This is a genomic window from Microcoleus sp. B4-C1 (genome assembly GCF_036705285.1).
Taxonomy (GTDB): Bacteria; Cyanobacteriota; Cyanobacteriia; order Cyanobacteriales; family Microcoleaceae; genus Microcoleus.
On sequence record NZ_JAUBUC010000052.1, the window covers coordinates 1 to 50,219 of the forward strand.

The window sequence follows — 50,219 nt, forward strand, 5'->3', positions numbered from 1 at the left end:
CGTCCTTTTTGGACGGGCGGGACGCCCATCCCACAAACTTGTGGAAGTTATTTAATTTTCATTCCTGAGAAAGGCTATACCAGATTTACCAACACAATTCGCATAATTAAAACCCCCCTTGAAAAAGGGGGGTTAACAGCCGAAAATCAGCTTGATTCTCCTTACATCGAAGAACCCAAACCGGCATAAGCACCGTAGAAGAAAAGACTCACAATGGTGAGAACACCGAGGCCTGCAACAGTAGCTACCAGCCACAAAGGAATTCTGCCACTTTCACTAAACATAGCCATCACCTCACTAATTTACAGCTCAACAAATTCGATGGAACTATCGAAAGCCAACTCAGACACCAGTTAATTAAAGAAATAACTGGAGAACAAAATACCCAAAACAAAAATCAGTAACAAACCCAAATACAAAGAAGTCCGGTTTAACTCAACAGGCTGCTCGTTGGGATTAGGAACGCGCTCAGGCATTGTAAACTCCTATCGTTGAATAAATTGCATTGCTGCGATCGCGCCCAAAAAGAAAATTGTTGGGACACCTAAAGTATGAACTGCCAACCAGCGCACCGTAAAAATCGGATACGAAATTGGCTCATTATTGGGGGTTCTACTCGTCATTTTTCCAAATCCTTGTTAAATTACTTGGCAATGAACTGATCTACTTGTTTCTTAGCTTCAAAGCGATCCGAGATAATCGGCACTTCTTCCCGCTGCGGTGTGAAATATTGGTTAGGGCGAGGAGTTCCGAAAGCATCGTAAGCCAAACCCGTTTGCACAAACAGCCATCCAGCAATAAACAAAGCCGGAATGGTGATGCTGTGAATTACCCAATAACGGATACTTGTAATAATGTCCCCAAACGGACGTTCTCCAGTTGTACCAGCCATTTAGAATCCTCCTTTCAACAACAAATTGACAGACAATCTCTCTTACTATTCTACTATCAAGCAGCTTGCGCTGAACCTTGATATTTAAGTAGAGTACCGCTCGCGCCGATCACAAATCCGCGATCGGGGCCCATAAAGACAATCCTGTAAAAATTAGCCGGAACATCTTCAACTTCGCGGTCTTTTAGCCAAGTTTTCCCGCCGTCCAAACTGCACAGCAAATTGCCGCCGCCGCCGGCTACCCAAACTTCATTATCAGTCCGGTAAGCCATGTCCAGCAAACCCCAACTCGCCTTGCGATCGGGAAAAAACGGTTTTCCCCAACCTTCAGGATTGGACGGGTCGCTAAACTGAATCTGACCGCCGCGGGCGAGCATCCACAAACGCCCATCCTTGGTAAAGCCCATATTTTGCAGGCGGCGAGAACTATTGCGGTTGTGAGGTTCCCAAGCTTCTTGTCCGGGTTTCCACACCGAGTAGAAATTGCCCTTCGAGGAAACCGCAACATACTGCCCGTCTTCAGAACGGTTGATATTGCGAACTACCCCAAAAGAATCCTGCACGACAGCTTTCCAATTTTTGCCGCCGTCGGAAGTCCGGTAAATCGCCCCGACATCGGTCGTCATCTCGGCGGAATTCGGGCCCAAAGCTGCGATCGTACTCGGAGAACCGGGCAACTGAGAGCTCAAAGCAATCCGCGTCCAAGACTTGCCCTCATCGTTCGTGTGGAGCAAAACTGAAGGCTGGCCGACAATCCAGCCTTCGGAACCAGAAAAACTCACCGACGCAAAACGCGACCTCGGATCGTCGATATCCAGTGCTATAGACTTCCAGCTAGTACCGCCGTCCAGCGTTTCGAGCAGAGTCGCCTCAGAACCCACAACCCAGCCGTGCTGAGGATTGCCCGTAAAGGCAATATCCTGCAAATTAGCTTCCGTCGGCAAGGAAATCACTTGCCAGGGGTTGTAACTCACAGCACCGATGGTGCTGCAACTCGTACAGATGAGCGCAGCCGCCAATAACATTACAATTCGTTGCCAAAATCTCACAATCGTCTTACTGCAAACCATACATACTAAGTAAAAACAAGAAACCAACGACCAAGCCGCCAAAAATCAGCAAACTTTTCTGACCTTCGGTCATGCCGTTGACACCGACACCGTAGCGCTGATTTGCCTTAAATCCCGATACCCCTTCCATCTGACCGAGATTTTGAAACATCGACTTACGCGCCCCGCAAACGGGACACACCCAAGTCGGGGTCACATCTGTAAAAGCAGTGCCAGGGGCAATTGCATTTTTAGGATCGCCCTTTTTAGGATTGTAGACGTAGCCGCAGGCTCGGCACTCGTGCCGATCGAGGGTATTAGTCTCCGTGGCTCGATCGCTCATAAATCCAAAATTATGGGTCAGCTAATCGTGAAGTACCTCAACTAAACTTCGTTCGAGTTGGGGCTTCCAACTAAAACTCATATGAGGACGGTCTTATTCGTCTTCGAGGTTTCCCGTCTCAACCGCCGATGCCACGTTAGGGACACCACTTGGGTGTTCGACACTTAAGTCGAGGATGGTCTTACTTAGCGTCCACAGGCAGCCGCCCGTCTTCCACAGGCAGTTACAATATTAAAATATACATTAAAAATTATTGCAGAAGATGGAGGATTAATCTCAACTAACTCGTAATTTTAGCTACCCAAAATCTATATAATGTAACAGACAAGTTACAGAACCCTTTCACCTAGGCAGTAATTATTCATCGTGTTTGCACTCAGCGGCTACGAGTATTTCTTAGGCTTCCTGTTAATTTCCAGCCTAGTCCCTATCCTCGCCCTCACGGCGTCTAAGGTTCTGCGGCCCAAAAGTCGTCCCTACGACCGACGCACTACCTACGAATCCGGCGTCGAGCCGATCGGCGGAGCCTGGATTCAGTTCAACATCAGATATTATATGTTCGCCCTGGTCTTCGTCATCTTCGACGTAGAGACCGTCTTCCTCTATCCTTGGGCGGTTGCTTTCAACCAGCTAGGACTGTTGGCTTTCATCGAAGCCTTGTTTTTTATCACGATCCTCGTTATTGCTCTTGTCTATGCATGGCGCAAAGGAGCCTTGGAATGGTCTTAAGTTCTGACAAATCACAAAAACCTCTAATTGTCAACCCCGCTATTCGCCCTGAAGTCACATCCGAATTATCAGAGAATGTCATCCTAACTACGGTTGATGACCTCTACAATTGGGCGAGACTTTCGAGCCTGTGGCCCCTGCTTTACGGTACCGCTTGCTGCTTCATCGAATTTGCAGCTTTGATCGGATCGCGCTTTGACTTCGACAGATTCGGCTTAGTACCGCGATCGAGCCCCCGACAAGCCGACTTGCTCATCACCGCCGGCACAATTACCATGAAGTACGCCCCCATCTTGGTGCGGCTGTACGAACAAATGCCCGAACCCAAATACGTGATCGCGATGGGCGCCTGCACCATCACCGGCGGAATGTTCAGCGTAGACTCCCCCACAGCAGTCAGAGGCGTTGACAAACTGATTCCCGTAGATGTGTACATCCCCGGCTGTCCCCCCCGCCCAGAAGCGATTATTGACGCAATTATCAAACTGCGGAAAAAAATCGCCAACGATTCGATGCAAGAACGCGGCAACTTGCTCCCCACCCACCGCTACTACACCAGACCCCACAAGATGAAAGTAGTAGACGACATCTTGGATGGCAAATATTTGTCAGTTCCTGGCCGGATGGCGCCGCCGAAAGAATTGACCGAAGCAATGGGAATGCCAGTACCACCGGCTTTGCTTGCAGGACAAAAACAGGAGGTAAACCGTGGCTGAGACAGAAACCTCAATTGTTGAAGCCGGGAAGGTTTCCCAGTGGTTGACTCAGAATGGGTTTGAACACGAAGCTTTAGCGGCCGATAATTTGGGCGTGGAGATATTAAAGGTCGATCGAGACTTCTTAATTCCGATGTCAACAGCACTGTATGCCTACGGGTTTAATTATATGCAGTGCCAGTGCGCCTACGACCAAGGGCCGGGAGAAGATTTAGTCAGCGTCTACCACTTGGCTAAGCTGACAGATAATGCTTCCCATCCCGAAGAAGTCCGCGTCAAAGTATTCATTCCCCGCGACGATCCCAGAGTGCCATCAGTCTACTGGATTTGGAAAGCAGCCGACTTTCAAGAGCGGGAATCCTACGATATGTACGGCATTGTCTACGAAGGACATCCGAATCTGAAACGGATTTTGATGAACGAAGATTGGGTAGGCTGGCCGCTGCGGAAAGATTACATTTCCCCTGATTTCTACGAATTGCAAGACGCTTATTAAGGGAGTTTTGCGAGGGCGGGTTTGAGCATAAAATTGGACTTTTGGGGTTAAGTTTTAGGCAAGACCCGCCCTCTCTTTTTTGGCTAATTTTGATTAACTGGTTCCTAGGCTCTGTCGGGGAACCGATGCCCAAAAACGCTATTTTCAAAAAAGTATTAGTATGGTTTACGAAACTGCTGGTTTAATAGCTTTACTAAGTATCGTAATAATTTACCGGCAACTTAGCAGGGGTAAGAACAAACCGGATGATAACAGGCTCGAAGCACAGAAAGTTGAGCTTAGGCAAATAAACCAGCAGTTACAACAAGCAAATAACCTATTTACCGCCTTTATAGTTCAAATCCTTGCAAGATTTAAGCAAAAAGAGGCAGAACTTAAGGCAGCTACTACTGAGAACAATTCTTTGAAGCAGACGGTTCAAAGCCTACAACAACAGTTAGCAAGCGTTGAGAGCGAAAGAGATGAATTAAGGAAAATTTCAACAAATCTTCGTATTGAAAATATTTACTTTGAACAAAAAATTGAAGAACTAGAAGCTCATAAAAAAGTTCTTATTCAAGAATTGGGGGGTTCTCTCAGTAGTCAAGATATAGAGTTTATAACGTGGGAATTTTTAATCGAGAAAGTTAAAGAGGTTACTAGCCAGCTTAATGAAGTCATAGCCCAAAATCAATCACTCATTAAAACAAATACGGATTTACAGCAAGAAAGAGACGTTCTGAGAAGAGAGTTAAATCAAGTTAAGGATAATAATACTAGATTGACACAAGATAATCTACAACTCCGAGCTAGCCAAAACTCTTTAGAGTCAGAAATAAGACGAGCAATAGACCGAATTCAACCTTTAGAGATAGATAATAACCAGCTAGAGCAAGAAAAAACCCAATTAGAAAGAAAGCTTTATGAGTTAAATTCATTAAACTCCAATTCACCTCAATTAGAAACAAAAGTTAAGCAACTAGAAGGGAATGCCAGAGAGCTAGAAAAAGCCAAAATAAGTTTAGAGCGACAGCTTAAGGACGAGAAAAATAGAGTTGCACCTCTTGAGCAAAAAATTAAAAACTTGGAACAGGTAATAACTCAACTGGAAACAGAGCTTGAGCAGGAGAAAAGTAAATGTAGGGCTACCATTGAAAAGATGAAAGAGGAAAATAATCGGCTGCTTGCAACAATAGTTCGACAAGAGGAGATCATAAAAGAGCTACGAGAAGAAATTGAGAGTTTGATAATTATAGATCCGGATAATGATGGAATAATCTTAGAAGATTATAATGATTCAAGTTTATTAGAAGATTATAATGATTTAGTTTATTTCGTTCAAACATCTTTAGGAACTTCAGGTATAGAGGAATTAGATGATTGGGGAAAAACAGAAGAGTTTTACATAGAACTTATCAGTAGACTTTGTTTTATCGATACTATACTCATAACTAAAATAAAATCCTTGGAATATAAATTCCATCCGGTTTATAAGGAATATATTGCTGCGAGTTTAGATATTAGCTTTAGCTATCCCGGTGAATTTTTGTTTTGGAGTAATGGCGAAATGTGTTTGGAACTAAGTTATTTCTTCAATAGTAAGTTGTAATTAAGAGTTTATCAATCTAACCGATGAGTTACACCTATCGCAAAACAAAACTAGAATACGGGATGTTCAGACACCGTATTATAATGTAGTGCCTGGAGGTAATAAGAGTGGCAAAGAATACAATTAAATTACTAGATGTCGTTGCATTGACAGTTGACCTTCCTGAATACAACCTGTGGCGCGGACAAGTAGGGACTGTAGTTGAACTGTTGGCTGATGGTGCAGCGTTTGAGGTTGAATTTAGCGACCGCAACGGACGCACTTATGAATCTGTCGGGCTGTATCCAGAGCAAATCATGGTGTTATACTTTGAGCCAGCATCACCTAATATCAAACCCGAAATGGTTACAGCATAAGCGGCACAATAACTTGCGGACTTTATAAAAAATTGGATTTCAGGTTGATAAGTGAAATAGCTAATAAACCTGCGATCTTTAATGATACCGTTTAATGGGTCAGCAAATTAAATAATCTGGTGGTTCATCAAAATGACGACTCTGACCGTAGAAATTCTTTGTTCTGAGGCGGCAATATTTTCAGCAGCCGAGTCTCAACACCCAGAACCTCTGCTTTATGGCATCACAGACGGAAAGGCTGTTGGGACATATTTGGAGCAAAAGTTCAGACTCTATCTCAAGCAAAAATATGAATTTATAGATGGTAATTCAGCAAGCGGCATCGATTTCCCTGGGCTACTGGTTGACGTGAAGGTAACAAGCATTAGGCAACCGCAGTCGTCATGTCCTTTCAAATCTGCAAGGCAAAAGATTTTTGGGCTGGGATATTCACTGATTATCTTTGTTTACGAAAAGACAGACAACAGTACGATCCGAACTGCAACCCTGAATATTTTGCATACAATTTACGTGAGTGCCGAAAGAACAGCAGATTTTCAAATGACCCGTGGAATTCGTAATATTTTAGACAATGAAGGCAATAAAGATGATTTGCTTGCTTTCATGTTTGACAAAAATTTACCTGTTGACGAAATTGAAGCAGGTAACATTGCAGACGAAATACTGAGAAACCCACCAGTGCAAGGTTTTTTGACGATTTCTAATGCGTTGCAATGGCGACTTCAGTATGGAAGAGTCATTGAGCGTGCTGGACAACAGGAAGGGGTTATCGCAGTTTATCAATCTAACCGATGAGTTCCAACGATCGCAAAACCAAACTAGAATATGGGGATTTTCAGACACCGCTGGAATTAGCCGAGATGGTGTGTCGGAAATTGATAGAACTAGATGTTAACCCCAAAGTCATCATTGAGCCAACTTGCGGCATAGGTAATTTCATTAAAGCTGCTGCAAATTCGTTTCCATCCGCCAGCCATATTATCGGGGTTGAAATCAATCAAAGTTATTTAAGAGAATTAACAGCTAAGCATGAATTGTTAGAGGATGAAAGATGTGAGGTTAAGCACGGAGATTTTTTTGAATTTGACTGGACATCATTAATCAACCAATTCAATCATAGGGTGCTGGTACTTGGCAACTTTCCTTGGGTAACAAACTCACAACAAGGAACTATTGGCAGTGAAAACTTGCCGAAAAAAACTAATTTTCAAAAGCACACTGGCTTAGATGCACTAACAGGTAAAAGTAACTTCGATATATCAGAATGGATGCTGATCCATGCGATACAATGGTTGCAAAATCGTGACGCCACTCTGGCAATGCTTTGCAAGACTTCCGTGGCGAGAAAGTTATTGAGTTACATTCATTCAAAAAAACTTAATCTCGCTAGCTGTGCAACTTACAAAATAGATGCTAAAAAATATTTTGATGCAAATGTTGATGCCTGTCTGTTATTCTGCAAGTTTGACTTAAGTTCACAAAACTACTTCTGCGATGTATTTAGCAGTTTAGAAAGTTCAGATTGTCACCGAATCGGACATCACAACAATCTCCTGGTTAAAGATATAGATTCTTTCAAGAAGTTTAGTAATTTATATGCTGTAAATTTAGGAACGAAATGGCGATCTGGCGTCAAGCATGACTGCTCGAATGTGATGGAGTTTCGGAAAATTGATAATTTGTTTGTCAATGGATTTGGGGAATCTGTCGAGCTTGAGGAAACTTATCTATTTCCGCTACTTAAAGGATCGGATGTTGCTCAAAATCGCATTAATGCTACAGATCGATATATCTTAGTTACTCAAAAATTTATCGGTGAATCAACCGAAAATATCAAAACTATAGCCCCTAAAACCGGACGTTATCTAGAGAAGTGCGGGCAATATCTAGATAATCGCAAAAGCAAAATTTACCAAAATAACCCTCGCTTTTCGATTTTTGGAGTAGGCGATTATAGCTTCCAACCTTGGAAAATTGCGATTTGCGGGCTTTATAAAAAATTGGATTTTAGGTTAATCGGTGAAATAGCTAATAAACCTGCAATTTTCGATGATACTGTTTACTTTCTCAGCTTTGACAGCGAGAGAGTTGCACGTCAAACTTTTGAGCTTTTGAATTCACCGACGGCAATTAACTTTTATTCAGCACTCGTATTTTGGGATGAAAAGCGCCCGATTAAATCCAGCATTTTAAATTGTCTGAATCTAGCAAGGCTGGCAGATTCGTAATTTGTAACCGCTGATGCACGCAGATCAACGCAGATAAATAGAGATATAATTGATATTATTGGTATTTCTGAAAACCTATGACTCAAGCTTTACCCAAACTCGTAAACTTCGAGGAATTTGTGGAGTGGCTGCCTGAAAACTCGGCGGTACGCTACGAACTGCATAATGGAGATATTGTTGAGATGGCACAACCAGTAGGCGAACATGAGGAAGTTAAAGGCTTTCTTACAATCAAAGTTTCCGTTGCAATCGATCGTCTGGGGTTGCCATACAGTATCCCCAACCAAGTGATAGTTAGACCTCCTGAAAAAGATTCTGGTTATTTGCCTGATGTGTTGGTGCTGAATCGCGCAAATTTGGCACAAGAAACTTTGTGGCAAAAACAATCTATCCTCAGTTTTGGTGCATCGATACCTTTGGCAATTGAGGTTGTGTCAAGTAATTGGCGCGATGATTACTATTTGAAATATGCTGATTATGAGGAGATGGGTATCCCTGAATATTGGATTGTGGATTATGCTGCGTTGGGTGGACGCAATTTTATTGGCAATCCCAAACAACCGACAATTTCTGTGTGTAACTTGGTTGATGGTGAATATCAAGTCCTCAAGTTTCGAGAGAACGATCGCATTGTGTCGCAAACTTTTCCTGATTTGAACCTCACAGCAAATCAGATTTTTCAAGCTGGTTTAGTGTAAGCGGATCTCTCGTAAATTTGGATTTTTTAACCGCTGATGCACGCAGATAAACGCAGATGAGTACACAGGAATTACTTATAAAAAGCAAAGAAACCGGGTTTTTGATTTCGCAAAAAACCCGGTTTCTGACTACTCGTGCCTCAGCCTTATAAACGTAAAATATCGTTTATAAGGCTGAATGATTAAACGGCAGAGAAGACGGAGGACACAGAGTCAGAGATTGAGAGAGATGAATAATTTCGATGCCAATGGATTTGAGATCGGGACATTTTTCATAGCAATCCGCGATAGCGAATAAACACCAAAAGCACCGCCCACGATCCTAATGCGACTTTGACTGCAACCAGGATATTCAGCAAGGGGAGAATGCCACCGCTGAAAAGTGTGCCTAACTCTCCGTGGGGTAACTCATATCCTGACAGAGTGATAACGGACAATACAATGAAAACAAGTACCGAAACTTTCTCCAAAGTCGCGGCGTGCCAGCGCTGGTAGATTTCTTGCATCCACTGCGGTGATGAGGTAATCGCCACCAAGCCGATCGCAGTTCCCCCCGCTACACCCGCGGCAAAACCACCGCCTGGACTTAAATGCCCGCGAATTGCTAGTTCGACACCCACCAACGCGGCAATCGTCGCTCCCAATCGCGCCAAAATAATCGATGGTTGATCGGTAAACTGATATATGGCGCAGGACGGACTTTCATTGGCTAGCATAAAACTTGCACCCATGATGGCGATCGTAAATACTACGACTTCAAAGATCGTGTCGTACAGCCGATTTCGCAAAATGATACCGGAAACCGCATTGGATACTCCACTATCTTGAACAACCAATTCGACGATCGAACTTTGCTGCGATAACTCCATTGTGGGATTGGCGATTAGCAGCATTTTGATAAACAGCGCTATCCCGGATAAAAAGTAAACCCACTTCATCAATGCTTGTCCTCTGCGTCAGGTGTATTTACATAGGTTAGGGTTGTCCCCGGTGATGAAAGTTCGGTTTGCATGATGTCGTAGACACGCCGAACTCTGGTTGCGGTGTTATAAAGTTGCGCTTCGCCACTGTTTTCCAATTGGCTTTGTGGCGCACAAGCTGCATGAACTTCTTTTTCCCTCAGCGCCCGCTGCAATGCCTGTGTAGTCGCATAGGGAACGAGTTCCAAGCGCATATGGCGTTTCTGAAAAACTGTGCGGATGTCATCTATCACTTGCTTAAAATCACCTGCGGTTTTGTCGTTTGGTATAGCATCGCCCTCTGTCCCCTCTTCGATTACACCCAGACGCAGCACGAAGGATGAACGCACCGTCACTGCATAAAGTGTAATCGCGAGTAGAGTACCCATCAAGGCTTCGGTCAAGCCCACATCCCCCGCGCCTAAAATTGTATACACCAAGGCGGCGATCGCTCCCAATACCCCCCGCAGTAGCAATGCGTGGTATGGATTGACCTGAAATACCACCATACCAGCAGCTAAGGGCAGCAGAGCGACGAGGACATAAATGTAGCTATTATCGTTCATAGTTAGTCCCTGTTTTAGAACAATAGGCCAACACATATCCCAGCATTGTGTTCCAGGTTGCTAAGCAAATGAGCGCCAGAATCAGCAGGGGCCATTTACTGGGTATTTGCAGCAGCAATCCGACGACGATCGCGATCGAACCCAGCGTATCTGCTACCGAAAGACTGTGCAGTTTATATAAAACCGATCGCTTCCCAAGTAGGTAAGAAGTACCCCAAAACCAGAAAAAAATCCCTATACCGATGCAGGTATAGCTCAATACATCTATTACGATCATGCTTCACTGATACGTTTGATTATATGTGCCAACAACATCAAGCCAGCATTACCCACACTGAGGATAATCGCCGCCACCACACCGATCATCCAATCATCGCGCCAGACGGATATGACGAGAGCGATGATTGCCGCCTTGGTCGAAATACTGGCAAAGGCCAACATTGTCTGCCAGATATCATGATCTTTCCATACCTCGTACATAGGTATGAGCAGAGCCAAAATCATCGCAATTAGAATCAAGTTGTTCAAGTTGTTCAATTGTGTGGACTCCTGATTTTTCTTAGTTAATATCGGGGCGGGCTCGCGTGCCCAACCCCCTACACCCCACAAGAAACTCTTGAGAATAGTGCAACTTAATAGACCTCTGCCATAATTGTTGTGGAACAGGGTTCCTGCCTGTTCTTGACGGGCAGTTTCGCGAGTGGGGGCGGGTTTATTTAACCTGTCTGCAATCTTTAAAGCTATTGGTGAACCCGCCCCTACAGATTCTTGAGAATGATCCAATATCGAGCGTGTAAATAAACTCGGGTATGTCAGAAAATGTAAAGTATCGTAACCCCTGCGATAGAGCACTTTTACTAACTGCGGACATACTTACGTATTTTATCGCCGTTCTACTTATTTATTTCTCCCTTCTCTGCCTTCTCTGAGTTCTCTGCGGTTTAATCATTCCGAAAAAACTTCAGCTAATTACTCGAAGTCCGCCGCACTCGGTGTACTTCGTAAAAACCCTCTTCGTGATATTTCACGACAATCGTCTTGGGAGTAAAAGTGATCACGAAGACATCTAGGAATATCAGCAAGGGCGATCGATGGTTTGGCACTTTTTCCATGATCACATCTTCGTGTCTGTGGGGACGGAAGATGAGTTCAAAAGCTTCTATATAAGCTATCGGAATCGCCATGAAGATTTTACCAAACACCCCCAACCATTCCCTCAAAGGTTCCGGGGGTGTGTAGCTGCGCGGCAACAGGAAAGCAATGATGAAGCCGATCGCAATATTTGCCAAACTAAAATCGGCAGTAAGTAGAAACCAGATCGTCAGTCTTAATATTAGCTGTCCAATCATGTTGAGAATGCCATCCAGAATAGTAGGAGCGAAATCAAGCTCATAAAACCGACCAAATGATCGAATTGTTCAAGCATACGTGGCAGTTTGATTGCCGTGCGTTGAAAAATTAGAAAATAGGCTAACCAACCAACACCGATGATGGCTATCGCCTTAAGCATATTTTCCAGCGTATAAGCCTGAACATCAAAAGCATTGGCTGCAATCAGCCCACCTAGCAACAGCAACACTGCAGGCCAAAAACCGGGTTTTGATTTTGCTTCTCCACCACGGGGCAGAAAGATGAATTTAGCAAATAGGATAGCAGTTCCTACTGCTGCCACATTCATGGCGATCGCATAAGGGGGTGTCAAATTCTTCAAAGTCAACATCTTTGCCCCAAAGCCAACCAAAAAAGGAAAGCCTGAGATCGAAAGGCTACCCACGACTAAGGCAATCCAGAGCTTAGTATTAATCTGCTTTTGTCGCAATACCTTAAAGTCGCGGCTGGGTAAAGAGCCCGCAATCAGGAATAGCGCCGATTTGACCAAGCCGTGGGCGAGGGCATAAAAGCCTGCCGCTTCCGGGGCTACGAGAATCCAACCTAACTGCGAAACCGTGCTGAACGCCAGCACCCGCTTGGTATCCTTTTCAAAGATGCCATAGAACACGCCCATAAACGCCGCCCCGACTCCGAAAATCTGGACGATGGGTGCCACCTCCTCCACCATCAGCGCACAGCGCACGAGGGGATATACCCCCGCTTTGACCACAATCCCTGACAGCAAAGCCGACACTGGCGTTTCTGATTCCGAGTGAGTTAGCGGTAGCCATAACCCCGATACAAACACACCTCCCTTAACCAAGAGAGCCATAAAGATCAGAGCTGTCGCCTCTGGGGGCGCTGCACCCAAGCCGGCAAAACTAAACGAATTACTTGCCTTATAAACCAGCACGGCACCGACTAGATAAAACAGCATTGCCGTGTTGCTAATAAATAGATAGCGCAAAGCCACCCAAATCGAGCGATCGGTGCGAGGATAGGCAATCAAGAGAAACGCCGCAATGCCACTGACTTCTAACCCCACATATAAACTGATAAAGTCAGTAGAGGCAAAGGCCGCATTCAGGCTGCCATGCAACATCAGAATTTGTGCATAAAAAAATGCCGTCTTATCTGTGGGCCAACAGTAGATAATCACCGCTGCCGTGACTAAGGCATTGGTTAAGATGAAATAGCCGCTCAAGCGATCAACTAACAAAGTGACACTGAAATTATCCAGTAACTGCAGCGTCACCGCTGACGGTATAGCAAAAAGCTGGAACGCATAGGCAGCGGACGCTATCGCTCCGAATATTGCGAGATACTTGGCAAACTTCGGAATCAAATAAATACTAAACCCGACAAAAAACGGGAGTCCAATCCAGGCGATCGTCAGGGTATTCATGGGGTATTATTCATCTCGATTTCGTTACTTTCTAATGTCGGATTATCTCGTGCCAGCTTCATCACACTTACCAGCATTAAAGCCTGAATCGAAAAGCCGATCACGATCGCCGTTAAGATCACCGCCTGGGGAACCGGATCGGCGTAAGCGACAACATTTTTCCCCTTTGAAATAATTGGTGTCAGCAAGCCTTCTCGCGATGCCACCACCACGTAATAGGCGATAACCCCTGTACTCATGACATCCATACAGACGATTTTCATGAGCAGGTTCTTTTTAAAGATGATACCAAAAAATCCGCAAAATACTGTTGCCAATACCAATGCTTCTAACATGGAAATTGCGTGTTGGATAAGGGGTTTTTGTTATTATATTTGAATTGGCGTATATTATTTCTAATGGGACTTAGAAATTTTCTAGCCCCTAAACTAGCTGAAACGCACTCTAGGTAAGGAAAAGAGTTTGAGGCCCCTAAACTAGCTGAAACCCTTGTCAATTGGAGACCCAAGCCAATTCAATCTCAAACCGTTTACCTATCTGAGTTTGCAGCCATTTTTGACCTGATTTTGGTCGAAGTCCCGTTAGCGAATCTGTGGCCGACAACGAAGTCCTATCGTCCACCAAACCCAGTTTATGACCACTTGTGCGTCCAGGACTATAATTGTGACACTTGCGTCCATGACTGTTCATTTTAACTGGGGCGAAGTCACTAAGTTCAATCATTCCGCAAAGCTGCGATCGGATCTAAGCGAGCCGCATTCCGAGCCGGTAACACTCCAGCCAATAAGCCTACAGTAAAGGATAGCCCAAAACCCGCCGCGATCGACCATACAGAAACCACAAACGGAAATTTGAATGCTGTCGAGGCCCCAAAGGCGAGCGCAACTCCCAACCCAATACCCGCCGTTCCCCCCACCGTGGAAACTAAAATAGATTCCGCCATAAATTGAATTAGAATTGCTGCATTAGTAGCGCCTACGGCTTTGCGAATCCCGATTTCCTTAGTCCGTTCCACAACAGACACCAACATAATATTAGCAATACCGATGCCGCCAACCACCAAAGAAATTCCGGCGATCGAACCCACCATCACCGTAAATAAACCTATCACATTGCTGAAAGTATTAACTATTTCAGCTTGATTTACAACTCGAAAATCATCCGGTTGTGGCGGATAAATATTGTGGCGCAAGCGCATGATATTTTCCACTTGAAATTGAGCATCCGCCAAATCCGCTTCGTCGGCAGTTTCCAACCAAAAACCCGATATTGCAATCCCCGCTAAAGAATTTCTCCCCACAATCCGCGAAGACATATTTTTGAGGGGAATATAGACTCGATCGTCCTGATCGGTTCCCCCTACAGACCCCTTGCTTTCCATCACTCCAATGACCTTGTAGCGGTTGCCCTGAATGCGAATATCGGAGGATAGCGCATTAGCTCCCGCTCCAAAAAGTTCGTCCCGCACCTTAGAACCTAGGACAACTACTGGCTCAGCAGCATTCAATTCATCCTCATTAAAAAACCGTCCTTCTTGGGGTTGAATGTTCTTCACATCTGGATAGTTTAAATCCGTTCCCAAAATCGAAGTAAATGAATTTTGTCCGCCATAAACGACTTGCACTTGGCGCTGCAAATAAGCCGAAATTGCCTTAACTGCAGGAGCTTGTTTGCCGATCGCCCTAGCGTCATCCCAAGTAAGAGTAGTAGCAGAACCGCTTCCTTGACTGACACCGCCCGATCGAGAAGCGCCGGATAAAACCAACAGCACATTTGTACCCAAAGCCTTTAACTGTTCTTCAGTTGATTTTTGTACTCCCTGTCCCACCGAAGTAATAGCAATTACCGAAGATATCCCAATAATTACCCCCAGCATAGTTAAACTGGTACGCAACTTATTATTCCACAGCGCCTCTGTCGCCATCAACGCGATTTGAACGTTAGAGATTTTGTTGGTGCGGGGGCGAGTCTGTAATTTCATGTTATTAGTTATTAGTTATTTGTTATTTGGTGGCAACTTCTAAGGATTCTGCCTAAATTGGCCCCTAATTTATCACCTGACGATGCAACCGGAAACGATAGGATTTGTGGCACGACCCGCCGGGGGTTGAAACCCCCGTCTCATAGAAGACAGTCGGTTGAAACTGAGATATTGCACCATTCTCAATTAGCCGTAGGGGCGGGTTCGCCAACAGGCTTAAAGCTTGCAAATAGGTTCTATAAACCCGCCCGAACCCACGAAAAATCCTCTTATTGATATTGCTGCAAGATGTCAGTTGAAACCGACTGAAAATTCGTCTGATGATGCAGCCAGAAACGATATGATTTTTGGCACGATCCGCCGGGGGTTGAAACCCCCGTCTCATAGAAGACAGTCGGTTGAAACCGACTGAAAATTCGTCTAAAACCGATCTACATCAACTAACTCTTCAGTCCTCTTTCAGAGGACTTTCGCTATGAGACAGGGATTTCAATCCCTGGCGGACTCTGCGACGAACTAGCGGACTCTGCGACGAACCAACTAGCCCCTACTGCGCGGACTAACTACTAACGCAAGCGCCTTCCCCCACCCGGTTGCAAACCCGGAATTCCACCCGACGATGGATTTTGGGATCTAGGCCGCAATCCGGGGGGTAAACTAAGCAGCACTTTTTCATCTCCTTTCAAACCCGATCGCACTTCCGTCTTATCATCCACCGTCATACCAGTCTTAATCGGCATAAAAGCAGGTTTGCCATCTTGTCCACCGGGAACAAAAACCCCCGTTTCCCTTTGTTGGCGGACAATTGCCGCAGTTGGAACTACCAAAACATTTTTAAGTTCACCAGCCTTAAACTCAACATTCACATTCATGCCCGATCGCAGGATTTGTTGATCATCATTAATAATTGCCGCTTTTACCTCAAAACTTGTCACATTTTGCTGGACGATCGACTGAGGGGAAATTTGAGTGATTTTACCTGCAAAAGTCTTTCCCGCAAAAGCATCGGCTTGAATAGACGCAGCCTGGCCGATCTGAATCTGAGAAATATTAGTTTCTGCTACGTTTGCTACTAATTGATTTTTTGAAGCTAAGGACAAAATAGAAGAAGAAGTCGCCGAAGAAACCGCACTACCTGCCGTCGTGGGAGTCACAAAAGCGCCTGGATCTGCATACTTGCGGGTGACAGTGCCGGTGAAAGGAGCCCGCAGCACAGTGTCGTCGATCAGCGCTTGAACGCTTTGCAGGCTGCCTCTAGCAGCGAGAACTTGGGCGCGGGCTTGGGCGATGTCTTCCGGGCGAGAACCAGCTTCTAACAGGGCCAAAGCTTGCTGTTTTTGCTCCACAGCAGCCCGCCCCGCAGCGATGTCTTCCGGGCGTGCGCCCGATCGCGCCAGGGCCAAAGCTTGCCGTTTTTGCTCCACAGCAGCCCGCCCTGCAGCGATGTCTTCCGGGCGTGCCCCCGATCGCGCTAGGGTCAAAGCTTGCCGTTTTTGCTCGACAGCAGCCCGCGCTGAAGCGATTTCTTCGGGGCGAGCACCCGCTTGCAGCAAAGCTACAGCTTGTTCGGCTTGTCTGACTTGCGTTTGAGCTCGATCGCGCGCGGTGCGGGAGTTGTTGACAATTTGCAAAGCAATGGCTCCGGCATTGTAGAGTTCCTGATTTCTCTGAAAGTCTTCCTCTGCTTGGTTTTTGGCGTATTCGGCATCTCTGAGTTGGGCGACTGCTTGGGCGATGTCTTCAGGGCGATTGCCCTTAAGCAATTTTTGTAAATTTGCCTGTTGTTCAGCTAGTTGTGCCTCGGCTACGGCAATATCCTGGCTTCGATTGCCGTTGAGCAATTTTTCCAGACTTGCTTGTTGTTCAGCTAACGCTGCCTCAGCTACAGCAATGTCTTGGGTTCGATTGCCGTTGAGCAATTTTTCCAGACTTGCCTGTTGTTCTGCTAACACTGCCTTAGCCACAGCAATGTCCTGGGTTCGAGTGCCGTTGACCAATTTTTCCAGGTTTGCTTCGGCGGCTGCGAGTTGTCCGCGAGTTTGGGTAAGTTGCCCTTGGAGGTTGGAGTCGTCCATGTAGGCGAGAATCTGCCCTTGTTCAACCCTATCTCCTTCATTGACAAGCAAACTTTTGAGCATTCCTGAAGTTTTGGGGCTGACGTTAACGGAACGTTCGGGTACAATTGTGCCGTTTGCCGAAATTGTAATCGGCAGGTTCACCCTTTCGACAGCAACGGTTTTTTCCCTGCCTCTGGTTTCGCGGCTGGATTTGACTGTTAACTGGCTGTAAGCTGTGTAGCCGACTCCTGCAAGCAGGGATGTGGCGAGGAGTCCGCTAAGCCAGGGAGTCAGCTCTTTTTTAATCTGAAAGTGCTTTACGAAGTACATATAAATTAGACCTGATGGGTCTGTCTTGAATTTAGACCGATCGGGAACAGAAAAGGTTCAATTGAAGTCTCACTAGGTTTTTTCGGTTGTAGCGCAGGTATCTTCGGATAATAAGGAATGAGAATTAAATAACTTCCACTCTTGAAAGTGGGATGGGCGTCCCGCCCGTCTTTTTTGGACGGGCGGGACGCCCATCCCACAATAACAATTAAAATTGTAAGTTATTTAATTCGCGATCCTTAGTTCAGCTCGATCCAGATGTGAAGCAGTGGTGTGAGGCTCAAGACTCACAGTATAAAACTTTAATTAATAACGTTTTACGCCAATATATAGAGAATAATAAAACTCAGCACTCAGCATAACCCTACGTTGCATAGGAATTAGATTGATCGCGAACTGTCTACTCAAACCTTGTGGCTAAACCTACCTTTATCTGAAGAATATATCCTAATATATCCTACGTGTTGTAGTGATTTTACCTGCCAGCCATCAACACCTGTTCAGCAGTCAGTTTTAAATCTGGGAAAGTTAGAGAGACGATGGTCTGATTGCCCCGAATCTGCTGAATTTGATATTCCCCATTCACTAAAGTGCAGATAGAGAGGGTGGGTTGTTTGGGCTTCCCAATGTGTTGAGTACCACCTAATCCTGCGTAGTCTGCAATCCAATATTCAGGAATACCTAAAACTGCGTAGTCTTCGACCTTACGGGAATAATCATTTTGCCAGTTGCTACTAACAACTTCTGCCACAAATTTAATCGAAGTGCCCAGTGTCAGGATCGACTCGTCAGACCAAAACAGTTCTTTGGTAAGTTCATCTCGATCGACAACTGCAACATCAGGTCGAAATGCTGTCATACCAATATTTGAAGGGCGCAATAGTCCCCGCTGAAGGACAAACCAAGGTAAGCCTGTTCCGTCGATCTGGACACAAATTTTTGTGTTAATGAAGGCTGCAACCTGCTCATGAGGGCCTGTTGGTTCCAAGTCGAATACTTCTCCATCGATCAGTTCATAGCGGTTATCGCCACCATAACGGGCGATAAACTCGTCAAAGCTGAGTGGCTTCTGTTGTATTGGTTGGTCGATCGCAATGGTCATAGCTCAACTTAGCCCAATCAATTCTTTTAGTATATCAGACATCTCCTAAAAAGCCTGTTTTGAACAGGCAGGATGCCTGTTCCACAAGAATTATGGGAGATGTCTATCAGATTGAATACGCGATGTGTGACGGATCAAACCGTTACCGATGCCCCATTACCCTATGCCCTATGCCCTATGCCCCATTTTCATCTCTTACGCCGCAACGCGAAACATTCATTTTACATTCCTAGAAATAGCGGACGATCGCATCGATCGAACTTTTGAAAAGTTCGATCGCCAATTTCCTACTCAACAAACAGCCGCCACCACCAACTGTGTAATCGCTGCCTCCGGGCCCACCAAAGAAATATATGGTTCTACAAAATATTTCTTAGCAGCATCCCGCGCTTGTGAAGCTGTCACCTGTGCAATTTCTTCTTGAAATTGCTGGTCAAATTTAATTCCCAATCCCAAAATTTCATACCAGCCTAAAACTTGGGCAATTTGCGAATTGGTTTGTTTTCCTAAAGCATATTGACCGAGCATTTTATTCTTGCAAGCTTGCAATTCTTCGTCGCTTAGTTCGGTGTTGGCGAGCCGATCGACTTCGGCGCGCAATCCTTCAAAAGCAGTCGTTGTATTTTCCGGCGCCGTACCCATGTACACCACAAACTGAGCCGTGTCCAAGCGCGTCGCGTACAGCGCAGAAACGTCGTAAGCCAAGCCCCGCTTTTCCCGCAATTCCACAAACAACCGGCTCGACAAACCGTTACCCAAATAAGTATTCAGCAATTTAATCGCTGCGTAGTCTGGATTTTTGACAGAGGGTGCGAGGTAGCCCAGCATAATCACTGATTGCTGCGTATCTTGCGCGGTAACGACCGATTGAGGGGAGGGTGATAGGGGGGGGACGGTTAAAGTTGGCAGGGGTGTTAAAGGCGCTTTCCAGGAGCCAAAAGTTTGATCGATCAGGGCGATCGCATCTTCGGTCGATATTCTGCCGGCTACAGAAATAACTACATTATCGGGACGGAAATAGGTTTTGTGGAACTCTTCGAGCTCGTTTCTAGTGAGCTTTGACATAGTAGCTTCCGTGCCCAAGGGAGAGAAAGCATAGGGGTGTTCCTTGTACATCGAGTGCCGCAATTGCTCGAATGCGATCGCAAATGGCTGTTCTTGTTGCGATCGAATTGCTGATATGGCAATGCGGCGTTCGAGTTCGACTTCAGCTTCCGGGAAAGTGGGCGATCGCGTCAATTGCGCCGCTAACTCCAAAATCTCCTCAAAATCCGCAGAAACCGTCTTCAAACTCACTAAAAAATAGTCTGTAGTAGAGTCGGCACTCAACCTCGCTCCCACCGATTCTACACGCTCGGCAATTTCCAGCGAAGACAGTCGATCGGTTCCCTTAGTCATTACCGCCGACAGCAAGTGACACAATCCTGCTTGTTCCGGCTGCACGTAGCGACTACCGGCCCGCAGGAATATCCTAGCTGCAATAATATCTGCTGCTGGATTTTCTGCTGCTAAGACAACAATACCGTTGTCTAAAACCGTGCGCTGTACTTCATTTTTCATGATTAATTTACTTAGTAATTGGGAATGGGTAATTGGGAATAGGTAATGGATAATTGGTAATTACTCTATTGCCATTTTTCTATTTTCCATTTGCATATTGTATGATGTCATACCGGGAAGGGTTTGACGCACAACATCGAAGGATCGCGAATTAAATAACTTACAATTTTAATTGTTATTGTGGGATGGGCGTCCCGCCCGTCCAAAAAGGGCGGGCGGGACACCCCACTTTCAAGACTGTAAGTTATTTAATTCTCATTCCTAAATGTAACAATATCTATCCTTTAAGGTGCGCCACAAGCACAAAGAACCCTGGACAAACGCCGAACCTCTATTCGGTACGGTGCGCCACAAGCACAGAGAACCCCGGACAAACGCCGAACCTCTATCTGGTATAAAAGATATTTATATTCACCGATTTACCAATTAGATTGGTTTGAGTACCACGGCCGTATACCGTCGAGGAGATAGATATTGTTGAGCTAGGCGCTGGAGGTCTAATGGCCCAAATGATTGAATTCTGGTGGGATAGCTAAGCGCTACTTCCGCAGTGGCGATCGTATTGTAATATCCGTAAAGACCGGCTAGCTGTCCCGGCGTTTCGAGCGAGAAAGCAAAATCGTTGCACAGCAAACGCTTACACCGGAGCAATTCTACCTCGGAAACTGGCTCAGACTGCAATTCCCAAAGTCGATCGCAAATCCGAGATTCCACCTGTTCGACATCCTTTGCGTCCAAGACTGCACTGATAGTAAATAAGCTCGATTCCCGTTGCAACGAGAAAGTGCTGTCGATCGCCTCTACCAATTGTAATTCTTCCCGCAGTTCCCTGACTAAACGCGAAGTCCGCCCGTCTGCGAGCAACACCGACAGCAAATCCAAGCCGCAAGCACTTTGCAAGTGTTCAACTCCCGGCCCCGTCCACGCCATCATCAGCCGCGCTTGTTCCAATCGCGGGAGACAGAGTTCCTGACGGCGAATTTCTATCAGTGGCGGTTCCGCCTCTGCGGTAAATTTGGGACAATCCCACCGATCGGAAAACTGCTCAAAAGCTTTCCCCGTAACATCTCTGGCCTGTTGTTCATCAATTCCCCCGACTACCACCACTGTCATATTTTCCGGCTGATAGTGCGATCGATGGAAACAGCGCATTTCGTGGGGAGTTCGCGACATCAGCAACTCTTCGGTTCCCAATACCGATCGCCTGTAGGGATGACGCTGATAAACTGTTTCCATCATGGCTTGGAAACCCAGCCAATCGGGATTGTCTTGAGCTTGACGGATTTCTTCTAGCACCACATCTCGCTCGCGATCGAATTCCTGATCCGGAATCGAAGCCCGCAGCAGCAATTCTGCCAGCGGCTGCGCTGTTTCTGCTAAATAATCGGCCGCAGCGTTGACGAAAAAATGGGCGTAGTCGTGACTTGTAGCTGCATTGGCGACACCGCCCCGATTTTCGATTACCTGGTCAAATTCTCCAGGGGCGATCGAATCCGTCCCTTTAAATATCATGTGTTCTAGAAAATGAGCCATTCCAGACCAAGAATCCGGCTCCAGCGTAGCGCCAGCCCTCACCCACACGTCTAGCGCGACCACCGGTGTGGCCGAAATCCGCTGGTGAATGACCGTTAACCCATTATTCAGCTTCCAGACATTGGCTGGGAACTCTAAAGCAGTGAGCAGTTGAGACAAGCTAGTTATTCTTAAACTTTAGTTAACTTCGGCTGCAACTATGGTAGCGCCTTCCAGCTATGCGATCGGGATTAATTGATACAAAAGTCAGTTGTCAGTTGGCCCTTGTCAGTTGGCCCTTGTCAGTTGACTGTTGTCAGTTGTTATTAAGGGTAATTTTTGATTTTTTTTAAAACGACCTTAGCCTTAATTAATTACCATTTTTTTGCTCAAAAGTCAATAGGTTGCGCGGGATATTAATGAATCAGTCGGGAGAAAGAGGATGTTATCAGAATATTTCAATAAATTAAGAGATGTAAGAACACTAAAGACATTGAGAGGAGAAACGACAGATGGTAGCTACCTTAGAAGATACCAAGCGCCAAGCGATCGCAACTAAATTAGCAGACATGAAAGCGCTGCAAAACCTGTTGATCGCCAACGAGCAATTATTCATCAATTCCTGTAACGACTCCGAACTAGCCCAGCGCTTCCGGGATATGCTCGAAGACGATCGCAAAAACTTGGGCGTATTAGAAACTACGATCGTGCAATACGGCATTCAAGCCGAGCCCAAAGAAACCAGCACAAAAATGATTGAAGAAGTTCAGAAACTCATGCAAGGTTCTGAACTCACCATGTTTGAAAAAGTCGCTCAGCACGAACTGCTCAAACACAAACAAACAATGGCTGGCTTATTAATTCACAAAGCTGCTCAAGTAGTCGGCGCCGACATCGAAGCTGCCATTACCCCGCTCAATACAGTTAACTTTGAGAACCGCGCTCACCAAGAACAACTCAAAGGAGTTCTCGAAATTTTAGGCGTGCGCGAACTGACCGGCAAAGACCCCGACCAAGGCGTTTGGGCCCGCGTACAAGATGCAATGGCCGCCATGACCGGCATCATCGGCGGTGCAGTTACCCGCAGCAAAGATGAGATGAACATCACCGAAATCCTCACCATGGATCACCGGAAAGCCGATACCCTCTTTATGGAAATCGCAAGCACCGACGATCCGAAAAAACTGCAAGAATTCTTCGGTCAGTTGTACAAAGATTTAAGCGTCCACGCAGAAGCAGAAGAACAAATTGTTTACCCAGCAATTCGCAGCTACTACAGCAACACTCAAGAACTGTACAACGAGCAAGCAGAAATGAAGCAAATGCTCGCCAAGATTAAGTCAATGAACCCCAGTTCTTCTGATTTCAAAGCCCAAATCAAACAGCTCCAAACAGCAGTTCAGGAGCACGTTAAAGAAGAAGAAAGCGATATGTTCGCTCAAATTCGCCGCAACTTGAGCGAAGCGCAAATGGAACAAATGGCTACTCAATTCAAAGCAGCCAAAAGCACAATGCAGCAAGAAATGGCTAACCTGAAATAATTTAGCAGCGAGCTAATTGTAGCTCTAGCTGAGCTAAAAACTAGCTAAACTGCAACCTATCAATCCCGCTACCAACGTGGCGGGATTACTGTTTTATCTAATATCTAAAATCACAAATGTTCAATATACAGCGTATCGCAGGTTTATGAAGTAGATACAGTAGGGACACGGCGCCGTGCCCATTGGTGTCAACTTAAGACTAAAACCCTTGAGAAATATGGGTTTTATGCCAAGTCTAGATCCCCCTAAATCCCCCTTAAGAAGGGGAGTAGGGGTTGACTTTGACTGCACTCTTGTCCCCCCCTTCTTAAGGGGGGCTAGGGGGGATCTAGGCTTAATAGTCAAACAGCAGTCTCTGAAAGGGTTTGACGTTAAGTTGACACTAATGGGCTCTTGGAGTGTCCCTACGGGTATCTATTATTTCTAGCCGTTAATCACAGAACCGCCGTTGGGATGCAAAATTTGACCAGTCATGTAAGACGAATCTTTTGAAGCTAAAAATACGTAACTGGGGGCAACTTCATCGGGTTGACCGGCGCGTCCCAAGGCCGTGTCTGCACCAAATTTCTCCACTTTTTCTTCAGGGAAAGTTGCAGGAATTAGAGGCGTCCAAATCGGGCCGGGGGCGACTCCGTTGACGCGAATTCCTTTCTCAGCTAAACTTTGAGACAAAGAGCGAGTAAAGGCAACAATTGCTCCTTTTGTGGAGGAGTAATCTAACAATTGTTGGTTGCCTTTGTAGGCGGTGACAGAGGTAGTGTTGATAATTGCACTTCCTTCTTTGAGGTGTTTGAGAGCGGCTTTTGTGAGGTAAAACATTGAGAAAATGTTGGTGCGGAAGGTGCGCTCTAATTGTTCGGCGGTGATGTTTTCGATGCTTTCTTGGGGATGCTGTTCGGCGGCGTTGTTGACGAGGATATCGAGGCTACCAAATTCTTTAACTGTTTGTTCTACAAGGTTTTGACAGAGGCTTTCATCACCGATGTCGCCGGCGATCGCCATACAGCGTCGGCCTTGTTGTTCGATCGCCTCTTTGGTCTTTTTGGCATCATCATCTTCGTTAAGATAGCTGATGACCACGTTAGCGCCTTCCTTGGCAAATGCAAGAGCCACTGCACGCCCGATACCGCTGTCTCCACCGGTAATTAAGGCTACTTTGTCCCGCAATTTGTCGCTACCGCGATATCCCTCCGCGAAGGATTGAGGTTGCGGAGTCATTTGGGATTCAATACCGGGTTGCTGTTCTTGATGTTGAGGCGGATTAATCTTCTGTTCGGTTGGCATAAAAAATTCCTCTACGTTCTACCTTCATAGATAAAGGTTTTCTGGAGGTAGGACATCGTTCTTTTTGCCGATCGCCCTCTACGACTAAAGACAGTAATTAAAGAGATAAATAAACCCGTCAGCCGAGCCCATGATTGTGGCGGGCTGGTTTATATAAATTGTGAGTTTTCCTCAAAGATTGTCGGTAAAACGCGCCCCTACGAGCATCGGGATATATTTGTTGTAGAGGCGGGTTTCACGAAAAATATTTCCGGTAATTAAAGAAATCGATAAACCCGCCCCGCGAGCCTCTAATTATTGTCAAAACAGCAAAAAGCACGTCAAAACATCATTTGACGTGCTTTTTAAAGAAGCTAGTTGCTAATTGCTGAGTCTCGAACTAGAAACCTAACTTAAGATTAAAACAGCAAATTCGTAGGCTCAGGAGCACCGACGAACAATGATTCATCACGCTGAGCTGCTAAAAACGGTAGGATCGCAGCCTGTGCCCCCTCTTCCAACTTCTTGCCAATAATATTAGCCGCACCAGCATTCTCAAGTACGATCGAGTTGTCAAAGCTGACTTGTGGAGCGACTGAGCCACTGACGTTAGTCAGACTATCTGGAGTATCAATCACACCCGTGTCGCCAGTCAGCGGATCGATGCTCCGAATAGCTATTCCTTGTTCCGTCGGTATTGGCGCCGACACACCGATCGGCGTTACAAAAGTATTTGGCCCCGGCACAGAGAACGTAACAGGGTTAGGCCCGGTCGGAATCGGGAACTGGTTGGGAACATTCGGATCGTTGAAAACTTCCAATACCGAGTAGTTGCCCGGAGCTAAATTGGTGAACAGGGCAGTACCAGTCGCATCACTCCTTACCAGAGGCTCGGTAGCAGCATCGTAGCGGCCGTTCCGGTTCAAATCCAAAGTGAACGGGATGCCCTCCAAAGGAGGCTCACCCTGATCTTGCACGCCGTTGCGGTTGTCGTCCCGGAATTTGGGAACTATCAAGTTAAAGAACTGGCCGTTGCCCACCAAAGCACAAGTAAACGTTTGGTTGGCGCCCAGAACGATGTCCAGTGGTTGAGTAGTTTGGAAAGAATTGGAAGGCACCACTTCCCGGACTCGGTAAATACCAGGGGTCAAATTGCCAAACTCCCAGCGACCGAACTGATCGCTGACGGTACTTGCTTCTCCGGCATCGAGGGCGTCGTTACCGTTGGTGTCGAGGAAGATTGTGACTCCTGCGATCGGCGTTTCAAAGCCGTCTCGGTAGCCGTTGCCGTTCAAGTCTTGGAATTTGCACCCAGTGATGCGGCTGTTGGGGGTGTTGCCAAAGACAACGTTGGCATCTTGAGTGCTGAGGTTGAACTGCACCCGATCCGGAGTAGTTGGACTAAAACCAGCTTGCGGCACTTCCCGAACCACATAATTGCCCGGTTCCAGGTTGGTGAAAGCACCGCGCCCGTTGGCATCAGTTACTAGCGACTGTTCCCCTGTGTCGAGGGCGCCGTTGTCGTTGGCGTCAAGGTACACCGTGATGCCGGGAATGCCCACTTCCTGTAGAGTGTTGGCCGGTTCGTAACGACCATTAGCGTTCTGATCGTTGTATTTGAAGACCGTGATGTTAGGGCGCGTATTCCCGACAGCACCGCTACCTGGATTTACCAAAATCGGGGTGAAGAAGACTGCGGGTTCGGGGTTGACCGGCGGGAAGGGGGGCGGGAAGTTCGCCGCAACGATCCGCTGGCCGCCTGGAACACTATCATCTGCGACTATGAAAGGCAGTGTTCCCTGCTGCCGCGATAGGGCGCCTGGGGCTGTAACTTCTACCGGGTTCTGGGTAGTGTTAATTGGCGGCTGGTTGGGTATGAATGTTTCAAAGGTTTCCAATACCGAGTAACTGCCAGCTTTCAAATCTCTGAAGGTAGCCCTACCATCAGGGCCAGTGAACACCTGCGGTTCGCCCGCGTCTGTCCTGCCGTTCCGGTTCAAATCGAGGATGAACGGGATGCCTGAGAGGGGAACTTCGCCTCCATCTTGTATGCCGTTGGCATTGTCGTCCCGGAATTTGAAGATCGGGATTTCGTACAGGGGAGTGTTGCCTACTTGAGCGCAGGCCCAGATTTCGCCAGGGCCGAGGTTCACGTCAAGCAGGGGGGTGCTACCGGGGGGGGTGCTTTGGGGAAAATCTCTTTCTAACGGTTCAGTTCCCGGCCCGTTGGCGCGCTCTTCCCGAATCCGGTACTGCCCAGCCGGCAAATCAGTGAATCGGAACTCGCCGTTTCTATCGGTTAAGGTAGTGCGTTCCCCTGCATCTAGCTGACCGTTGTTGTTGGCATCGATATAGATTCTGACGTTTTCCATCGGGGGTTCACTCCCGTCTCGAAAGCCGTCGTTGTCTACGTCGAGGTATTTGCAGCCAATAATCTGACCGCCCTCGATGGGAGCATTGCCGAACAACACTGTGGCATTAGTTCCCGCGAGGGTGACGACGACTGGGTTGGGAGTTGTCGGGGTGAATCTGGGTGGCGAGATTTCCCTGACTGTATAGGTGCCTGGAAGCAAGCCTGGAAATACGAAGTTTCCGCTGGCGTTTGTCAGCGTCGAGGGTTCACCTGGATCGACAGTGGTGTTGTTATTGGTGTCAATAAAGATTTGGACATCGCGCAGTCCCGGTTCGCCCGGTTCTCGAATGCCGTTGCCGTTGAGGTCATTGAACTTGGTACCCTGGATACCCGCAGGAGCGTTGCCAAAATTGATGGTTGGCGGTAGCACTATTTGGGGTAATACAGGAAGTACCTGACTAGCTATTCTTTCTTCTGCCATGATTTTCTTTTCCTTCACACCTAAATCTACGTAAGCTACAGGCTACTGTATCACTTTGTCAATCAGCAGTTAGCTGCTGCTAGCGACTGACGATCGCTACTCAATCATACATACGTCTACGTTGCTCGAAGGTTCCTCATCTAACATCAGGCTTACTCCAGCTTTGTCGCACGAGATTATATCAGGTTTTGAATAGCTGTGGCAATTTGAGCGCAATATCTTCAAGATTTGCGCCCTGAGTTTTTCTGCCCGTGGACACTTGCTGTTTAGAGCTGGAACAACGTTAAGATTCACTGAACCTCGGTGAATTGAGCGACCATGCCACGAGGGCGATCGCACTTGGGGAATTGTCTGATAATTCCTAAAAACAGGTATGATACTACCTCTGAATCTTGCTCCTCATATACAAGCCAGCTTTGGGCTTCCCGGAACTCTGGCTATGCGTTGGAGGTTGCCAACAATAGGGTATCACGCGATCGCCCTTTAACCTCTTCCTAATTTTTATCTGCGGTTTGGGATGTGGGGCGATCGACTTTTGTGTCACCCTACATAACCGAGAAATCTCTCGCGCCCATCTGCACAAACGAGTGAGCGATCGCCCCATTATTTAATTCATTTTTATTGACAAAATTACCAATTTGTGCATTAGGTTCTAGACCTAAATTCTGTTGCCCAAAGTTAGGAATATTGCCTAAATTTGCAAAAAATCCATCACTCAAAAATTTACTATTTTGATAACTATCATGACCCTGGCTCAAAAGCAAGCTATCGGCCCTCATATTACCTGCAGGTTCGGGTCCGGTATAGCTGTTGGCATCCGTCAGCGGGTCGCCCTTCCAGGATTTAACCGCCCTACCCTCAGCCTCTCCCGTTACCAAATCGATGCTGCTGGCCCGAATCTCTGCCGAGACAACAACCACAGCAGGCGGAGTCGTTTGAATAAAACCGGGGGGCGGAACTTCCCTGACAACATAACTACCTACCGGAACATTGCGGAAACTGTAATTGCCCTGAAGGTCGCTTAAGGTACTCGCTTCACCCGGATCTAAACTGCTGTTGTTGTTGAGGTCGATGTAAATTTGAGTATTGGCGATCGGCGGTTCCCCAGGATCTAGGCGGCCGTTGGCGTTAAAATCGTTAAATTTCACACCGCTGATCGTGCCAGTCACCAACACGTTACCAAAGCTGAGATTAGTGGCATTTGTGCCGTTACCCACGGTAATCGGAGTCGGATTTGGCGTGGTTTGTTGAAAACCGGGCTGCGGGACTTCCCTCACGACATAGGTTCCTGGAGGCAAATTGATAAAAGAGAAATTACCTTCGGGGTTTGTTAAAGTCGAAGGTTCGCCCGGATCTAAACTGCCGTTGTTGTTGAAATCAAGGTAAATCGGCCAGTTGGCAACTCTCGGTTCCGTCGGTTCGTTGATGCCGTTAGCGTTGAGGTCGTTGAACTTGAAGCCGCTGATGCTGCCGGTAGGAAAATTGTTGCCGAAATTGACGCCGACAGCGTTGGTATTGCCGGTGATGTCGATCGGGCCTTGATTTGGCGTAGTCTGTACCCATCCTGGTTGCTGGATTTCCCTGACCAAATATCTGCCGGGAGAAACATTGGCAAAAGTGTAGTTCCCTTGCGGGTTGGTGATGGTGTTGGGTTCGCCCGGATCAAAGCTGCCGTTGCCGTTGAGGTCGAGGTAAATTTGCCAGTTGGTCAGAGGCGGGTCTGTCGCATCTCGGACGCTGTTGGCATTGAGGTCGTTGAACTTGACACCGCTGATGCTGCCGACAAAAAAGACATTGCCAAAATTGATGTTGTTGACAGTGGCGTTGGAAGTAACGTTAACCGGGCCGGGGTCAGGCGTGGTTTGAAGAAAACCCGGTTGCTGGACTTCTCTCACCAAATATGTATCTGCGGGAATATTGACAAAAGCGTAATTGCCTTCAACGTTTGTAAAGGTAAAAGGTTCGTCGCCGTCTAGCCTGTTGTTGCGGTTGAGGTCGAGGTAAATTTGCCAGTTAGCTAGCCCTTGTTCCCCAGGATCTCGGCTGCTGTTGTTGTTGATGTCGTTGAATTTTGTGCCTGCGATCGTCCCTGCGTTGAAGTTGTTGCCAAAATTGATATTGCCAGCGTTTGTGCCACTGGTAATTGTGATGGGTGCGGGATTTGGGGTAGTTTGGCGAAAGTTCGGCTGCTGGACTTCCCTAACTTGGTAAGTGCCCGGTGGCAGGTTGGCGAAGATGTAGTTGCCTTGCGGGTTTGTGAGGGTGGAAGGTTCGTTAAACTCAAGCTGGCCGTTGTTGTTGAGGTCGAGGTAGATTTGCCAGTTGGGAATGGGGACTTCTCCGGGATCTGGGAGGCCGTTGGCGTTAAAATCGTTGTATTTAGTGCCGCTGATGCTGCCGACTTGGAAGTTCCCGATGTTGACGTTGCCGATGTCTATTTGGCTGGCGGTTCTGAATTCGGACATGGTGTTGCTGGGGCCCAATGAACGCGGTTCAATGTTTTCTGTAGGGCAATCTAGCAGTTTTTTTGCCAATTGCAGCTATTTCAGGGGTTGACACTCCCCTGGCTAAAGCCGAGGGGATTCTTGATTCGCAGAATCAACTTGCCGATGCAGAATTACTTCAACATCGGTAGCGGTCAATTCTCCACAAGCGTTCGGATCTCTGATCCTAGTTCCGACGTGCCCCGTCGTACTTAATCCCCGACTTAGGATGTTTTTAGCTGCGTTCCAGTCACGATCTAATACGCATCCACACCGACAAGCGTGGGTTCGTGTTGATAGACTTTTCTTAACAATTGTTCCGCAGCTAGAGCATTCTTGACTTGTTCCGTTAGCTGGTACGGCAATCGTAATTCTTCCGAATACTTTGCCGAAATACTCCAACCAAATTCGGAACATATACCAAGATGCGTCGTTAATCGATTTTGCTAAAGAGTGATTCTTCACCATATTTTTGATCCTCAAGTCTTCGTAGGCTACACAGTCGTTAGACTGGATGACGCATCTTGCTAACTTCACGGCAAAATCTTTACGCTGTCTACTTATTTTGAGGTGGCGCTTCCCTAGAATCGCTCTAGCTTTTTTTCTGTTTTGTGAACCCTTGACTCGCTTTGAGACTCGTCTTTGGGATTTTTTCAACCTGCGTTCTCCCTTGCGGAGGAAACGCGGGTTCTCAATTGCAACCCCATTTGAGTCTGTGTAGAACTCTTTAATTCCTACGTCTAACCCGATGGCGTTACCTGTGACTTCAGTCTTTTCAGAACGGTTAACTTTAATGCAAAACTGGACATAATATCCGTCTGCCCGTCTCACCAAACGTACTCGCTTAATTTGACTACGCTGATAGAAATGTAAGTCGCGTGTTCCTTTTAATTTGAGCTTCCCGATTCCTTGCTTGTCGGTAAAAGTGATGGATTTTCGGTCGTCTGCCAAGCGCCATCCCGTAGTCTTGTACTCGACGGATCGGTTGTCTTTCTGGAATTGCGGGAATCCTTTTTTTCCTGGGACTTTCTTTTTACAGTTGTCGTAGAATCGGGAGATCGCCGACCACGCTCTTTCTGAGCTAGATTGTCGAGCCATGCTATTCAAGTCATCGCAAAACGTCCATTCCTTAGCTAAAACAGCGCTATACTTGTTCAATGCGTATTTATCGACATTTTCGTTTTCCATCCAAAACCGCAATGCTTTGTTTCGGATGAACTGCACCGTTCTAATTGCTTCGTTTACAGCGTCAAATTGCTGCTTTTTACCGTATGCTTTGAACTCGAAAACTAACATGACTTCGACCTGATCACGATAGTCTTATGCTAGCAGCATTGGCTTAACCTTACTCTGAGGGTTCACAAAGATTTACATAGCTTTACTCTACAGCGCCATCCTGAAATCTAAGAAAATAGACTGGGAGGCTAAAGCCTCCTTGCCCCTTTCATCCCCGGACTAAAGTCGCGGGGTTTTCAGGATATTATTTATAAATTTTTTTTAGGAAAGGGAAGGGGAGATGGGGAGAGGGGGAGATTGGGAGAGGGGAAGATGGGGAGAGGGGGAGATTGGGAGAGGGGGAGAGGGGGAGATTGGGAAAAATCTTCACGCTTGACTTGTTGGCTTAACATCCATCCGTTAAATTCTCCCTTGCCAATGCGTTGCCGAACTTCACGCTTGACTTATTGGCTTAACATCCATCGGTTACATCCCGTAGATTGCTCGTTGCCGAAATTCCCAATTTTTTCCAGATTTGATGTACGATCGCTACCAGTTTTGCAGAGGTCGAATTCCCAATGTCCCAAAACTTGACAGCAAGCTGGAATGACGCCCGCGAGGTTCCGAGTTTGCTCTTTGGCTGGAGTTTGTGCGGTTTATTGGCAATAGGCTCGATCGCCCCTACTCCTGCTGTCGCACAGCTACCTACCTCCGAACAAGTTAACAGCAACAGCCGGATCGCTCAAACAGGTGCGATCGTCCGCCCCACGCTCAAATTGGGCAGCCGAGGGTCGGAAGTGATCGAACTCCAAGCTGCTCTTCAATTGTTGGGCTTTTATACTGGCACTGTAGACGGGATTTTCTCACAAAGCACCGCTAGAGCTGTGTCTCAGTTCCAGGAAGCAGCAGGCTTGGCTCCCGACGCCATAGTCGGTCAAGATACTTGGAATCGGCTGTTTCCTGCGACTCCGAGCGCGATCGAAAACCCGATCGCCAACGATCCTGTAACTGGCGACAACTCAGAGATTAGCCCCGAAGCGCAGCCAACCAATTTTCCAGTTTTGAGAAGACGAATGCGGGGGGCGGCAGTCAGAGATTTGCAAGAGCGACTGCGGGCCAAGGGATTTTTGCGGGTGAGTGCTGACGGCGTTTTCGGCCCGGAAACTCAAGCTGCTGTCAAGGCGGCTCAGCGACAATACCAATTGCCAGCAGACGGCATTGTCGGTCGCGCAACTTGGGAAGCTCTGCTGCGTTGACAGCAAGGTGTACAGTCTTGGACGCAGCAAGACTCAAGAAACCGGGTTTTTTACCTATAACTCTGGATGTAACGCCGTATTTTGGTAAAAAAACCCGGTTTCTGATATCCCCAAAGTCGAGATTTTATTAGCAAACTGCACATTGTGCGACCTACTAATTTTACAAATTGTTAATAATCGATTTGGGAAGTATTTCATCACATCAAAAAGTGTCAAGTTTGGTAAACAAAGTGTTTTTATGCGCGGAGTTGGTGTTAACTTAAAAACATGAGGGGCAAAACCAAGAAGCACAAAAAACTTGGATAAAAAATTTGGAATTAGAGTATTTGTCCCGATCGGCTCTAGTCCGCAGGCAACGCCTGAACCGTGTAGCTTATTAGCAAAGAAAGGTTGATATTGCGATTCGTATTGGTTAGATAGCTTGAGGCTATTGCATGAATCAAAAGTTGCGATCGCACAGTCAAACACAGAAGTCTGAATAGACTCCGCTGATAGCTAGCTCGTCTCCAGAGTAGTTGCAAAAAAGTCCACCTTAGTTGTAGTTTGCTGAAACTCAGTAGAGCTAAAATCCCACTTGAATCAACTTAATTTACAAAGTTTTTAGGGTCTGGCATCCGATATGCTAGGCCCTAAAATTTTGTTGTTGGTTATTGGTTATTGGTTATTGGTTAACCTCCTTTAAATGCCGAACAGCTTAGCCGGAAAGGATATTCCCAATGCCCAATTCCCAATGCCCAATGCCCAATTCCCAATGCCCAATTCCCAATGCCCAATAACTATTTAATTTCTTCAATTTGAGCATTCAAACCGTTAGCGCTGAGCATTTCTAGCAATTCCTCAGCTTTTTCGCGTTCCCGAAAAGCACCGGCTTGGATCACCGGTCGTCCGCTGGAAAAAGAGCGAAAAGCACCGGGAACGAGGGATTGCATTTTTTGTCGATCGCCCCAACTGTTGGCATCCACCACAACTCGATACCGGAAACCCAAAGCTCTGGCTCGATCGAATGAGGGCGAATTATCCGCGGCATCGGGCCAAGAATTCCCCCCTAAAGGTGCAGGTACATAACCGCCCCTTCCGATAGGAATGTTGCGGCCCGGAACCGGCAATCTACCCTCGGAAGAAACCGAACTCGAACTATCAAAATTGGGAGGAATCATTGATTGCTGTACCGAAATTTCCGAAACAGATCGATAATTCGGATCGGGCACAGGAATTGCGATTGTCCCTGGGACTACCGATGAAGCACCGACATTCCTCCCAGAAAGCTCTTGGCGCAACTGGGCGCTTCGCGGTGCGGGTCGATTTTGCACCGGTCGCCGGGAAACGGGCGCAGGCGGAGGAAGTGGCGCTCTTTCAACTCTGGGGCTTAGTCGCCCAGGAGTGTAAACAGGGAGAGAAGTGTCGGGGCCACCGATGCTGGGAGGTCGATCGGCTATACGCTGCAAAGCACTTCCCCCCATTGGCGCAGGGGTAAAAGTTCCCGCCACATCAACCGATCCCGTCGTCCGGCTGCTCGACAATTGATTGCCGTAAGCTGGGATTACTTGACCTTTGGCCGCATTGTTCACATCGTACTGGCCGTTGTTGCGAATGACATTGCCCCCTGGTTCGGCTGCTGTTCCCAAATCCGGCAGAGAACTCGATATCGCCACAATTCCGTCCCGCCGATTACTCTCGATATAATTGTTACGCAGCACCGGTCTAGCATTAGCTTGCACCACTACGCCGTCCTTATTGCGAGTAATTTTGTTCCCAATCAGCAGAGGCGAAGCGTTCTGCGCTACATTTACCCCAAATCCCGTGTTTTCAAACACATTATCTCGAACTTCCGGCTGGGAACTGCCAAAAATAGTAATGCCGTTAGCTCCATTTTTCGAGAAAACATTCCCGCCAATCGTCGGCCTGGAAGTACCCACTACCGAAATTCCGTCGTGAGTGCTCCCAGAAAAAGTATTGTTGACAACTGTCGGAGAACTCGATTCGATCCACAAAGCGTAACCGCGAGAGTTGGTATTCGTCACCGTCACCCCGCTGAGTCCCGCCCCATCTGCGCCTAAAATCGCAATATTTTGACCCGCCGAAGTCGGACTGATAAAGTATCCTCCGCCTTTGATGACAATATTCTGACCGCGAGTGTTGGGATTTCCCTGAACTGTCACGCTGGGCCTGAGCATTAATGGAAATTTTTCGCCGGTTTGCTCGCTGTAAGTACCGGGCGCTAGCAAAATCGCTGTTTTGGGCGGGGCCACGCTTAAGGCGTAGGTAAGGGTTTTGAACGGAGCTCGATCGCTGCCGTTGCCTCCTGTGTCGCTGCCGCCCGTGGAGCTGACGTACAGTATGTTAATCTCGCTCTCTAGGGTCTGAGAAAGTAGCTGCACTCCGGGTATCCCGGCAGCGATAACTGACGGTTGATGGTTGCCAAGGGCGGTCATCGCAAAAACGAGCAGAAGGCAAGAACTTAAACAAGATTTTTGCGATCGCTTTTCTTTGCACCAGGTCTGTTGTAAGTAAATCAGCATAAAAAAACGCAACTTATCTGTGATCCGAGTTTCGCCTCCGGTGTTTCGTGTCGGGTTTTCGCGATCGAAATTTAAAGACGCCCGCCTGCTTGGGTTGTTCTCCCTTAATCTTTTGTGTTGTTCTGCTAACCTCACGGCTCTCCTCCCAAGTGTGGTATGCAGCTTAACGATTTCACTCTCATCAAGTTTGATCTATTATGCTTCGTTTTTCTCAAATTCAATAAAACTTAAAAATTTGTCTAAATTAAATCGGTTGAGGTAAAAATTAGGCCGATCGCTTTGCTACGATCTTGACCAAGAATTTCTTGATGGTACAAGCCCCCGTCTCCATCCGTGGAATCAATCGAAAGCATCTCAAATCTAAAATCCTCAAGCCCCCGAATTTATCCGTGGGGTCAATCCAAAATCCAAAATCTAAAATCTAAAATCGAATGACAGCGTGGGACAATGTAGCGGTTTGACTGGTAAAATTAATTATAATTAGGGTGGTTGTGAATGACCGACAAACAAAACAGAACTTTACCGGCACAGCCAGCCCTCTGCCGGATTTTAGATGCAAATTTAGATCGATCGCGCGAAGGGTTGAGAATTATTGAAGAATGGTGCAGGTTTGGTCTCAACAGCGCGGATTTAGCTGGGGAGTGCAAGCAACTGCGTCAAGAATTGGCTGCTTGGCACGTCGCAGAACTTCGCAGTGCTAGGGATACGCCCGCTGATCCGGGTACGGAGTTGACTCACCCGCAGGAAGAGCAGCGTTCGAGCATTCAGCAGCTACTGGAGGCGAATTTCTGTCGGGTGGAAGAAGCTCTGCGGGTACTCGAAGAGTATGGCAAAATTTACGATCGGAATATGGGGGCGGCTTTTAAGCAGATGCGCTATCGGGTTTATACTCTCGAAAGCGATTTGCTGGCTTACCGGCGCTACCAGCAGTTACTTCGATCGCAGTTATACCTTGTAACTTCGCCCAGAGACAATTTGATGGGAGTCGTGGAAGCTGCTTTGCAAGGGGGACTGACTTTGGTGCAGTACCGCGACAAAACCTCAGACGACGGGGTAAAGCTGGCTAACGCGCGTAAGCTTTGCGAACTTTGTCACCGCTACGATGCTTTGCTGATTGTGAACGATCGCGTGGATTTTGCGATCGCAGCGGATGCTGACGGCGTACACTTAGGACAGCAAGATTTGCCTGTGGCGGAAGCGCGCAAGTTGCTCGGCCCGGGACGGATCATCGGTTGTTCGACTACGAATGGCGAGGAAATGCAGCGAGCGGTTGATGCGGGAGCCGACTATATTGGAGTTGGGCCGGTTTACTCCACTCCTACTAAACCTGATAAACAGGCGGCGGGTTTGGATTATGTGCGGTATGCTGCTACTAAGTCACCGATTCCGTGGTTTGCGATCGGCGGAATTGATATCAACAACCTTGATGAAGTATTGAATGCCGGAGCTCAAAGGGTTGCCATAGTACGCGCGATTATGGAAGCAGAACAGCCTACTTTAGTCACGCAGTTTTTCATCTCGCAGTTGATTCGCATGCAGAATCTCAAAGCTCAAAAAGCTTTGCACGGAAAAAGCTAGGTTGATTGGGGATTTGTAGGGCGGGTTTAGCACAGGAAATCTGTGCATAAAATATAATTTTGTTACCAAACCCGCCCTGAAAACTGATATTTTACTTATGATAAATCAAATTGCGCTGCAAGTTAACGGAGAAACCCGCAATTGTGCGATCGACACACCGTTACCAGAATTACTAGAACAATTGGGATTAAACCCCCGTTTGGTGGCTGTGGAGTACAACGGGGAAATTCTGCACAAACAATTTTGGGAAACTACAAAGATGCAAGAGGGCGACATCTTAGAAGTTGTCACAATTGTCGGAGGAGGCTAGCCACAAATTAGTGACAAATTAAGCCTCTAGTCCGCCAGGGAATGAATTCCCTGGCTAATAGCGAAAGTCCTCTCAAGAGGACTAATGAGTTCTTCAGTCCTCTTCAGAGGACTTTAGCTTTGAGGCAGGGGTTTCAACCCCTGTCGGACTGTCGGACTATCGGTTCTACCTTAATTGATCAGGAATCGGCCGAACCTACGAACGAGGAATTAAACTGCTACAGCTTCAGCCACGGGTTCAGCCACAGGTGCTGCTACAACAGGATAAATGCTGACTTTCTTGCGAGTTTTGCCTTTTCTTTCAAAAGTCACCACACCGTCAATCATGGCAAACAGAGTATCATCTCTGCCGATACCAACATTATTACCAGGGTGAACTTTAGTGCCGCGTTGACGGATCAAAATGTTGCCAGCTTTGACAACTTGACCGCCGTACTTTTTGACACCCAGACGCTGAGAATTAGAGTCGCGTCCGTTACGTGTACTGCCTGTACCTTTCTTGTGGGCCATAATATCCTCAACTGTATTTACTATTTTTTATTCTGAATCAGTTTCGGCGGTTTGGGGAGTTTCAACAACTGCTTGAGTTAAGTCTCTGGCGGCCAAGACTGTACCGTTGACGCTGATGGAGTCAATCATAAAGCGAGTTGTTTCTTGACGGTGCCCTTTTTTCTTCCGAGTTTTCTTTTTCGGCTTCATCTTGTAGACGAGGACTTTGCGGCCCCGGAAATGCCGGAGAACCGTTCCTTCTACAGTGGCATTTTCTAGTAGAGGCTGGCCGATATGAACCTCGCCTTCGTGCTGGATCAGAAATACTTTGTCTATGGTGACTTTGGATTCAGCTTCAACGTGAAGCAGTTCGATGTCGTAGAAGCGGCCTGGTTCTACCCGAAATTGTTTGCCGCCGGTTTCAATGATTGCGTAAGTCATGGGATGGTTGTTGAGATTGCCGTACAGGTAGCTGATGAGTCATTGGTCATTGGTCGTTGTGGACTTTTGACTGCTGACTGCTCTCCAGCTTTTGGAATGTCTTAACCTGATCCGAGCCGGATTTAGACAGACAATCTACAATTATTGCTGACTAGGGTGTTTTTGTCAAGTTCGATCGCCCCGGAAATTTCTAATTAGGGATAAAAATAGAAGATGCTGTAACCTTTTTATCCCATTTCTCCAAAAGGGCGATCGATCTCGATTCAAGCAGTCGCAGAACATTTGCGCGATCGTAACAATTCCAAAGCTTGCTGTTTCACCCTACCCTCCATAACCTCTTTCTGCAAATTAATAAAAGCCTCAAAATCTTCTAAACCATACTTGGTCATCTGCAACTGCTGTCGCAACTGTTCTTCGGCCTCAACCGTTAAGTAACCTGTTGCCAAAGCTTTTCGGACAATTTTACTGATTAAAGTCATAGTAGATTTACCCTGAATACACCTACGTTAAAACACTGAAGTTTTGTCACCTGACTAACTCAGTTTTTAGTTTGTTTCATAATTACCCTTAAAATAGGTTAAATCTACCTTAAGGTCTATGTAAATAAAGTTATTTTTGATACATTGATGAAATCGTAGCGATTTTAAATGTAGAGTGCTATTAAATTGGTATCTTTAGTTTTTGCCAGACCACATTATTCTTCAAATACGTTAAATCTACCTTAAGGCATATTTAAACATAGCGATTTGTGACATGGGAAATTGTATGGCTTTTAAATGTAGAGTGCGCTTAAATTGGTATCTTTAGTTTTTGTCAGACAACAGCCGCCATTCTCTCACAGCAAAAGGAGGAACCAGCAATTCTGTTCCTTTTTGATTTTTCACGGGAAAATTCAACAGCAAAGGTCGATTGCTTTCCAATTGTGCAATTATTGATTTAAAATCGTATTCTCCGACATTAATTGGCAAATCCGACTCTTTCCAAATATCATTAGCCTTGCCAATTTCGCGCTTCCCCGCCGCAACTTTCAGCGGAACCGGGTGCTGTAATTCTGTTCCGGGAAATCCTACCAATCTCAGATTTAAAGACTTTACTACTCCCGATTTTACTCGCTTGTACAAAACAACTTGCCACGCTTTGTCATCAGTATCGCGGAGGCTTTGTACGGATCGGAACATTACTGTCTCAGCAGTTTCGGGATATTTGTGAATCGAAGCCAAAGCGGGCGGGCTGACAGCTAAGATTAGATACAAACACAAGCTAATAATAGTTAAAGCTTGACGCCAATAATGTATTCTCAACTTTCCATCCTCCGATAATTTCCCTTTATTTTACCATACAATAAAGCCTAAAAAAACGCCGACTTTCTATTGATAGGAATTCTGCATAATAATACAGCCTATTCGAGGTTTATGACGTACACCCCAGAAACCGGGTTTCTTTACAGTTCTCGCATCATTACTGATCCTGTTGAAGAAACCCGGTTTCTTTGTACTACAGGAAGGAACCGGGTTGATGAGACACGATTGCGTAAGTCCTAAATAATCAACCGATGTGCTATTTCCAATCGGTTTCGGCTTGGGATAGCACGTAAGCTGAAACATCGATAATTTGTTGTTCCGACAAACGATCTTTGTAAGCGGGCATAATACCTTTGCCGTTGGTTACTAAATTGGAAATGTTGGCGATGGAATCCATGCCGTATTTTTTTAATGCTTTTTGTTTCAAGTTTTTGCCGCGCCTGATAATGTTGCCGCCGTTGATGTGACAGCCTGCACAGTTGGCGCTGAAGACTTCGGCTGCGGTTGTGGTATTTGTAGTTGTATCTGCGATCGCCATTTGGGAATTAGTGGCGATGTCTACAAATCCCAGTGTCAGTATCAATAGACAGGCGGTGAAGATTTTTTTTAACTTATTTAGCGAAATCATTTATTTGCAAATTAAAAAAAAATAGTGCTGGATTTAAGGATATCACTAAATACGGATTTTGGGGTTAACTCAGCGATTTATTCTTCCCAATCGAATGTGCGGGAAACTGCTTTTTTCCAAAAGCGATATTTTTGCTCGCGAAGTGCGATCGGCATTTTCGGTTCCCAAGTACAATCCACCGCCCAATTGTCCCGCAATTCGGCTAGCTGACTCCAAAAACCCACCGCCAAACCGGCCGCATAAGCGGCACCGAGTGCAGTAGTTTCTGCTACCACAGGCCGCACCACAGGCACTCCCAAAACATCGCTCTGAAACTGCATCAGCGTGTGATTTCCCACCATACCTCCGTCTACTTTTAAAGACAAAAGCTGCACAGCAGAATCCTGATTCATAGCGTCCAAAATTTCCCGCGTTTGCCACGCTGTAGCTTCCAATGCTGCGCGGGCAATGTGTGCCTTAGTCGCGTAGCGAGTTAAACCGGCAATTACTCCCCGCGCGCTGTCTTTCCAATAGGGTGCGTAGAGTCCCGAAAATGCCGGGACAACGTAAACTCCGCCGCTATCTTCGACTGTATTTGCTAATGTTTCTACTTCCGCAGATGTGTTGATGATGCCCAAATTGTCGCGCAGCCACTGCACTAAAGCTCCGGCGATCGCAATACTGCCTTCCAAAGCATACACAGCGGGCGATTCCCCCATCTTGTAGGCGACTGTTGTTAGTAATCCTTGCTTTGAAGGGACGATCGCCTCACCGGTATTCAGCAGCATAAAACAGCCCGTACCGTAAGTATTTTTCGCCTCACCCAGACTGAAACAAGTTTGCCCCACGAGGGCGGCTTGTTGATCGCCCAAAGCAGCCGCAATTGGAACACCTGCAAGCAATCCTTTTGCAGTTCCAAAAACTTGACTCGAAGGGCGAATTTCTGGCAGCATCTGACGGGGAATTGCCATTATTTCCAAAGTTTCCGCATCCCAATCAAGGGTTTGCAAATCCATCAGCATCGTGCGGCTGGCGTTAGTAACATCGGTAATGTGCGCGCCGCCAGTCAGGTGCCAAATTAGGAAAGTATCGACATTGCCAAAAATCGCATCCCCTCGATTTGCAGCTTCCCGCAATCCTGGAATATTGTCCAGCATCCACTTAATTTTCGGCCCGCTGAAATAAGTAGCCAGCGGCAAACCGCATCGTTTTTGAAATCGGTCTTTGCCCTCAACTTCAGCTAACTTTTCGCAAATTTGGTGAGTGCGAGTATCTTGCCAAACAATCGCATTGCCGTAAGATTTGCCAGTTTTTCTGTCCCAAATAATTGTAGTCTCGCGCTGGTTGGTAATACCGAGTGCAGCAATATCTGTGGGTTCGATATTGCCGATTTCGAGGGCATTTTTAATCACGCTTTGGGTGCGCTGCCAAATTTCATCGGGATTGTGTTCCACCCATCCTGGTTGCGGATATATTTGCTTGTGTTCTTGTTGGTTGCTGCAAATTATCTGTCCCCGGCGATCGAATATGATAAATCGGGTGCTGGTAGTTCCTTGGTCGATCGCTGCTACGTATTTTTTTACCAATTGTCTAAAATATTTTTAGTAATGAGGTCTTTAACGTATATGATACTATATCTAGAAGTCAAATTAATGTCAAAAACTTTAGCTTACGGAATTCCCCAAGTTGAAACTGGCAGATTTGCTGAGGCTCGATCGCACAATTAAGGTTATTGGCTTTGACGACGCTCCGTTTTCTCGTAGAAGCGGCAGTCTGGTGTCGATCGCGGGCATAGTCTGCGGGGGAACTCGATTTGAAGGAATGGTGTGGGGACAAGTCCTCCCAGACGGATTAGATGCCACGGATGCTATTTCTGCGCTACTCATCGGAGGCAAATTTTTGCCGCAATTGCATCTGGTTTTGCTAGACGGAATTGCTTTCGGCGGCTTCAATATTATTGACCTTCCCGAGTTAGCATTACGGCTGCAAATTCCTTGCGTTGCTGTCATGCGCCGGCAACCAGATTTAGCTGCTGTTGAAAAAGCCCTTCGCCATTTACCCGACTCGGAATACCGTTTAGAATTGTTGCGCCGCGCTGGTAAAATTCACGCTTTTGAACCTTTCTTTTTTCAAGTTTGCGGCGAAAAGCCGGAAGTAATAGCGAGGGTTCTCCAGCGTTTGACAGACACTGGTAAAGTTCCTGAAGCTTTGCGTTTGGCTCATTTGATTGGTGCGGCGGTAATTAATGGAGTTAGCAGCAGTTCTGCTTGAATTATGATTAAGAACAGGCAAGATGCCTGTTCCACAAAGAGGAAATTTTATTGTGGGTGGATCGGATATCCTGTTAAGAACGGGCAAGATGCCCGTTCCACAAAGAGGAAATTTTATTGTGGGTGGATCGGATATCCTGTTAAGAACGGGCAAGATGCCCGTTCCACACAGAGTAAATTTTATTGTGGGCTGGGCATCCTGCCCGGCCATGAAAAGTTTATTGACAATGGTGCAATATCTCAGTTTCTACTCGCTTAATTACACAATTTCGCCCTCTAATTCACCGAATTCGATTTGAGTTCCCAACGCCAAAGTCAGAGTAGTTTCAGGTTCTACCATTTTTATATCGCCTTGAATGTCTGTAGCCCACCAAGCGCGATCGCACAAATTTGTCAATCCTAACGAAAGCTCGTTTCTCGATCGAGAAGTGACTATAGCTACAAGACCGTTAGATGCTGCGGCTGTTAAACTCGGTATGTCAGAGGTGAATAGTTGAGTTCCCGCACTCAGAGGAATAACTCGACTTCCTAATTTCAGGGAAAATTGACCGCTGGTAAAAGAATTTACTGCGGGCTGATCTGATATAAAGGTAGGCGGAATATTTGTCGGTGTTGGGGCTGGCAAGTCAGAGTTTCCTACTGTAATTGTACAGTTGCCGATTCTCTTTTGGTCGCCCGATCGCAAATAACTCACCGCCCCGCTATCAACATTCTCGCAAACAATTTGACCGGCTTCCAATTGAAACCGCATTGCTAGGGGCGAAACATTAGGAATGCAGATAATAGACAAATTTTCATCACTGCCAAAAGTCACTGGTTCCGCACCCAGAGTGAGAGTGCGATTTGCTCCCGTATCGTAACTAATTACTAGCCAAGCTTTGTTGAACAAAGTTTCAGCTACAACTAGCATAATTCCAATCCAAAAACCGATCGCAGCACAGCCAGCTAAACGGCCCGCCGTACCGGAGAGATTGTAAGCAAATAGAATAAACAAACAGCCGCCCAACACACCCCCAACACCGCCGCCTCCCAGGCCGCGAAGCGCCCCCAAATTAGGAATCCGCTGTGCAAGTCCCAGTCCTAACAAACTGCCAGCTATTCCCCAGCAAATTACTCGCAATAATTCGTTGTTTCCGTCGCCAATTCCGCTATAAATACCTTCGGCGATCGCCCCAGAAATGGCTCCTGCAATTAAACCAAACAATCCGCCATTTTTTAAAGCCTGTTTAATTTGAGGCTTGCCTTTGATATAGTAATAATAGCCGAACATGATAGCCGTAGCAATACCACCGCCTACCAATCCAAACCACCGAGCTGTGGACAATACACTGTCAAAAACAGATTCTGAACCAGTGAGCCCCTGCATGAAAGGTTCGGTGATGAGATTGCCGACGAAACCGCCGACAGCACCGCTAATGCCAAACTGTAAAGCTTTTTTAAGGGCTGATAGATTTCTTTTCACGGCGCACCAGATTTAAAGTGAGAGTCCAATCTAGCTACAAGCTCGAAAGTCATGATTTCCGATGCTCTTATATCTTGCACTATTATCGAGAACAGGCTTTCCGGCCTGTTCCACAAACACAAAGAGTGAGTGTTCTTGTGGGTAGTAGGGGTTGGGCCCCAGAGCCCGCCCGTCCAAAACTTATTGAGAATGCTGCAAGATGTGAGACGATCGCACATCTCCCCCCTCACTGGTGTCAACTTAAGGTAAAACCGATAGTCCGTCAGGGGTGGAAACAAGAGCCTCAAAGCCAAAGTCCTCGCGAAGCGAGGACTAATGAGTTCTTCAGTCCTCTTTTAGAGGACTTTCGCTATGAGACAGGGAATTCATTCCCTGGCGGAGTGCCGGGTGAGCGGGAGGACTGGCGGACTAAAAGCCTAAGTTGACACCAATGCTCCCCGCCTGTCTCCCCCCTGTCTCCCTCTCAGGGAAAAGTCTTTGAGGGTTGCGCGATCGCCCGTCACAATTCCCGCTCAAGGCTCGATCGCCTGTAACCCTTGCTGCCAGATAATTTTAGCAATTTTTTAACTATGAAATTTTAACAATGAAGACCCAAGCGAGGGCCCAAATATGAAAAGGAATGTTACAAACTATTACAGTAACACTCAGAATGTGAACATAATGCCTCAAAATACTTGCGAGAGGTAGTTGTGTCAGAGAAGCAATATCCTTACTAACTGCCCGACAGTCACTCGATCGCCACTAAGTGGCCTGCTGCAATCTTGATCATAAATTAAAGATCGCATCAGTCATTTATGGTATTGTAAGCGACAGGCTTAGTGCGAGCACTCACAAGCGCACCGGCGTGAAGAACCAGCGCCGTTAAGCACCGAAGGCAGTCACCCGCCAACAACTTCAACAGTTGCTGAGTGTGGAAAGTCCAGCCTTCCCCGTCAAAGCTCCTGCCTGAGCAGGAAAGATACGGGACGCAAGCGCCCGCCTTCGCTAGCTCAGCGCAGAGCAGTTCATATAGCAAAATATCCAGCGGGTACACACAAGATGAGTATCGTCACCAAATCAATCGTCAACGCAGACGCCGAAGCTCGCTACTTGAGCCCAGGTGAATTAGATCGGATCAAAAGCTTCGTCACCTCTGGTGAACGCCGCGTCCGCATCGCCCAAATTTTGAGCGAATCCCGCGAACGCATCGTCAAGCAAGCAGGCGACCAACTTTTCCAAAAGCGCCCTGATATTGTTTCTCCCGGCGGCAACGCTTACGGCGAAGAAATGACCGCAACTTGCTTGCGCGACATGGACTACTACCTGCGTTTGATTACCTACGGAATCGTAGCTGGCGACATTACTCCGATCGAAGAAATCGGTATTGTCGGCGTCCGCGAAATGTACAAATCTCTCGGCACCCCGATTGAAGCCGTCGCCGAAGGCGTTCGTGCTATGAAAAATGCAGCAAGTTCGCTGCTGTCTGGAGAAGATGCTTCCGAAGCTTCCTCTTACTTCGACTACGTTATCGGTGCGATGCAGTAAGGAATTTTGATTTTAGGTTTTCGATTTTAGATTGAAAAATTGGGGGTTGCCGGCAACAAGTTAAAAGCTATTGCAAATAACCAGCCAGTTAAAAATCTTAAATCCCACATCCCAAATTCCAAATTCTAGCTCCAAAATTGGACTGACTCAGCCACTTTCTAGGAAACAAGACAACCATGCAAGACGCAATTACCGCCGTTATCAATTCCTCTGACGTTCAAGGTAAGTACCTCGACATCAGCGCTCTAGACAAGCTCAAGAACTACTTCGCTTCTGGTGAACTGCGCGTCCGCGCCGCTACAGCCATCAGCGCTAATGCAGCCACAATCGTCAAAGAAGCAGTTGCTAAGTCTCTGTTGTACTCTGATGTAACTCGTCCCGGCGGCAATATGTACACCACTCGTCGTTATGCAGCTTGCATCCGCGACTTGGACTACTACCTGCGCTATGCCACCTACGCTATGCTAGCTGGCGACCCTTCCATCCTCGATGAGCGCGTGCTCAACGGTTTGAAAGAAACCTACAACTCCTTGGGCGTGCCCATCGGTTCTACCGTACAAGCAATCCAAGCAATGAAAGAAGTCACCGCCGGTTTGGTCGGTTCTGACGCTGGTAAAGAAATGGGCGTCTATTTCGACTACATCTGCTCTGGCTTGAGCTAAGACTCAGGAAGAAGGAAGAAGGAAGAAGGAAGTTCGGCAACGGATTCTGTAACGGATGTAACGGATGTAACGGATGTAACAGATTTCAGTCCGATGGAAGTCGGAAGAAGGAAGAAGATTTATTTCTTGCCTCTTTTAACTTTTTACTTTTTACTTTGGACTTTTTACCTTTGACTTTGAAAAGAGGTCAGGGAAGTTGAGAGTGATTGCTAGACCGTCAAAGGCTGGTCGAGAAAGCCCGACGAGTTTTAACGAGCTAGTTTTGACTCCTAACTCCCTGCCTTCAATCTTTAAAAAATCCATCTAATAATCTGTAAACCTACTCAGGAGTTAGTTTCCCATGAGAATGTTTAAGGTCACTGCTTGCGTCCCAAGTCAAACCCGCATCCGCACTCAGCGCGAATTGCAAAATACCTATTTTACTAAGCTCGTTCCTTACGACAACTGGTTCCGGGAACAGCAAAGAATTATGAAAATGGGCGGCAGAATTATTAAAGTGCAACTGGCTACCGGTAAGCCCGGAGCTAATACAGGTTTACTTTAAGAGCCGAAGCTGGATTAGTAGAGGGGTAAGAGGTCGCGATGACCTCTTTTTTGTTGTTATATAGCAATCCTCGCATCATTTGCATAATTATTGTAGGGGCAATCCCCCGTGGTTGCCCGATAGATAGGGGGTAGGCACGGGGACACTACCCCTACAAATTTATCTGAATCATTTAGGATTCCTCTAGTAGAAGGAAGAATGTCCAGCGTGGTTAATATAATTATGGACAAATATTTCAATAAGCAGAAAGTATAACTGCAATTATCGCTAACAAAACAGCAAGCATTTGTGGTAATGTAATAGCCTCTTTCAAGAATAAAGACGATAATAATATAGTAATCAGCGGGTAGATAGACGTAACACTCACTACATTGGCAACTTCACCTTTGGCAAGGGCTAGAAAAAATACTAATGATGCCACCGTACCACAAACGCCAACTACCATCGCAAACAAAATCCCCCTAACATCTCCCTCAAAACTAAAATTGTTAGTGTGGAAAATAATAAATAAAGTAGTTAAAATAGCGCCAATAGCTTCATAAACAAAAGCAGTTTTGTAGTCAATATATTTAGTCGCTAAATTGCCAAAAAATCCCCACAAACCATATAATAGCGAACAGATTAATGCGTAAATTAACCAATCTGGTACTTTAGCCATCTTTGTTAGAGTTTATTGAGAGCATTCTAAAATCCTATGGCTAATGACATTCGACGCTTGATTCCATTTCTTGACCCCAGCGCGTCTCAATGGGCCGCTGAGGCTCGGTGGCTAAGGTGGCTGACTTTTCTGTGGCTGTTTGTCGGGCTGACAGCATTGTTTTCGGCTTCCTATCCCATTGCAAATTATGAACTTGGAGACGGCCTTTATTATTTTAAACGACAGCTAATCGCAGTGGCGATCGGGCTGGCCGGCTTTAACTTGATAGTGTACTCCCCACTGCGCTACATCATGAAAACATCTCAGTTAGGCGTTTTATTGCTGCTGGGATTGCTCTGGTTGACCTTAGTTCCGGGAGTGGGAACCACAATCAACGGGGCGACTCGCTGGATATCTCTGGGCCCGGTTCCGATTATTCAACCTTCTGAGTTGATTAAGCCGTTTTTTGTTCTCCAAAGCGCCCGCATTTTCGGCAACTGGCCCCGGTTGACGAATAAAGTTCGCTTAACCTGGCTGTTAATTTTCGGCGCCATGCTGTTGGGAATTTTGTTACAGCCGAACTTAAGTACCACGGCTTTGTGCGGGATGACTTTGTGGTTGGTGGCTTTAGCGGCGGGCTTACCTTACTTGCAGTTGGGCGCAACGGCTATGGGGGGAATGCTTTTAGCGGTTTTAAGTATTAGTTTGAGGGAATATCAGCGCCGCCGGATTATGTCTTTTCTCAATCCTTGGGCTGATCCGATGCAAGACGGCTATCAGTTGATTCAAAGTCTCCTGGCTGTTGGTTCTGGGGGCATTTGGGGTGTGGGTTTGGGGATGTCGCAGCAAAAGTTATTTTATTTGCCGATTCAGTACAGCGATTTTATTTTTGCTGTGTTTGCTGAGGAGTTTGGTTTGGTGGGAGGTTTCTCGCTGTTGCTGATGTTGGCGGCTTACTCGACTGTGGCTTTGAGGGTAGCGATGAAGGCTCGAAATATTGAGTCTCAGTTGGTGGCGATTGGGGTGATGGTGGTGATGGTGGGACAGTCGCTGCTGAATATTGGGGTGGCGACGGGGGTTTTGCCGACTACGGGTTTGCCTCTGCCGTTTTTTAGTTACGGGGGTTCTTCGATGTTGGCGAGTTTGTTGTTGTCGGGGTTGCTGATTCGGGTGGCTAGAGAGAGTTCTGAGGCTGATGTGGTTTCTTTGGATGGACGCAGAGGGAAGCCGGAAAAGCCGAAGTTGCGATCGAACAACGGCACTGCACAAACGGAATAATTTGTCAATAGCAAACTAACCCGTTTTTTGGCAAAAATCGGGTTAGTTTATTACTTAAAAACTACTGGCAGAATACCAATTTATAGGAACCGGTATTGTAGGGAAGAACACTGATTTTGAGAAAAAAAGAAGTCAGCGCTCTTAAGGCAATTCGAGATTTATATCGTCACAGATGAAAGTCGATCGACTATTTCCGCCCGTCACCTTTATTGGGCGGTTCTTCTTGTTGTTCTTGAGGTTTAGCTGTGATCTCAGTTAATTCTTTTTTGTCTGGTTGCGGTGTTTCTTGAGTTGAGTTAGCCATTGAGTTTAGTCCTAAATAGATGCACCGCTTAATGATATCTTTTCCGGCTACAAATGTGTTGCTGTAGATAGGGAGAGGAAGAGCCAGACAAACAATTCTGATGCAATTCGATGAGAGCTTTAATATTAGACAGCATTATGTAGAGGCAAATGGCTGTCGCTTGCTATACTGCTGGAGGGTTGCAGCCAAACAAATCGGAGGCGGACGCAAAAACACCTTTGTTAAGAATTCAAGGCCGAGATGGCGCTCTCGAACGATTAACCCTTGCTGCTGCAATTTTCCCAGCATTCGCGTTACTGTTACCAGAAAGAATTGGTTTAAAGCCGGAACTGCGATCGGGAGAAATTAAAAAAAGACTATTCATTACTCCAATCCTCTTCCTTCCAGGTAGATGTCGCTATCTTGCGGTCAACATTCCACAGTCAACAGTCAACAGTCAACAGTCAACTGAACCGCGTCGTGCAAATCGCATTAGCAATATCTTGATGTGTCAAGCGGATATTCAAACCAGAGGCCTGTCAAAAGTTATGAAACTGCAAAAAATTGGATTGTCGGGACTGATCTCAATCTTGGCGACGCTGACTATAGGCGAGTTTCGATTTATCGCTAATTCTCAATTTAAAATCATCAATTCTCAAGTCTTAGCTCAAACTCCTGCTCAGCGGAAAGCCGAGGCAGACCGACTGGTACAGCAAGGGATTCAGCAGTTCCCGACCAGTCAATTTCAAGCTGCATTGCAGTCTTGGCAACAGGCACTAATAATTTATCAAGAAATTAAAGACCGCCAAAGCGAGGGGGAAGCTCTGGGATGTCTGGGATTTGCTTACCTTTCCCTGGGCGACTACGCCAAAGCCATCGAGTACACTCAGCAGTGGTTGGCGCTTGCGCGCGAAATTAAAGACCCCCAAAGCCAGCAGCTTGCTCTGAGTAATCTGGAAATTGCTTACGCTACCCTCGGCGACTACGCCAAAGCCATCGAGTACGCTCAACAGTTGTTGGCGATCGCCCGAGAAATTAAAGACCGCCAAAGCGAGGGGAAAGCTCTGGAAAATCTGGGAATTACTTACAAGTCCCTCGGCGACTACGCCAAAGCGATCGATTACGCTCAGCAGTTGTTGGCGATCGCCCGAGAAATAAAAGACCGCCAAAGCGAGGGGGCGGCTCTGGGAAATCTGGGATTTGCTTACAATTCCCTCGGCGACTACGCCAAAGCGATCGATTACACTCAGCAGCAGTTGGCGATCGCCCGAGAAATAAAAGACCGCAAAAGCGAGGGGGCGGCTCTGGGAAATCTGGGAATTGCTTACAATTCCCTCCGCGACTACGCCAAAGCGATCGATTACGCTCAGCAGTTGTTGGCGATCGCGCGCGAAATTAAACACCGCCAAAGCGAGGGGGCGGCTCTCAACAATCTAGCACTTGCTCTGGCCAAATCTGGCAATCTCCCAGCAGCAGAGAAAACCCTACTTGATAGTATTAAAGTTTCCGAATCTCTCCGTGCTGGATTAGAAGATGCCAATAAAGTGTCAATCTTTGAAACCCAAACTTACCCCTACGTCACTTTACAAGAAGTCTTCATTGCTCAGAAAAAAACTAATGACGCTTTAGAAATTGCCGAACGCGGTAGAGCCCGAGCTTTTGTGGAGTTATTGGCATCTCGCCTTGCCCCATCTGCCTCTTTCACAACCAGGGTGGATTAATTGTCGAGAGGCTAAATCAAGGCTATGAAGGCTATTGACCGACATTAGGCGAGGCATTTAACAG

General features: G+C 46.7%; 52 protein-coding genes. 20 read left to right on the plus strand and 32 right to left on the minus strand.

The window, feature by feature from the left end; translation table 11 throughout:
• Window positions 1-189 (plus strand): hypothetical protein (locus tag QUB26_RS19905; protein ID WP_333319359.1); only part of this gene is annotated, 189 nt, incomplete at its 5' end.
• On the opposite strand, the gene QUB26_RS19910 is transcribed toward QUB26_RS19905, so the two are convergent.
• The 6 genes from QUB26_RS19910 to QUB26_RS19935 all read right to left on the minus strand — a co-directional run bounded on the left by QUB26_RS19910 (window position 162) and on the right by QUB26_RS19935 (window position 2,284).
• Complete coding sequence (locus QUB26_RS19910; protein WP_333109398.1) at window positions 162-284, minus strand: photosystem II reaction center protein J; 123 nt, start codon at window positions 282-284, stop codon at window positions 162-164. The two genes, QUB26_RS19905 and QUB26_RS19910, sit on opposite strands and share 28 nt — an antisense overlap.
• Window positions 285-353: 69 nt before the next feature.
• The gene (locus QUB26_RS19915; protein WP_015176850.1) at window positions 354-476 is read right to left on the minus strand and encodes a photosystem II reaction center protein L; all 123 of its coding nucleotides are present in this window, start codon (window positions 474-476) and stop codon (window positions 354-356) included.
• A gap of 9 nt (window positions 477-485) precedes the next feature.
• Entirely contained in the window at window positions 486-623 is a 138-nt protein-coding gene (gene psbF, locus QUB26_RS19920; protein ID WP_006635504.1) for a cytochrome b559 subunit beta, read from the minus strand.
• 20 nt (window positions 624-643) lie between these two features.
• Window positions 644-892 (minus strand): cytochrome b559 subunit alpha, encoded by a 249-nt coding sequence (gene psbE / locus QUB26_RS19925; RefSeq protein ID WP_006635503.1) that lies wholly within the window; start codon window positions 890-892, stop codon window positions 644-646.
• A gap of 56 nt (window positions 893-948) precedes the next feature.
• Window positions 949-1,962 carry a photosynthesis system II assembly factor Ycf48 gene (locus QUB26_RS19930; protein WP_333246773.1) on the minus strand — a complete coding sequence of 338 codons (1,014 nt, stop codon included), beginning with the start codon at window positions 1,960-1,962 and terminating at the stop codon, window positions 949-951.
• A complete protein-coding gene (locus QUB26_RS19935) occupies window positions 1,949-2,284 on the minus strand; it encodes a rubredoxin (protein ID WP_333206831.1) in 336 nt (111 codons plus the stop codon). Before QUB26_RS19935 ends, QUB26_RS19930 begins: the two co-directional genes overlap by 14 nt.
• A 366-nt stretch (window positions 2,285-2,650) precedes the next feature.
• Here QUB26_RS19935 and ndhC point away from each other — a divergent pair, with 366 nt between their 5' ends.
• The 8 genes from ndhC (at window position 2,651) to QUB26_RS19975 (ending at window position 9,095) form a co-directional block, all read left to right on the plus strand.
• The gene (gene ndhC, locus QUB26_RS19940; protein ID WP_006635500.1) at window positions 2,651-3,013 is read left to right on the plus strand and encodes a photosynthetic/respiratory NAD(P)H-quinone oxidoreductase subunit C; all 363 of its coding nucleotides are present in this window, start codon (window positions 2,651-2,653) and stop codon (window positions 3,011-3,013) included.
• A complete protein-coding gene (gene ndhK / locus QUB26_RS19945) occupies window positions 3,004-3,729 on the plus strand; it encodes a photosynthetic/respiratory NAD(P)H-quinone oxidoreductase subunit K (RefSeq protein ID WP_333052111.1) in 726 nt (241 codons plus the stop codon). The genes ndhC and ndhK overlap by 10 nt, the downstream gene beginning before the upstream one ends.
• The gene (locus tag QUB26_RS19950) at window positions 3,722-4,225 is read left to right on the plus strand and encodes an NAD(P)H-quinone oxidoreductase subunit J (protein ID WP_333223573.1); all 504 of its coding nucleotides are present in this window, start codon (window positions 3,722-3,724) and stop codon (window positions 4,223-4,225) included. The genes ndhK and QUB26_RS19950 overlap by 8 nt, the downstream gene beginning before the upstream one ends.
• A gap of 160 nt (window positions 4,226-4,385) precedes the next feature.
• Window positions 4,386-5,813 (plus strand): hypothetical protein, encoded by a 1,428-nt coding sequence (locus QUB26_RS19955; protein ID WP_333246771.1) that lies wholly within the window; start codon window positions 4,386-4,388, stop codon window positions 5,811-5,813.
• Between the two features lie 107 nt (window positions 5,814-5,920).
• Window positions 5,921-6,169 (plus strand): DUF4926 domain-containing protein, encoded by a 249-nt coding sequence (locus QUB26_RS19960; protein ID WP_333246769.1) that lies wholly within the window; start codon window positions 5,921-5,923, stop codon window positions 6,167-6,169.
• A gap of 132 nt (window positions 6,170-6,301) precedes the next feature.
• On the plus strand, window positions 6,302-6,964 hold the full coding sequence (locus QUB26_RS19965; protein WP_333246767.1) for a restriction endonuclease: 663 nt from the start codon (window positions 6,302-6,304) through the stop codon (window positions 6,962-6,964).
• Complete coding sequence (locus tag QUB26_RS19970; RefSeq protein WP_333246765.1) at window positions 6,961-8,397, plus strand: class I SAM-dependent methyltransferase; 1,437 nt, start codon at window positions 6,961-6,963, stop codon at window positions 8,395-8,397. The genes QUB26_RS19965 and QUB26_RS19970 overlap by 4 nt, the downstream gene beginning before the upstream one ends.
• 77 nt (window positions 8,398-8,474) lie before the next feature.
• Window positions 8,475-9,095 (plus strand): Uma2 family endonuclease, encoded by a 621-nt coding sequence (locus QUB26_RS19975; protein WP_333246763.1) that lies wholly within the window; start codon window positions 8,475-8,477, stop codon window positions 9,093-9,095.
• Window positions 9,096-9,367: 272 nt separating this feature from the next.
• On the opposite strand, the gene QUB26_RS19980 is transcribed toward QUB26_RS19975, so the two are convergent.
• The 12 genes from QUB26_RS19980 to QUB26_RS20035 form a co-directional block, all read right to left on the minus strand.
• Window positions 9,368-10,033, minus strand: coding sequence for a Na(+)/H(+) antiporter subunit B (locus QUB26_RS19980; RefSeq protein WP_333246761.1), 666 nt, complete (start codon window positions 10,031-10,033; stop codon window positions 9,368-9,370).
• Window positions 10,033-10,620 (minus strand): DUF4040 domain-containing protein, encoded by a 588-nt coding sequence (locus tag QUB26_RS19985; protein ID WP_333246759.1) that lies wholly within the window; start codon window positions 10,618-10,620, stop codon window positions 10,033-10,035. The genes QUB26_RS19980 and QUB26_RS19985 overlap by 1 nt, the downstream gene beginning before the upstream one ends.
• Complete coding sequence (locus QUB26_RS19990) at window positions 10,610-10,897, minus strand: monovalent cation/H(+) antiporter subunit G (protein WP_333246758.1); 288 nt, start codon at window positions 10,895-10,897, stop codon at window positions 10,610-10,612. The genes QUB26_RS19985 and QUB26_RS19990 overlap by 11 nt, the downstream gene beginning before the upstream one ends.
• A complete protein-coding gene (locus tag QUB26_RS19995) occupies window positions 10,894-11,124 on the minus strand; it encodes a hypothetical protein (RefSeq protein ID WP_041622563.1) in 231 nt (76 codons plus the stop codon). The genes QUB26_RS19990 and QUB26_RS19995 overlap by 4 nt, the downstream gene beginning before the upstream one ends.
• A 461-nt stretch (window positions 11,125-11,585) precedes the next feature.
• Window positions 11,586-11,969 carry a Na+/H+ antiporter subunit E gene (locus tag QUB26_RS20000; RefSeq protein ID WP_333231558.1) on the minus strand — a complete coding sequence of 128 codons (384 nt, stop codon included), beginning with the start codon at window positions 11,967-11,969 and terminating at the stop codon, window positions 11,586-11,588.
• Window positions 11,966-13,396, minus strand: a complete 1,431-nt coding sequence (locus QUB26_RS20005) for a cation:proton antiporter (protein ID WP_333319362.1) — start codon at window positions 13,394-13,396, stop codon at window positions 11,966-11,968. Before QUB26_RS20005 ends, QUB26_RS20000 begins: the two co-directional genes overlap by 4 nt.
• On the minus strand, window positions 13,393-13,731 hold the full coding sequence (locus QUB26_RS20010; protein WP_333052085.1) for an NADH-quinone oxidoreductase subunit K: 339 nt from the start codon (window positions 13,729-13,731) through the stop codon (window positions 13,393-13,395). Before QUB26_RS20010 ends, QUB26_RS20005 begins: the two co-directional genes overlap by 4 nt.
• A gap of 380 nt (window positions 13,732-14,111) precedes the next feature.
• Window positions 14,112-15,377, minus strand: a complete 1,266-nt coding sequence (locus QUB26_RS20015; protein WP_333246752.1) for an ABC transporter permease — start codon at window positions 15,375-15,377, stop codon at window positions 14,112-14,114.
• Window positions 15,378-15,943: 566 nt separating this feature from the next.
• Complete coding sequence (locus tag QUB26_RS20020) at window positions 15,944-17,764, minus strand: efflux RND transporter periplasmic adaptor subunit (protein ID WP_333319364.1); 1,821 nt, start codon at window positions 17,762-17,764, stop codon at window positions 15,944-15,946.
• A 475-nt stretch (window positions 17,765-18,239) separates the two neighbouring features.
• Complete coding sequence (locus QUB26_RS20025) at window positions 18,240-18,866, minus strand: Uma2 family endonuclease (protein WP_333244813.1); 627 nt, start codon at window positions 18,864-18,866, stop codon at window positions 18,240-18,242.
• 291 nt (window positions 18,867-19,157) lie between these two features.
• A complete protein-coding gene (locus QUB26_RS20030) occupies window positions 19,158-20,426 on the minus strand; it encodes a pitrilysin family protein (protein ID WP_333244816.1) in 1,269 nt (422 codons plus the stop codon).
• Between the two features lie 426 nt (window positions 20,427-20,852).
• Window positions 20,853-22,118, minus strand: coding sequence for a pitrilysin family protein (locus QUB26_RS20035; RefSeq protein WP_333244819.1), 1,266 nt, complete (start codon window positions 22,116-22,118; stop codon window positions 20,853-20,855).
• Between the two features lie 332 nt (window positions 22,119-22,450).
• On the opposite strand from QUB26_RS20035, the gene QUB26_RS20040 reads away from it, so the two are divergent.
• A complete protein-coding gene (locus QUB26_RS20040) occupies window positions 22,451-23,479 on the plus strand; it encodes a hemerythrin domain-containing protein (RefSeq protein WP_333319367.1) in 1,029 nt (342 codons plus the stop codon).
• A 423-nt stretch (window positions 23,480-23,902) separates the two neighbouring features.
• Here the strand turns inward: QUB26_RS20040 and QUB26_RS20045 are convergent, their stop codons facing one another.
• The 4 genes from QUB26_RS20045 to QUB26_RS20060 form a co-directional block, all read right to left on the minus strand.
• Window positions 23,903-24,763, minus strand: coding sequence for an SDR family oxidoreductase (locus QUB26_RS20045; protein WP_333244827.1), 861 nt, complete (start codon window positions 24,761-24,763; stop codon window positions 23,903-23,905).
• Window positions 24,764-25,161: 398 nt separating this feature from the next.
• Window positions 25,162-27,576, minus strand: a complete 2,415-nt coding sequence (locus QUB26_RS20050) for an SdrD B-like domain-containing protein (protein WP_333319369.1) — start codon at window positions 27,574-27,576, stop codon at window positions 25,162-25,164.
• A gap of 545 nt (window positions 27,577-28,121) precedes the next feature.
• Complete coding sequence (locus tag QUB26_RS20055; RefSeq protein WP_333319371.1) at window positions 28,122-30,041, minus strand: SdrD B-like domain-containing protein; 1,920 nt, start codon at window positions 30,039-30,041, stop codon at window positions 28,122-28,124.
• A gap of 102 nt (window positions 30,042-30,143) precedes the next feature.
• Window positions 30,144-31,355: a transposase gene (locus QUB26_RS20060; RefSeq protein ID WP_333319373.1), complete on the minus strand. Its 1,212-nt coding sequence runs from the start codon at window positions 31,353-31,355 to the stop codon at window positions 30,144-30,146.
• A 497-nt stretch (window positions 31,356-31,852) separates the two neighbouring features.
• Here QUB26_RS20060 and QUB26_RS20065 point away from each other — a divergent pair, with 497 nt between their 5' ends.
• Window positions 31,853-32,530 carry a peptidoglycan-binding protein gene (locus QUB26_RS20065; RefSeq protein WP_333292766.1) on the plus strand — a complete coding sequence of 226 codons (678 nt, stop codon included), beginning with the start codon at window positions 31,853-31,855 and terminating at the stop codon, window positions 32,528-32,530.
• Window positions 32,531-33,306: 776 nt separating this feature from the next.
• On the opposite strand, the gene QUB26_RS20070 is transcribed toward QUB26_RS20065, so the two are convergent.
• Window positions 33,307-35,184, minus strand: a complete 1,878-nt coding sequence (locus QUB26_RS20070; protein ID WP_333319375.1) for a DUF1565 domain-containing protein — start codon at window positions 35,182-35,184, stop codon at window positions 33,307-33,309.
• Between the two features lie 360 nt (window positions 35,185-35,544).
• On the opposite strand from QUB26_RS20070, the gene QUB26_RS20075 reads away from it, so the two are divergent.
• Both QUB26_RS20075 and thiS read left to right on the plus strand, forming a co-directional pair.
• The gene (locus QUB26_RS20075) at window positions 35,545-36,627 is read left to right on the plus strand and encodes a thiamine phosphate synthase (protein WP_333292770.1); all 1,083 of its coding nucleotides are present in this window, start codon (window positions 35,545-35,547) and stop codon (window positions 36,625-36,627) included.
• 97 nt (window positions 36,628-36,724) lie between these two features.
• Window positions 36,725-36,937 (plus strand): sulfur carrier protein ThiS, encoded by a 213-nt coding sequence (thiS, locus tag QUB26_RS20080; RefSeq protein WP_333292772.1) that lies wholly within the window; start codon window positions 36,725-36,727, stop codon window positions 36,935-36,937.
• Between the two features lie 209 nt (window positions 36,938-37,146).
• Here the strand turns inward: thiS and rpmA are convergent, their stop codons facing one another.
• The 6 genes from rpmA to glpK form a co-directional block, all read right to left on the minus strand.
• Window positions 37,147-37,446 carry a 50S ribosomal protein L27 gene (rpmA, locus tag QUB26_RS20085; RefSeq protein WP_190738131.1) on the minus strand — a complete coding sequence of 100 codons (300 nt, stop codon included), beginning with the start codon at window positions 37,444-37,446 and terminating at the stop codon, window positions 37,147-37,149.
• A 27-nt stretch (window positions 37,447-37,473) separates the two neighbouring features.
• Window positions 37,474-37,866 (minus strand): 50S ribosomal protein L21, encoded by a 393-nt coding sequence (gene rplU, locus QUB26_RS20090; RefSeq protein ID WP_333036112.1) that lies wholly within the window; start codon window positions 37,864-37,866, stop codon window positions 37,474-37,476.
• 263 nt (window positions 37,867-38,129) lie between these two features.
• Window positions 38,130-38,345, minus strand: coding sequence for a hypothetical protein (locus QUB26_RS20095; RefSeq protein ID WP_015176895.1), 216 nt, complete (start codon window positions 38,343-38,345; stop codon window positions 38,130-38,132).
• Between the two features lie 324 nt (window positions 38,346-38,669).
• Window positions 38,670-39,167, minus strand: coding sequence for a DUF3122 domain-containing protein (locus QUB26_RS20100; protein WP_333244839.1), 498 nt, complete (start codon window positions 39,165-39,167; stop codon window positions 38,670-38,672).
• Between the two features lie 256 nt (window positions 39,168-39,423).
• Window positions 39,424-39,795, minus strand: a complete 372-nt coding sequence (locus QUB26_RS20105; protein ID WP_333244842.1) for a c-type cytochrome — start codon at window positions 39,793-39,795, stop codon at window positions 39,424-39,426.
• 77 nt (window positions 39,796-39,872) lie between these two features.
• Entirely contained in the window at window positions 39,873-41,360 is a 1,488-nt protein-coding gene (glpK, locus tag QUB26_RS20110; protein WP_333319377.1) for a glycerol kinase GlpK, read from the minus strand.
• A 100-nt stretch (window positions 41,361-41,460) separates the two neighbouring features.
• Here glpK and QUB26_RS20115 point away from each other — a divergent pair, with 100 nt between their 5' ends.
• Complete coding sequence (locus QUB26_RS20115; RefSeq protein ID WP_333319379.1) at window positions 41,461-42,045, plus strand: endonuclease dU; 585 nt, start codon at window positions 41,461-41,463, stop codon at window positions 42,043-42,045.
• A gap of 22 nt (window positions 42,046-42,067) precedes the next feature.
• Window positions 42,068-42,343, plus strand: a complete 276-nt coding sequence (locus QUB26_RS20120; RefSeq protein WP_333319381.1) for a hypothetical protein — start codon at window positions 42,068-42,070, stop codon at window positions 42,341-42,343.
• Here the strand turns inward: QUB26_RS20120 and QUB26_RS20125 are convergent.
• Window positions 42,304-43,506, minus strand: a complete 1,203-nt coding sequence (locus QUB26_RS20125) for a hypothetical protein (protein WP_333244852.1) — start codon at window positions 43,504-43,506, stop codon at window positions 42,304-42,306. The two genes, QUB26_RS20120 and QUB26_RS20125, sit on opposite strands and share 40 nt — an antisense overlap.
• Window positions 43,507-44,544: 1,038 nt before the next feature.
• Between QUB26_RS20125 and apcA the strand changes: the two genes are divergently transcribed.
• From apcA to QUB26_RS20140, 3 genes are all read left to right on the plus strand, one after another.
• Window positions 44,545-45,030: an allophycocyanin subunit alpha gene (gene apcA, locus QUB26_RS20130; protein WP_333036136.1), complete on the plus strand. Its 486-nt coding sequence runs from the start codon at window positions 44,545-44,547 to the stop codon at window positions 45,028-45,030.
• Window positions 45,031-45,206: 176 nt separating this feature from the next.
• Window positions 45,207-45,692 (plus strand): allophycocyanin subunit beta, encoded by a 486-nt coding sequence (gene apcB, locus QUB26_RS20135; RefSeq protein ID WP_006634930.1) that lies wholly within the window; start codon window positions 45,207-45,209, stop codon window positions 45,690-45,692.
• 340 nt (window positions 45,693-46,032) lie between these two features.
• Window positions 46,033-46,236 carry a phycobilisome linker polypeptide gene (locus QUB26_RS20140; protein ID WP_006634929.1) on the plus strand — a complete coding sequence of 68 codons (204 nt, stop codon included), beginning with the start codon at window positions 46,033-46,035 and terminating at the stop codon, window positions 46,234-46,236.
• Window positions 46,237-46,471: 235 nt separating this feature from the next.
• On the opposite strand, the gene QUB26_RS20145 is transcribed toward QUB26_RS20140, so the two are convergent.
• Window positions 46,472-46,894, minus strand: a complete 423-nt coding sequence (locus QUB26_RS20145; RefSeq protein WP_333244855.1) for an EamA family transporter — start codon at window positions 46,892-46,894, stop codon at window positions 46,472-46,474.
• Between the two features lie 36 nt (window positions 46,895-46,930).
• Here QUB26_RS20145 and QUB26_RS20150 point away from each other — a divergent pair, with 36 nt between their 5' ends.
• A complete protein-coding gene (locus tag QUB26_RS20150; protein WP_333319383.1) occupies window positions 46,931-48,151 on the plus strand; it encodes an FtsW/RodA/SpoVE family cell cycle protein in 1,221 nt (406 codons plus the stop codon).
• A gap of 439 nt (window positions 48,152-48,590) precedes the next feature.
• On the opposite strand, the gene QUB26_RS20155 is transcribed toward QUB26_RS20150, so the two are convergent.
• Entirely contained in the window at window positions 48,591-48,743 is a 153-nt protein-coding gene (locus QUB26_RS20155) for a hypothetical protein (RefSeq protein WP_333244860.1), read from the minus strand.
• A gap of 239 nt (window positions 48,744-48,982) precedes the next feature.
• On the opposite strand from QUB26_RS20155, the gene QUB26_RS20160 reads away from it, so the two are divergent.
• Window positions 48,983-50,155: a tetratricopeptide repeat protein gene (locus tag QUB26_RS20160; protein ID WP_333319385.1), complete on the plus strand. Its 1,173-nt coding sequence runs from the start codon at window positions 48,983-48,985 to the stop codon at window positions 50,153-50,155.
• Window positions 50,156-50,219: the final 64 nt, after the last annotated feature.

What these genes read in the sequence shown, in the direction of transcription:
- QUB26_RS20055 (WP_333319371.1), bottom strand. Translation starts at nt 30,041, where the DNA reads ATGTCCGAATTCAGAACCGCCAGCCAAATAGACATCGGCAACGTCAAC.
- QUB26_RS19915 (WP_015176850.1), bottom strand. Translation starts at nt 476, where the DNA reads ATGCCTGAGCGCGTTCCTAATCCCAACGAGCAGCCTGTTGAGTTAAAC.
- QUB26_RS20145 (WP_333244855.1), bottom strand. Translation starts at nt 46,894, where the DNA reads ATGGCTAAAGTACCAGATTGGTTAATTTACGCATTAATCTGTTCGCTA.
- QUB26_RS20140 (WP_006634929.1), top strand. Translation starts at nt 46,033, where the DNA reads ATGAGAATGTTTAAGGTCACTGCTTGCGTCCCAAGTCAAACCCGCATC.
- QUB26_RS20065 (WP_333292766.1), top strand. Translation starts at nt 31,853, where the DNA reads ATGTCCCAAAACTTGACAGCAAGCTGGAATGACGCCCGCGAGGTTCCG.
- QUB26_RS20005 (WP_333319362.1), bottom strand. Translation starts at nt 13,396, where the DNA reads ATGAATACCCTGACGATCGCCTGGATTGGACTCCCGTTTTTTGTCGGG.
- QUB26_RS19965 (WP_333246767.1), top strand. Translation starts at nt 6,302, where the DNA reads ATGACGACTCTGACCGTAGAAATTCTTTGTTCTGAGGCGGCAATATTT.
- QUB26_RS19975 (WP_333246763.1), top strand. Translation starts at nt 8,475, where the DNA reads ATGACTCAAGCTTTACCCAAACTCGTAAACTTCGAGGAATTTGTGGAG.
- ndhK (WP_333052111.1), top strand. Translation starts at nt 3,004, where the DNA reads ATGGTCTTAAGTTCTGACAAATCACAAAAACCTCTAATTGTCAACCCC.
- QUB26_RS20000 (WP_333231558.1), bottom strand. Translation starts at nt 11,969, where the DNA reads ATGATTGGACAGCTAATATTAAGACTGACGATCTGGTTTCTACTTACT.
- QUB26_RS19995 (WP_041622563.1), bottom strand. Translation starts at nt 11,124, where the DNA reads ATGATTTTGGCTCTGCTCATACCTATGTACGAGGTATGGAAAGATCAT.
- QUB26_RS20120 (WP_333319381.1), top strand. Translation starts at nt 42,068, where the DNA reads ATGCCTGTTCCACAAAGAGGAAATTTTATTGTGGGTGGATCGGATATC.
- QUB26_RS19955 (WP_333246771.1), top strand. Translation starts at nt 4,386, where the DNA reads ATGGTTTACGAAACTGCTGGTTTAATAGCTTTACTAAGTATCGTAATA.
- rplU (WP_333036112.1), bottom strand. Translation starts at nt 37,866, where the DNA reads ATGACTTACGCAATCATTGAAACCGGCGGCAAACAATTTCGGGTAGAA.
- QUB26_RS20040 (WP_333319367.1), top strand. Translation starts at nt 22,451, where the DNA reads ATGGTAGCTACCTTAGAAGATACCAAGCGCCAAGCGATCGCAACTAAA.
- QUB26_RS19930 (WP_333246773.1), bottom strand. Translation starts at nt 1,962, where the DNA reads ATGGTTTGCAGTAAGACGATTGTGAGATTTTGGCAACGAATTGTAATG.
- psbE (WP_006635503.1), bottom strand. Translation starts at nt 892, where the DNA reads ATGGCTGGTACAACTGGAGAACGTCCGTTTGGGGACATTATTACAAGT.
- QUB26_RS20095 (WP_015176895.1), bottom strand. Translation starts at nt 38,345, where the DNA reads ATGACTTTAATCAGTAAAATTGTCCGAAAAGCTTTGGCAACAGGTTAC.
- apcB (WP_006634930.1), top strand. Translation starts at nt 45,207, where the DNA reads ATGCAAGACGCAATTACCGCCGTTATCAATTCCTCTGACGTTCAAGGT.
- apcA (WP_333036136.1), top strand. Translation starts at nt 44,545, where the DNA reads ATGAGTATCGTCACCAAATCAATCGTCAACGCAGACGCCGAAGCTCGC.
- QUB26_RS19935 (WP_333206831.1), bottom strand. Translation starts at nt 2,284, where the DNA reads ATGAGCGATCGAGCCACGGAGACTAATACCCTCGATCGGCACGAGTGC.
- QUB26_RS20155 (WP_333244860.1), bottom strand. Translation starts at nt 48,743, where the DNA reads ATGCTGGGAAAATTGCAGCAGCAAGGGTTAATCGTTCGAGAGCGCCAT.
- QUB26_RS20105 (WP_333244842.1), bottom strand. Translation starts at nt 39,795, where the DNA reads ATGATTTCGCTAAATAAGTTAAAAAAAATCTTCACCGCCTGTCTATTG.
- QUB26_RS20075 (WP_333292770.1), top strand. Translation starts at nt 35,545, where the DNA reads ATGACCGACAAACAAAACAGAACTTTACCGGCACAGCCAGCCCTCTGC.
- QUB26_RS20010 (WP_333052085.1), bottom strand. Translation starts at nt 13,731, where the DNA reads ATGTTAGAAGCATTGGTATTGGCAACAGTATTTTGCGGATTTTTTGGT.
- QUB26_RS20160 (WP_333319385.1), top strand. Translation starts at nt 48,983, where the DNA reads ATGAAACTGCAAAAAATTGGATTGTCGGGACTGATCTCAATCTTGGCG.
- QUB26_RS20060 (WP_333319373.1), bottom strand. Translation starts at nt 31,355, where the DNA reads ATGTTAGTTTTCGAGTTCAAAGCATACGGTAAAAAGCAGCAATTTGAC.
- thiS (WP_333292772.1), top strand. Translation starts at nt 36,725, where the DNA reads ATGATAAATCAAATTGCGCTGCAAGTTAACGGAGAAACCCGCAATTGT.
- QUB26_RS19985 (WP_333246759.1), bottom strand. Translation starts at nt 10,620, where the DNA reads ATGAACGATAATAGCTACATTTATGTCCTCGTCGCTCTGCTGCCCTTA.
- QUB26_RS20150 (WP_333319383.1), top strand. Translation starts at nt 46,931, where the DNA reads ATGGCTAATGACATTCGACGCTTGATTCCATTTCTTGACCCCAGCGCG.
- psbF (WP_006635504.1), bottom strand. Translation starts at nt 623, where the DNA reads ATGACGAGTAGAACCCCCAATAATGAGCCAATTTCGTATCCGATTTTT.
- QUB26_RS19970 (WP_333246765.1), top strand. Translation starts at nt 6,961, where the DNA reads ATGAGTTCCAACGATCGCAAAACCAAACTAGAATATGGGGATTTTCAG.
- rpmA (WP_190738131.1), bottom strand. Translation starts at nt 37,446, where the DNA reads ATGGCCCACAAGAAAGGTACAGGCAGTACACGTAACGGACGCGACTCT.
- QUB26_RS20020 (WP_333319364.1), bottom strand. Translation starts at nt 17,764, where the DNA reads ATGTACTTCGTAAAGCACTTTCAGATTAAAAAAGAGCTGACTCCCTGG.
- QUB26_RS20015 (WP_333246752.1), bottom strand. Translation starts at nt 15,377, where the DNA reads ATGAAATTACAGACTCGCCCCCGCACCAACAAAATCTCTAACGTTCAA.
- QUB26_RS20050 (WP_333319369.1), bottom strand. Translation starts at nt 27,576, where the DNA reads ATGGCAGAAGAAAGAATAGCTAGTCAGGTACTTCCTGTATTACCCCAA.
- QUB26_RS19910 (WP_333109398.1), bottom strand. Translation starts at nt 284, where the DNA reads ATGTTTAGTGAAAGTGGCAGAATTCCTTTGTGGCTGGTAGCTACTGTT.
- QUB26_RS20045 (WP_333244827.1), bottom strand. Translation starts at nt 24,763, where the DNA reads ATGCCAACCGAACAGAAGATTAATCCGCCTCAACATCAAGAACAGCAA.
- QUB26_RS20025 (WP_333244813.1), bottom strand. Translation starts at nt 18,866, where the DNA reads ATGACCATTGCGATCGACCAACCAATACAACAGAAGCCACTCAGCTTT.
- QUB26_RS20030 (WP_333244816.1), bottom strand. Translation starts at nt 20,426, where the DNA reads ATGAAAAATGAAGTACAGCGCACGGTTTTAGACAACGGTATTGTTGTC.
- QUB26_RS19980 (WP_333246761.1), bottom strand. Translation starts at nt 10,033, where the DNA reads ATGAAGTGGGTTTACTTTTTATCCGGGATAGCGCTGTTTATCAAAATG.
- QUB26_RS19990 (WP_333246758.1), bottom strand. Translation starts at nt 10,897, where the DNA reads ATGATCGTAATAGATGTATTGAGCTATACCTGCATCGGTATAGGGATT.